Origin of the sequence: Streptomyces carpinensis (assembly GCF_002154505.1) — a bacterium.
In the GTDB taxonomy this organism is placed as follows: Bacteria; Actinomycetota; Actinomycetes; order Streptomycetales; family Streptomycetaceae; genus Streptomyces; species Streptomyces carpinensis.
In genome coordinates this window covers 1-52908 of record NZ_MUBM01000041.1, presented here as the reverse complement: position 1 = coordinate 52908, position 52908 = coordinate 1, and the positions used below count along the sequence as shown (strand labels likewise).

At 67.8% G+C, this 52908-nt stretch carries 46 protein-coding genes and 2 pseudogenes; 20 read left to right on the top strand and 28 right to left on the bottom strand.

Annotation, left to right across the window (positions count from 1 at the left end; all coding sequences use genetic code 11):
* The 7 genes from BZY54_RS06990 to BZY54_RS06965 all read right to left on the bottom strand — a co-directional run.
* A partial coding sequence (locus BZY54_RS06990) for an IS630 family transposase (RefSeq protein WP_208640580.1) occupies positions 1 to 592 on the bottom strand: 592 nt, incomplete at its 3' end.
* Complete coding sequence (locus BZY54_RS52130) at positions 571 to 867, bottom strand: helix-turn-helix domain-containing protein (RefSeq protein WP_208640579.1); 297 nt, start codon at positions 865 to 867, stop codon at positions 571 to 573. The genes BZY54_RS52130 and BZY54_RS06990, both read right to left, overlap by 22 nt.
* Positions 868 to 958: 91 nt before the next feature.
* Positions 959 to 1429 (bottom strand): LysR family transcriptional regulator, encoded by a 471-nt coding sequence (locus BZY54_RS06985; protein ID WP_244217011.1) that lies wholly within the window; start codon positions 1427 to 1429, stop codon positions 959 to 961.
* A gap of 227 nt (positions 1430 to 1656) precedes the next feature.
* Positions 1657 to 2643: a ketopantoate reductase family protein gene (locus BZY54_RS06980; RefSeq protein ID WP_086723666.1), complete on the bottom strand. Its 987-nt coding sequence runs from the start codon at positions 2641 to 2643 to the stop codon at positions 1657 to 1659.
* 28 nt (positions 2644 to 2671) lie between these two features.
* Positions 2672 to 3463 (bottom strand): HpcH/HpaI aldolase family protein, encoded by a 792-nt coding sequence (locus BZY54_RS06975; protein ID WP_086723669.1) that lies wholly within the window; start codon positions 3461 to 3463, stop codon positions 2672 to 2674.
* 46 nt (positions 3464 to 3509) lie between these two features.
* Positions 3510 to 4961, bottom strand: a complete 1452-nt coding sequence (locus BZY54_RS06970) for an aldehyde dehydrogenase family protein (protein WP_086723665.1) — start codon at positions 4959 to 4961, stop codon at positions 3510 to 3512.
* A gap of 40 nt (positions 4962 to 5001) precedes the next feature.
* Positions 5002 to 5820 (bottom strand): SDR family NAD(P)-dependent oxidoreductase, encoded by an 819-nt coding sequence (locus BZY54_RS06965; RefSeq protein WP_086723664.1) that lies wholly within the window; start codon positions 5818 to 5820, stop codon positions 5002 to 5004.
* A 327-nt stretch (positions 5821 to 6147) separates the two neighbouring features.
* Here BZY54_RS06965 and BZY54_RS06960 point away from each other — a divergent pair, with 327 nt between their 5' ends.
* The 8 genes from BZY54_RS06960 to BZY54_RS06920 all read left to right on the top strand — a co-directional run bounded on the left by BZY54_RS06960 (position 6148) and on the right by BZY54_RS06920 (position 20540).
* Positions 6148 to 6984, top strand: coding sequence for a hypothetical protein (locus BZY54_RS06960; RefSeq protein WP_086723663.1), 837 nt, complete (start codon positions 6148 to 6150; stop codon positions 6982 to 6984).
* 84 nt (positions 6985 to 7068) lie between these two features.
* Positions 7069 to 10125, top strand: a complete 3057-nt coding sequence (locus tag BZY54_RS06955; protein WP_244217010.1) for an FAD-binding and (Fe-S)-binding domain-containing protein — start codon at positions 7069 to 7071, stop codon at positions 10123 to 10125.
* Complete coding sequence (locus tag BZY54_RS06950; protein ID WP_208640578.1) at positions 10125 to 11615, top strand: NAD-dependent succinate-semialdehyde dehydrogenase; 1491 nt, start codon at positions 10125 to 10127, stop codon at positions 11613 to 11615. The genes BZY54_RS06955 and BZY54_RS06950 overlap by 1 nt, the downstream gene beginning before the upstream one ends.
* A gap of 255 nt (positions 11616 to 11870) precedes the next feature.
* Positions 11871 to 12650, top strand: coding sequence for an IclR family transcriptional regulator (locus tag BZY54_RS06945; RefSeq protein WP_086723661.1), 780 nt, complete (start codon positions 11871 to 11873; stop codon positions 12648 to 12650).
* Between the two features lie 1285 nt (positions 12651 to 13935).
* On the top strand, positions 13936 to 15369 hold the full coding sequence (locus BZY54_RS06935; RefSeq protein WP_086723659.1) for an MFS transporter: 1434 nt from the start codon (positions 13936 to 13938) through the stop codon (positions 15367 to 15369).
* A 279-nt stretch (positions 15370 to 15648) separates the two neighbouring features.
* Positions 15649 to 16677 (top strand): zinc-dependent alcohol dehydrogenase family protein, encoded by a 1029-nt coding sequence (locus BZY54_RS06930; RefSeq protein WP_086723658.1) that lies wholly within the window; start codon positions 15649 to 15651, stop codon positions 16675 to 16677.
* A gap of 30 nt (positions 16678 to 16707) precedes the next feature.
* Positions 16708 to 18207 carry an aldehyde dehydrogenase family protein gene (locus BZY54_RS06925; protein WP_086723657.1) on the top strand — a complete coding sequence of 500 codons (1500 nt, stop codon included), beginning with the start codon at positions 16708 to 16710 and terminating at the stop codon, positions 18205 to 18207.
* A gap of 155 nt (positions 18208 to 18362) precedes the next feature.
* Positions 18363 to 20540, top strand: a complete 2178-nt coding sequence (locus tag BZY54_RS06920) for a cytochrome P450 (protein WP_143668014.1) — start codon at positions 18363 to 18365, stop codon at positions 20538 to 20540.
* Positions 20541 to 20737: 197 nt separating this feature from the next.
* On the opposite strand, the gene BZY54_RS06915 is transcribed toward BZY54_RS06920, so the two are convergent.
* Entirely contained in the window at positions 20738 to 21691 is a 954-nt protein-coding gene (locus BZY54_RS06915; protein WP_086723655.1) for a fumarylacetoacetate hydrolase family protein, read from the bottom strand.
* Positions 21692 to 21870: 179 nt separating this feature from the next.
* Between BZY54_RS06915 and BZY54_RS06910 the strand changes: the two genes are divergently transcribed.
* Complete coding sequence (locus BZY54_RS06910) at positions 21871 to 22515, top strand: FadR/GntR family transcriptional regulator (protein ID WP_208640577.1); 645 nt, start codon at positions 21871 to 21873, stop codon at positions 22513 to 22515.
* Positions 22516 to 22946: 431 nt separating this feature from the next.
* Here BZY54_RS06910 and BZY54_RS06905 read toward each other — a convergent pair whose 3' ends face one another.
* Positions 22947 to 24449, bottom strand: a complete 1503-nt coding sequence (locus BZY54_RS06905; RefSeq protein WP_086723653.1) for a glycoside hydrolase family 5 protein — start codon at positions 24447 to 24449, stop codon at positions 22947 to 22949.
* Positions 24450 to 24670: 221 nt separating this feature from the next.
* Here BZY54_RS06905 and BZY54_RS06900 point away from each other — a divergent pair, with 221 nt between their 5' ends.
* On the top strand, positions 24671 to 24994 hold the full coding sequence (locus BZY54_RS06900) for a substrate-binding domain-containing protein (RefSeq protein ID WP_086723652.1): 324 nt from the start codon (positions 24671 to 24673) through the stop codon (positions 24992 to 24994).
* Here the strand turns inward: BZY54_RS06900 and BZY54_RS06895 are convergent.
* From BZY54_RS06895 to vdcB, 3 genes are read right to left on the bottom strand one after another with little or no spacing between them, the layout of a single operon-like run.
* On the bottom strand, positions 24913 to 25152 hold the full coding sequence (locus BZY54_RS06895; RefSeq protein ID WP_086723651.1) for a non-oxidative hydroxyarylic acid decarboxylases subunit D: 240 nt from the start codon (positions 25150 to 25152) through the stop codon (positions 24913 to 24915). The genes BZY54_RS06900 and BZY54_RS06895 overlap by 82 nt on opposite strands.
* 32 nt (positions 25153 to 25184) lie before the next feature.
* Positions 25185 to 26612 (bottom strand): non-oxidative hydroxyarylic acid decarboxylases subunit C, encoded by a 1428-nt coding sequence (locus tag BZY54_RS06890; RefSeq protein ID WP_086723650.1) that lies wholly within the window; start codon positions 26610 to 26612, stop codon positions 25185 to 25187.
* Positions 26613 to 26643: 31 nt separating this feature from the next.
* Positions 26644 to 27231, bottom strand: coding sequence for a non-oxidative vanillic acid decarboxylases subunit B (vdcB, locus tag BZY54_RS06885; RefSeq protein ID WP_086723649.1), 588 nt, complete (start codon positions 27229 to 27231; stop codon positions 26644 to 26646).
* 84 nt (positions 27232 to 27315) lie between these two features.
* Here vdcB and BZY54_RS06880 point away from each other — a divergent pair, with 84 nt between their 5' ends.
* On the top strand, positions 27316 to 28209 hold the full coding sequence (locus BZY54_RS06880) for a helix-turn-helix transcriptional regulator (RefSeq protein ID WP_086723648.1): 894 nt from the start codon (positions 27316 to 27318) through the stop codon (positions 28207 to 28209).
* 313 nt (positions 28210 to 28522) lie between these two features.
* Here BZY54_RS06880 and BZY54_RS06875 read toward each other — a convergent pair whose 3' ends face one another.
* Together BZY54_RS06875 and BZY54_RS06870 are read right to left on the bottom strand one after the other, a co-directional pair.
* Positions 28523 to 31222 (bottom strand): FUSC family protein, encoded by a 2700-nt coding sequence (locus BZY54_RS06875; RefSeq protein WP_244217008.1) that lies wholly within the window; start codon positions 31220 to 31222, stop codon positions 28523 to 28525.
* A complete protein-coding gene (locus BZY54_RS06870) occupies positions 31219 to 31695 on the bottom strand; it encodes a MarR family winged helix-turn-helix transcriptional regulator (RefSeq protein ID WP_086723647.1) in 477 nt (158 codons plus the stop codon). The genes BZY54_RS06875 and BZY54_RS06870 overlap by 4 nt, the downstream gene beginning before the upstream one ends.
* A 1325-nt stretch (positions 31696 to 33020) precedes the next feature.
* Here BZY54_RS06870 and BZY54_RS06860 point away from each other — a divergent pair.
* Together BZY54_RS06860 and BZY54_RS06855 are read left to right on the top strand one after the other, a co-directional pair.
* Positions 33021 to 33497: a hypothetical protein gene (locus BZY54_RS06860; RefSeq protein WP_086723646.1), complete on the top strand. Its 477-nt coding sequence runs from the start codon at positions 33021 to 33023 to the stop codon at positions 33495 to 33497.
* Positions 33498 to 33597: 100 nt separating this feature from the next.
* Positions 33598 to 34167: a hypothetical protein gene (locus BZY54_RS06855; protein WP_086723645.1), complete on the top strand. Its 570-nt coding sequence runs from the start codon at positions 33598 to 33600 to the stop codon at positions 34165 to 34167.
* Positions 34168 to 34189: 22 nt separating this feature from the next.
* Here the strand turns inward: BZY54_RS06855 and BZY54_RS50775 are convergent, their stop codons facing one another.
* From BZY54_RS50775 to BZY54_RS06845, 3 genes and pseudogenes are all read right to left on the bottom strand, one after another.
* Entirely contained in the window at positions 34190 to 34336 is a 147-nt protein-coding gene (locus tag BZY54_RS50775) for a hypothetical protein (protein ID WP_158103824.1), read from the bottom strand.
* Positions 34337 to 34423: 87 nt separating this feature from the next.
* Positions 34424 to 35662, bottom strand: a complete 1239-nt coding sequence (locus BZY54_RS06850; RefSeq protein WP_086723644.1) for an IS256 family transposase — start codon at positions 35660 to 35662, stop codon at positions 34424 to 34426.
* A gap of 142 nt (positions 35663 to 35804) precedes the next feature.
* Positions 35805 to 36188, bottom strand: a pseudogene (locus tag BZY54_RS06845) (TetR/AcrR family transcriptional regulator); the annotation flags it as partial.
* Positions 36189 to 36321: 133 nt separating this feature from the next.
* On the opposite strand from BZY54_RS06845, the pseudogene BZY54_RS06840 reads away from it, so the two are divergent.
* A pseudogene (locus BZY54_RS06840) lies at positions 36322 to 37031 on the top strand (IS110 family transposase); the annotation flags it as partial.
* 84 nt (positions 37032 to 37115) lie between these two features.
* The gene (locus tag BZY54_RS52860; RefSeq protein ID WP_244217012.1) at positions 37116 to 37262 is read left to right on the top strand and encodes a hypothetical protein; all 147 of its coding nucleotides are present in this window, start codon (positions 37116 to 37118) and stop codon (positions 37260 to 37262) included.
* Here the strand turns inward: BZY54_RS52860 and BZY54_RS55320 are convergent.
* The 6 genes from BZY54_RS55320 to BZY54_RS06805 form a co-directional block, all read right to left on the bottom strand.
* Positions 37226 to 37633, bottom strand: a complete 408-nt coding sequence (locus BZY54_RS55320; RefSeq protein WP_208640576.1) for a hypothetical protein — start codon at positions 37631 to 37633, stop codon at positions 37226 to 37228. The two genes, BZY54_RS52860 and BZY54_RS55320, sit on opposite strands and share 37 nt — an antisense overlap.
* A gap of 226 nt (positions 37634 to 37859) precedes the next feature.
* Positions 37860 to 38735 carry a helix-turn-helix transcriptional regulator gene (locus tag BZY54_RS06825; RefSeq protein WP_086723642.1) on the bottom strand — a complete coding sequence of 292 codons (876 nt, stop codon included), beginning with the start codon at positions 38733 to 38735 and terminating at the stop codon, positions 37860 to 37862.
* A gap of 97 nt (positions 38736 to 38832) precedes the next feature.
* On the bottom strand, positions 38833 to 39171 hold the full coding sequence (locus BZY54_RS06820; protein WP_086723641.1) for a MoaF-related domain-containing protein: 339 nt from the start codon (positions 39169 to 39171) through the stop codon (positions 38833 to 38835).
* Positions 39172 to 39207: 36 nt separating this feature from the next.
* Positions 39208 to 39909: a type 1 glutamine amidotransferase domain-containing protein gene (locus tag BZY54_RS06815; protein WP_086723640.1), complete on the bottom strand. Its 702-nt coding sequence runs from the start codon at positions 39907 to 39909 to the stop codon at positions 39208 to 39210.
* 27 nt (positions 39910 to 39936) lie between these two features.
* Positions 39937 to 40326, bottom strand: coding sequence for a nuclear transport factor 2 family protein (locus tag BZY54_RS06810; protein WP_086723639.1), 390 nt, complete (start codon positions 40324 to 40326; stop codon positions 39937 to 39939).
* A gap of 194 nt (positions 40327 to 40520) precedes the next feature.
* Positions 40521 to 41378, bottom strand: a complete 858-nt coding sequence (locus BZY54_RS06805) for a helix-turn-helix transcriptional regulator (protein WP_086723638.1) — start codon at positions 41376 to 41378, stop codon at positions 40521 to 40523.
* Positions 41379 to 41537: 159 nt separating this feature from the next.
* Between BZY54_RS06805 and BZY54_RS06800 the strand changes: the two genes are divergently transcribed.
* The 4 genes from BZY54_RS06800 (at position 41538) to BZY54_RS06785 (ending at position 45602) form a co-directional block, all read left to right on the top strand.
* Positions 41538 to 42554, top strand: coding sequence for a zinc-dependent alcohol dehydrogenase family protein (locus BZY54_RS06800; RefSeq protein WP_086723637.1), 1017 nt, complete (start codon positions 41538 to 41540; stop codon positions 42552 to 42554).
* Between the two features lie 28 nt (positions 42555 to 42582).
* Entirely contained in the window at positions 42583 to 42957 is a 375-nt protein-coding gene (locus BZY54_RS06795; RefSeq protein ID WP_086723636.1) for a DUF2255 family protein, read from the top strand.
* Between the two features lie 41 nt (positions 42958 to 42998).
* Entirely contained in the window at positions 42999 to 44585 is a 1587-nt protein-coding gene (locus BZY54_RS06790; RefSeq protein ID WP_086723635.1) for a Na+/H+ antiporter, read from the top strand.
* Between the two features lie 81 nt (positions 44586 to 44666).
* Positions 44667 to 45602, top strand: coding sequence for an NADP-dependent oxidoreductase (locus tag BZY54_RS06785; RefSeq protein ID WP_086723634.1), 936 nt, complete (start codon positions 44667 to 44669; stop codon positions 45600 to 45602).
* A gap of 154 nt (positions 45603 to 45756) precedes the next feature.
* Here BZY54_RS06785 and BZY54_RS06780 read toward each other — a convergent pair whose 3' ends face one another.
* From BZY54_RS06780 to BZY54_RS06760, 5 genes are all read right to left on the bottom strand, one after another.
* Complete coding sequence (locus tag BZY54_RS06780; RefSeq protein ID WP_158103823.1) at positions 45757 to 47394, bottom strand: tannase/feruloyl esterase family alpha/beta hydrolase; 1638 nt, start codon at positions 47392 to 47394, stop codon at positions 45757 to 45759.
* Between the two features lie 179 nt (positions 47395 to 47573).
* Positions 47574 to 48206 carry an MBL fold metallo-hydrolase gene (locus BZY54_RS06775; RefSeq protein ID WP_086723632.1) on the bottom strand — a complete coding sequence of 211 codons (633 nt, stop codon included), beginning with the start codon at positions 48204 to 48206 and terminating at the stop codon, positions 47574 to 47576.
* On the bottom strand, positions 48206 to 49291 hold the full coding sequence (locus BZY54_RS06770; RefSeq protein ID WP_086723631.1) for an S-(hydroxymethyl)mycothiol dehydrogenase: 1086 nt from the start codon (positions 49289 to 49291) through the stop codon (positions 48206 to 48208). The genes BZY54_RS06775 and BZY54_RS06770 overlap by 1 nt, the downstream gene beginning before the upstream one ends.
* A 49-nt stretch (positions 49292 to 49340) precedes the next feature.
* Positions 49341 to 50558 (bottom strand): cytochrome P450, encoded by a 1218-nt coding sequence (locus tag BZY54_RS06765; RefSeq protein WP_086723630.1) that lies wholly within the window; start codon positions 50556 to 50558, stop codon positions 49341 to 49343.
* 40 nt (positions 50559 to 50598) lie between these two features.
* Positions 50599 to 51585 (bottom strand): PDR/VanB family oxidoreductase, encoded by a 987-nt coding sequence (locus tag BZY54_RS06760; protein ID WP_086723629.1) that lies wholly within the window; start codon positions 51583 to 51585, stop codon positions 50599 to 50601.
* A 345-nt stretch (positions 51586 to 51930) separates the two neighbouring features.
* Here BZY54_RS06760 and BZY54_RS06755 point away from each other — a divergent pair, with 345 nt between their 5' ends.
* On the top strand, positions 51931 to 52704 hold the full coding sequence (locus BZY54_RS06755; protein WP_086723628.1) for an IclR family transcriptional regulator: 774 nt from the start codon (positions 51931 to 51933) through the stop codon (positions 52702 to 52704).
* Positions 52705 to 52908 lie beyond the last annotated feature (204 nt).

Below are 52908 nucleotides of genomic sequence, written 5' to 3'. Positions count from 1 at the left end.
CGATGTCGTTGTCGGCCGTCCAGGTGCGGACCTTGGCGTGCTTGTGCGGGGAGAAGTTGTCCAGCACCACATATAACTTCTGACCGGGCCAGCGGGCGCGCAGGGCCTTGAGGAGGTCGAGGAACTCGCGCCACCGCTTGCGCGGGCGAATGCGGTAGTACAGCTTGCCGGTGGCCAGATCGAGGGCGGCGAGCATCTGCCGCACGCCGCCGTAGCGGTTGTAGGTGGCCCGCAGCCTGCGCGGACGCCTCACCGGCCCCCACGCCTTGCCCTTGCGGGGCATCAGGTTCAGCGGCCCGAACTCATCGACGCATATCACCCGCCCGTCGGCGGGCGGGGTGTCGTACAGCGCCAGGACGCGGTGCATCGTGGCGATGAAGTCGGGGTCGGTGGACGCCTTCCACGTGGTGGTGGTCTTCCAGGAGATCTTGCCGGCGCGCAGGATCCGGCGCAGGGTCTCCCGGCTGATGGCCGCGGTCACCTTCTGTTTGATGAGGTGGTCAGCGAGCTTGCTCAGGCTCCAGGTGGAGAACGCCGTGATCTTCCAGTCGGCGGGGGACGTCCGGGCGATCAGGCAGATGTGCTCGCGCACCGGTCACTGATCGTCTTGGGGCGTCCCCCGCTCCATTTTGGGTCCAGTGCATCCAGCCCCCTCTCGTTGAAGGCGTGGATGACATCGCGGACGTAGTCCTCGCTGACCTGCATCAGCACAGTGATGTCCTGGACCGTCTGGCCCTGGGCGGACATCAGCACCACGATCGCCCGGCGTAGTTTCACCGGGTCCTTCGCCCTCCGGCTGATCCGCTGCAGCTTCCTGCCCTCCTCCACGCTCACCGGCCGGACGAACACACTCGGTCGACGCCCCACGACCACCTCCGAGATCAGATCTTGGGGACAGTCTGCTGACCGACGGGCAGCAGGTCGATTACCCGGCCAAGGCGGCGTGACAAGCCACTAGTCATCCACTCCCGTGCACCGGGGGAACCTCAAACAGCCCCAGTTCGCAGGCACCGCTGCGGACCAGGTCTAGGGTCTCCTCGGGGGTGAACGCCGCTCGGGTGGCGACCGTGACGGACGGGTGCAACCGGGTGAAATGGTGGATCAACGTGGTGAGGGGTTCGATGCCCGGTGACGGCATGGCGGCCACGTCGACCGTTCCCCCTCCCAGCCCGGCGAGCGCGGTGGCCCTGTCGCGCACCGCGTCCAGGTCTCGCAGCGCCCGGCGGCTCGGTTCGAGAAGTTCAGCGCCCGCCTTGCTGAGGACTACTCCGCGGCCCACGCGATGGAAGAGTGACACCCCGAGGTCGGCCTCCAGATTGGCCATCGCCTGCGACAACGACGGCTGCGCCACGTGGAGCGCGGCGGCCGCTTTGCTGAAGCCGCCGTGCTCGACGATGGCGAGGAAATAGTGCAGTTGTCGGGCGTCCATCCCGCCTCCCATGCTGCTGCGATAAGCCAGACCTAGCCGCAGCCGAGCCCCGAGCACTACCCCGCGGGCCTGTAGAGGCACTGTGATCAGGGAGCGACGTACTCCGGCACCCTCCCTGGCCGCCCTGGTACTGGGCCCGCTGGCCGCTGGAGTCGGCGAGATCCGCCGCCAGGACGGCGTGGCGGGGGATCAGTCCGTACGCGACAACCCTTGTCCCGGCTACATCACTACCCACGGGTGTCTTGATACTGGCCCGCGGCACGGGCCCGCTGGGTGGCCAGTTCGATCACCAGGTCGAGGTTGGGGGTCGGGACCTGCATCCGTTCCGCCAGGTCGAGGGGTACACGGAACATGGCGTCGATCTCCATGGCCCGGCCCGCCCGCAGGTCCTGCGCGATGCTCTGGAGGTGGCTGGACTTCGCCAGCTTGCCCAAGCCCTCGTAGGGATCGCCCGGATCGCAGCCCAGGGAGTGGGCGATGGCGGCGCCCTCCGTCGCCATCGCCTTGGCGGTGCCGGCGACGGCGGGCTTGTCGAGGACGTCCTTCATGGGCGAGGCGCTGAGGACGGCCAGCGAGCCCCCGATCAGGTTCATCAGCAGCTTGGCCCAGATTGCGTCACGGATCTTCGGTGTGACGGTGACCTCCAGGCCACTCGCGTTGAGGAGCGATGCCAGGGTGTCGAGCCTCCCGTCGGGTCGGCCGTCGGGGCGTCCGAGGACCAGGCGGTTCCGTGGATTCTCGGCGAGGATCACCCCGGGTCCGGTCACGCTGCAAGCGGTGTAGGCCACGGCACCCACGGTGCGGTCCGGACCGACGTGGTCCCACAACACCCGTCCCGGGTCCAGCCGTTCAAGGTGGGTGCCGTCCAAGTCCCCGCCGTGGGAGTGGAAGTACCACCACGGAATGCCGTTCACGACGAACAGCACCAGGCTGTCGTGGTGGAGCAGAGAACCGATGTGCTCGGCGATGGCCGGCAGGGCGGGGGCCTTGACCGCGACGATGACGATGTCCTGAGGCCCCAGGTCGCCGGGCCGGTCTGTGGCAGCCGGGTGCGAAACCAGCTCTCCGTCACGGGTTTCCACCCGCAGCCCGTGCTGTCGAATGGCGGCCAGCTGCTGACCGCGAGCGATCAGCGAGACCTCGGCCTGGGCTGCCGCGAGGCGTCCGGCGATGTGCCCGCCCACGGCTCCTGCGCCGTACACGCAGATCTTCATGTGCGCTTCCTGTTCCAAGACATGTCGATCAGACGAACTGCCGGCGCTTCTGTGCCGCGGCGGCGCTGAGGAATGAGATGTCGTTGCCGGTGGAGACGTAGCCGGCACCGAGCTCCAGATATTGGCGGATGAGATCCGGCCGCCCACCCAGTCCGCCAATGCCAACGGTCTTGCCGTGTGCCTGGCAAACATCGATGACGTGAAGAAACGCCTTGTGGACTTCGGGGTTGTCCACTTGCCCCGCGAAGCCCAGTTCACCGCTGAGGTCGCTCGCACCCACGAGGAGGATGTCCACTCCATCCACGGCGGCGATGGCGTCCGCCGCATCCAGACCGGCCCGGGATTCGATCATCGCCACCACCATGGAGGCCTGGTCGAGCTCACGGACGGTCTGGTCGGCGGGGAGGGACCGGTAGTGCAGTTGGGGCGCCGCACCCGCCAGGGAGCGTTCACCCAAGGGTGCATGCTTCACGGCGCGAACCGCGGCGCGGGCTTCGTCGGCGGACTGCACGCCGGGCACGACGATCCCCATGGCGCCGGCGTCCATGACCCTGGCGATGAAGAACGGATCCAGGCCGGGGACGCGCACGAGGGGCGTGACACCCAGATGAGTGCAGGCCATGCAGATCTGCCCCGCGGCCTCCAGGGGGAAGCTGCTGTGCTCCATGTCGATGTAGACGGAGTCGAAACCTGCCGTGTGGGCGATGGACGCGATGTCGACGGTCCGTACGAGACGGACGGTCATCGAGTACACAGGCTCGCCCCTGGACAGTTTCTCCTTGACGGGGTTGCGCAGCAGCGGGGTGGGTTCGCTGCTCATGTTCTGAGGGTTCATGTTCTGAGGGCTCCTGATCGACTCGGGTGTCTCAGCCGAACAGAGTCGGCAGTGCCTGCGCCTCGTCCTCGAATCCGTAGACGGATTTGACTTCGAGATATTCTTCGAGCCCGAACCTGCCCATCGAGCGGCCGATGCCTGACTGCTTGTAACCCCCCATGGGGGTGTACGAGTCCGTGGGCGCGCCATTGAAGCTGATGCGTCCGGCGCGCAGCCCGCTCGCCACGCGGCGGGCATGCGTCCGATCGCCACCGAAGACATAGCCTCCGAGACCGTAGGGGGAATCGTTGGCGATGTGTAGGGCTTCGTCCTCGTCGTGGTAAGGCAGGACGGCCAGGACGGGGCCGAAGACCTCTTCCCGGGCGATCGTCATGTCGGGTGTGACTCCGGTGAACACCGTGGGCTGTACGAAATAGCCGTGGTCGAGACCGTCGGGGCGCTCGAGGCCACCGGTGACGAGCTGGCCACCCTGTTCGACACCGCTCTGGATGTGATCTCTGATCGATTTGAATTGGGCGGCGCTGACGACCGGACCCATCGTCGTCGCTATGTTCAGCGGGTCACCCAGGCGATAGCGGCGTGCCTCGTCGGCCAGGAAGGGCACCACCTGATCCACCTGGCTCTCGTGCACCAGCATGCGGCTGGGGGCATGGCAGGACTGGCCTGCATTGAAGAAGCAGCGCTGGATGTTCCAGCGCGCGGCCCGTTCGAGGTCGGCGTCGGGCAGCACGATGTTGGCCGACTTTCCGCCCAGTTCGAGGCAGACACGCTTCACGGTACCTGCCGCGGCGGCCCCTACCTGCTTGCCGGCGGCGGTGGACCCGGTGAAGGAGATCATGTCCACGTTCGGGTGGTGGGACAGTGCGTCGCCCACCTCGCGGCCCCTGCCATTGACCAGGTTGAACACGCCGGGTGGCACTTCGGCCTCGTGCAGCACCTGGGCCAGGAGCGCGCCGCTCGCAGCGGAGTTGAGACTGGGCTTGGCGACCACCGTGCACCCGGCGGCCAGAGCATAGATGACCTTGATCACGCCTGTCTGGACCGGCCAGTTCCACGGTGAGATCAGCGCACAGACGCCGATCGGCTCGCGCCGGACGATGGCGCTGCCCATACGCGACTCGAAGGGGTACTCGCGCAGGATCTCGCGGGCCACCCTCATGTGTTCGGCCGGGCCCGTGACCTGAGCGCGGTTGCTGATGGGAATGCCGACCTCGCGCGCAATCAGTTCGGAGAAGTCGTCGATGTGCGACTCGTACACGTCGATGACGCGGTCGATCAACGCGATCCGGTCGTCGACCGATGTGGTGGAGAAGCTTTCGAAGGCGTGTCGGGCCGCAGCGACCGCGCGGTCCGCATCCGCAGCGCTCCCCAGAGCCACCCGGGCGAAGGGCTCCTCGCGGGTGGGGTCCACGAGCTCCAGTTCGTGCGGCTCGATCGGGTCAGTCCATCGACCGTCGATGTAGAGGTGCGGGTACTGCCTCATGTGCGAGGTCTCCTCAGACTGCTGTGGCTTGTCGGGTGTATCAACTGCTGTGGGTGTAGCCGCCGTCGCAGGCGATGGTCTGGCCGGTGATGAACGCGGACGCCGGTGTGGCCAGGAAGAGCATGATTCCGACCAGGTCGGTAGGGACCATGTTTCGCGGGATGCACTGCAGCGACGCCGCGCGTGCACGGGCCTCGGCGGGCTGGTCGCGCTCGACTTCCGTGGTGACCATGCCGGGCCGCACGCAGTTGACGGTGATCCCGTGGCTGCCCAGCTCGCGCGCCAGAGAGTTGGTCATGCCGATCACTGCGGCCTTGGAGGTGACGTAGTGGAGGTAGTTGCCGACGCCGCGGGTCACCGCGTCGGAGGAGACGTTGATGATGCGGCCGAAGCCCGCCGCGCGCATGTGGGACGCCACCGCCCGCACGCACAGGTAGCTGCCGGTGACGTTGACCTTCAGCACCTGCTCCCACTGCTCCAGCGGGATCTCGTCGAACGGACCCTTCTCGATGGTCGCGAAGATCGACGCGTTGTTGATCAGGACATCGACCCGACCCCAGTGCTCGATGACGGAGTCGACCATCGCCATGACGGACGACTCGTCGGCCACGTTCACCCTGACGGCCAGACCGACTCCACCGGCGTCCTGAATCTCCTTGACGACCGTGTCCGCCTTGTCGATGTCGAGGTCGGCGACCACGGCAACGGCTCCCGCCGCGGCGAACTGGCGCGCCAGTTCGCGGCCGATGCCTTGGGCGGCGCCGGTGACGATGACCACCCGCCCTTCGACGCTGAAGTCCCGTGCCGACGCCGGCACGCCGGAGTCATGCGGGATGTGAGTCAGGGGTGTCGTCGTCATCGTCGGTCCTCGTGCATCGCGCTTCGTGGTGGGCGTGCAGGCAGTGGGTGGACGGGCAGCGCTGTCGTGGTCGCCTGCACTCGCGCCTCACCTGGCCCTCTCCAATCACCGCGGGCGGATGCGGGGGTCGTTTCGGACCCTTGCGCGTCATCCCTGGGGCAACGGGAGGCGGTCCCTGCTAACACTTGAACAGTATCCCGCATTATGGGATATCGTCAATGGCAGCGGTCGGCGTCTGCGTCGACGCAGGACGCCTGCGGGCGGGCCGGACGCCACAGTCCATCGGCTCTCGCCGCGGGATGACAGCGATTGTGTGAAGGAGCAGAGATGCGTGTAAGCAAGGCATCCGACACCGACAGCGAACGAGTCGGAACCATGCGTGAGGGAACGCTCGACCAGAAACATCTGCTGGTCGGCGAAGACGGCTCGCCCAACAACTACGACCTCAACATGGGTCTCACGGGTGGCGGTGGTTGGCGGACCCCTCGTCACCGGCACAACTTCGACCAGATCCGCTACGTCATCAAAGGCCGGCTGCCCTACACCGAGAACGACGTGCTGGAGGAAGGGTGGGTGGGGTACTTCCCCGAGAGCGTCCACTACGGCCCCCAGGAGCGCCCCGAGGGACTTCGGACCATGGTCCTGCAGTGCGGTGGCGCGAGCGGCGCCGGGTACCTGAGCGTCGCCCAGCGTGAGGCGGTGAACGCCGAGCTGGCCAAGGCTGGTGAGTTCAAGAAGGGCCTGTACCACTACACGGACGCCAACGGTGTTTCCCAGACCAAGGACGGTTCGGAGGCGATCTTCGAGCACGCCACAGGCGGCAAGCTCGAGTTCGCGACTCCGCGGTACACCGATGTCATCGCGATGAACCCGGAGGCCTACGACTGGCAGAAGGACGACTCGGGCGTCTGTGAGAAGTGGCTGGGCAGCTTCACGGAACGCGACCTGAGGATCGGGTTCCTGCGTCTGGACAGCGGCGCGGTGTACCAGGCGGGGCAGTTCCCGTCCATCGAGATCCTGTTCCAGATCAACGGCAGGGTGTCGGCAGGCGGTGAGGAATACGGCCCCGAGACCGGGTACGAATTCCTCGCCAATGAGGGGCCGGTGCCGGTCGAGGCCGTCGAACCGACCGAATTCCTGCGTGTGGTGCTGCACACGTTCTGAACCGGCACTGCGCACCACGGGGCCCATACGGCCCCGTGGTGCGCACCGGCTGCTGCCTGCCTTCCCTAGAAAGAGCTCGTGCCCATGACCGATTCCACAGGCCGTCCGTTGCCTGAATCAGAACTGCCGCGACAAGGCATCCTCGTCGACGGGGCGGACGCCGATGACGGTGCCGTCATGGAGGCGCGGGAGCGGGCGACGGCGTTGCTCCGGAAGCTCACGGCGGCAGGGGTGCCGGTGGACGCGTCCCCGCGGCGGCGTTCCGAGTATTCCTACGACGCCTCCAACTACCGAGTCGAACCAGTCGCGGTCGCGTTCCCCCGCACCGTCGACGACGTCGTGGCCGCTGTCGCGGCGTGCCGGGCGAGCGGCACCGCGATCACCGCCCGGGGCGGTGGAACGTCCATGGCCGGCAATGCCGTCGGCCCGGGGCTCGTCCTGGACTTCTCAAGGCACATGGATCATGTCCTCGCCATCGACGAGGACGCCCGGACGGTCGACGTGGAACCCGGCGTCGTCCTCGCGACGCTGTCGCGCGAGGTGGAACGTGCCACCGGGGGCCGCTGCACGTTCGCGCCCGACCCTTCGTCCAAGAACCGCGCCACGGTCGGTGGAGCGATCGGCAACGACGCATGCGGAAACCACTCCGTGCGCTACGGCCGCACCTCCGACCACGTGGCTGAGCTCGACCTCGTAACGTCCGACGGCGCGCGGCTGACCGCGACCGAGACAGGACTGCGGGCCACCGATCCCGCCGACTCGTTCTCAGTCGCCCGAGCGCAGGCCCTCACGGTGTCGCTGGATCGGCTCGCACAGGACAACCTGAGCCCTCTGCGTCTCGAGCTCGGCCGCATTCCCCGGCAGGTCTCCGGCTACCACCTCGAAAATCTCCTGCCGGAAAGGAAGTTCAACATCGCCCGCGCCGTCGTTGGCTCCGAGGGGACACTGGCCCTGGTCGTCGGCGCCCGTATGAAGCTCGTGCCGAAGCCGGCGGCCGCGCTGCTCGTCTGCCTCGGCTACGAGGACGTCGTGGCCGCCGCCCGCGACATCCCGGCGATCCTCGAGTTCTCGCCGGCTGCCGTCGAGGGCACCGACGAGGCCATCGTCGCGACCATGCGGCATCGGCGCGGACCCGATTCCGTCTTGGGCCTGCCCGATGGGCGGGCGTGGCTCTTCGTGGACCTCGACGGCGACGACCCGAGGTCAGTGCGCGCTCAGGCGGACCGGCTGCTCGCGCGGTTGGCGGAGAACGGGCGGCTCGTGCAAGGCCGTGCGGCCGCGGACCCGGCGGAACGCGCTTCCCTCTGGCGCGTCCGAGAAGACGGCGCCGGGCTGTCCTCCCGTCTCGCGTCCGGCGGAGAGTCGTGGCCAGGCTGGGAGGACTCGGCGGTCGCGCCCGAGCGGCTCGCCGACTACCTGGCGGACCTCCGCGAACTCCTGGCCGAGTACAAGCTCACCGGGGTCATGTACGGGCATTTCGGTGCCGGCTGCATGCACATCCGCATCACCTACGACCTGCGGAGCGAAGACGGCCGCGAGGTCTTCCGCGCGTTCACTCACCGAGCCGCGGAACTCGTCGTCCGGCACGGCGGATCGCTGTCCGGCGAGCACGGCGACGGCCGCGCGCGGTCCGAGCTCCTGCCCCTCATGTACTCACCCGAGATGATCAACGCCTTCTCGGAGTGCCGTCGTCTGTGGGACCCCGCAGGCATCCTGAATCCGGGCTCCATGACGGATCCCGACCCCATGGACGCCCACCTCGCCCTCGCGGGCGTGCCGGAGCGCGAATGGCGTACGAGCTTCGACCTGCATCCGGCGGCGTCCGCCGGGACGGACCCGTGGGTCCACGCCGTCCAGGGCTGCATTGGCGTGGGCCGGTGCCGCGCCGACAGCGGCGGGGTGATGTGCCCGAGCTACCGCGCCACGCACGACGAGAAGGACTCGACGCGAGGCCGTGCCCGCGTCCTGCAGGACATGGTCCGCGGAGCGCACACGGTCGAGGAGGGCTGGCGGTCCGAGGAGGTCCGGGAGGTGCTGGACCTGTGCCTGGCGTGCAAGGCCTGCTCGACCGACTGCCCGGCAGGTGTGGACATGGCCACGTACAAGTCGGAGTTCCTCAACCATTACTACCGTGGCCGCATCCGCCCGCTCTCGCACTTCTCACTCGGCTGGCTCCCGCGGTGGCTCAAACTGACAGGACGCCTCTCCCGCATCGTCAACGCGGTCCTCGCGACCCCGTTGGGCAAGGTCGTTGCAGCTGCGGGCGGGCTCACCACGAAGCGCGCACTTCCACGGTTCGCCGACGCGGGGCAGTGGCGGCGCGAGATAGCCGACGCCGGCGTCGGAGCCGTGGGCGCGGCCGTCGAAGAGGACTCGGTGGTTCTGTTCGTGGACACCTTCACGCGTGGCTTCCGGCCCGAGGTCGCCGGTGCGGCGGCGCGCGTCCTCGCGGACGCCGGCAACGCCGTCGAATGCTCTGCCGACGCCTGCTGCGGCCTGACATGGATCTCCACGGGCCAGCTCGGGACCGCGAAGCGGCTGCTCTCCAAGGCCGCGAACGTGCTCGACGACGGCACCGACCGGCCGATCGTCGTCGTCGAGCCGAGCTGCGCGGCCGCGCTCCGCAAGGATCTGCCCGAACTGGTCCACACGGAGCAGGCCAAGCGCGTCGCAGCACGCGTGCGCAGCTTCGCCACGCACGTCGCCGATCGGGCGTCCGCGGGCTGGGTGCCGTCCCCGGCGAGGTCGGCGCCGGAGCAGGCTGTGCTCCAGACGCACTGCCACGAGTACTCGGTCTTCGGAGCCGCAGCCCAGAGGGTGGCGCTCAAAGCGGCCGGCGTGCGCGACATCGTCGACGCGAACGGCTGCTGCGGCGTGGCCGGGAACTTCGGCTTTGAAGCCGACCACTATGACGTGAGCATGCAGGTCGCCGAGAACGCACTCGCCCCCGCGCTCAGGGCCACCGACCACGACGTTGCGGTGCTGACCGACGGCTTCTCGTGCGCCAGGCAGGTGGACCAGCTCGATCACACGAGACCCGGCCTGCACCTGGCCCAAGTCCTCGACCCGGGCAAGGCAATGGCCGCCGGCCCGACTTCCACCACCAGAGACCGCCACACCAAGGAAACAGAGGAAATCTGATGACCACCAGTGCCAGCGACCTCCGCGCCTCACAGCGAGCACGCGAGGCCATCGCCAAGATCAGCACAGGCACCTTCATCAACGGGCAGTGGGGCGAGGCCGCGTCCGGTGCCCGCTTCGACGTCGTCAATCCGGCGACCGAAGAAGTCATCGCGACCGTCGCCGACGGAGGCCCCGAGGACGCCCTGCGAGCCATCGAGACCGCAGGCCGCGTGCAGAAGGAGTGGGCCAGGACAGCTCCCCGCGAGCGCGGCGAGATTCTGCGCCGCGCCTACGACCTCATCATGGCGCGACAGGACGAACTCGCCCTCATCATGACCACGGAAATGGGCAAGCCGCTCGCCGAGGCCAAGGGCGAGGTCGCGTACGCCGCCGAGTTCTTCCGCTGGTTCTCCGAAGAAGCCGTCCGCATCGGCGGCGACCTCACGACAACGGGCGACGGGAAGAACCGCATCCTCGTCTCGCGTGAACCCGTCGGCCCCTGTGTTCTCGTCACGCCGTGGAACTTCCCGCTCGCCATGGGCACACGCAAGATCGGGCCGGCTATCGCGGCCGGCTGCACGATCGTGTTCAAGCCGGCCAACCTCACCCCGCTCTCTTCCCTGGCGCTCGTGGACATCCTGGTCGAGGCGGGGCTCCCCGCGGGCGTCCTCAACGTCGTGTGCACGACCAGGGCGTCCGCGGTGGTCTCGCCGTGGATGTCGAGCGGCATCGCCCGCAAGATCAGTTTCACGGGTTCGACCGCGGTGGGTGTCCGCCTGCTCGAGCAGGCGTCCCAGCACGTCATGCGCTCGTCGATGGAGCTCGGCGGCAACGCCCCCTTCATCGTTTTCGAGGACGCCGACCTGGACCGAGCTGTCGAAGGGGCGGTCGCGGCCAAGATGCGCAACATGGGGGAGGCCTGCACGGCCGCGAACCGGATCTTCGTCCAGCGGCCCGTCGCGGAGGAGTTTGCTCGCCGTCTCGCCGTACGGCTGGGCTCGATGTCGGTCGGCGACGGCGCCGAGCCGGGCACCGAGGTCGGCCCGCTCGTGGAGGAGAAGGCCCTGCGGAAGGTCCAGGAGCTCGTCGACGACGCCGTCGACAAGGGTGCGAAGGTCATCTGCGGTGGGAACCGGCCCGACCGTCCGGGGTACTTCTATTCACCCACTGTTCTCTCGGACGTCTCGGCGGAGGCGGACCTCATGACCGAGGAGATCTTCGGTCCGGTGGCTCCCATCGTTCCGTTCGACACGGAGGAGGAGGCCGTCCGCATGGCCAACGACACCCCGTGGGGGCTGGCGGGCTACCTGTTCACCCAGGACGTGGACAGGGGCTTTAGGGTGGGGGAGGCCTTGGAGGTCGGAATGGTCGGCCTGAACACGGGCATCGTGTCCAACCCTGCTGCCCCGTTCGGCGGAATCAAGGCCTCGGGCCTGGGACGCGAGGGTGGCCGCGTGGGCATCGAAGAGTTCCTCGAGTACAAGTACATGGCGGTCCCGCGGGTGTGATCTACCGGCTGCGGCTGAAAGGCCGAGCTTGATCCTCACGGCCTGAGCGGGGCATTCGGCTCTGCTCAGGCCCTACGGGGAGCCCCGTGCTGCCCAGAGCAATCACACCTGACTCGCACCGGTGGATTCCCATGCAGCGGGGGACTAGCATGGGTTCCCTTTATCGGGGCCACCGAGCAAACCGCTGTCGTGGAAGTGTCGGTGTAGATCACACTTCGGACGTTGACTATATCCCAAATAGCGGGATATCTTTCCATGGTGACAGTGACAGCGACTCAGGGCAACGCGAGCCTGGCCAAGATGCTCCACATCCTGGAGCTGTTCAGCGAAGCAGAGCCCGTATGGTCAACGGCCGCCATCCTCGAGGCTCTGGAGACCTCCAGGTCCACGGGATACCGCTACATCAAGACCCTGCACGAGGCGGGACTGCTCAACGCGGTGCGCAACGGCTATTACACCCTCGGTCCGCGGATCATCGAGATGGACCTGCAGATTCGCCTGACGGATCCGCTGCTGCTGGCCAGCCATGGCGTACTTGAGGGCCTGGTGGACAGGATCGGGCACTCGGCACTGCTGTGCACCGCGTTTCGTGATGCGGTCTTGTGCGTCGGCGAATGCCGCGCTCCGTCGAGCCCGGAGAATCGGTTCAGCCGTGGGCAGCGGCGCCCGCTGTTTCAGGGGGCGGTGTCGAAGGTCATCCTGGCCCATCTCCCTCATCACCGCCTGAAAGCTGTCTACGCGCGTCAGCGCGAGGAAATTGAGAAGGCTGGGCTGGGCAGTACGTGGAGTGCCTTCCGCGCGACGCTGGGGGAGATGAAGAAGGACGGCTATGCCCTTACCGTCGGAGAGTTCAACCCCGGCGTTTACAGTGTTGCGGCACCCATTCTCACTGATCAGAAGACAGCCCTGGGCAGCGTGGGTGTCGCCTGGGATGAGAACGAGCGGCGCGACGTCGCGGTTGAGCATGCGGTGCTCGCCGTGAAGCAGGCAGCAAAGACCATATCGGAACGCCTGAAGGAGGCGCAGGGCAGCTGATACACCCGCAGGCGCGGGATGGCTGGCGCCTGACCTGCACCACGCCTCGTATTTCGCTGGCCGGCGACGGCCTCCATGCCGAGGGAACTCCTGCAGGCGCCGAGGCGAAGCATCTCCTGGTGTTCGTTGATCGGCTCGTGGCGACGCCACCCGCGAGGTGCGGGCTGTGGCTCGGGGTCGGTCGCTCTGGGTGTGCGGCTGCGGACTCCGGCCCAGGGCGTTGAACAACTCGGCTCCGGTGGCAGACCGAGATCATCCACGGTGCCGAGATCCGCCTCCGGTGCTCGGTGCCGGCCGCAAGACCGGGACATGGGCCTCGCAAGACAAGGGCGCAGAGAATGCGGCCAAGCCCATGAGGGTCACAGGCCAGGGCCGCTACCTGCTGTTCTGCCAGGACTGGCCAAGCCCATGGGCTGGGCTGACATCACCGATGCTGTCAGTCACACCAGAGCTGGCCGGGCGCCGGACCGGTATACGGGCGACAACGCACTCCTCGCGTCGCATCCGGGTCGAGCGCATCACCACCCATTTGAAGAGCCGGCGAGCCCTGGATCGCCATCTCGGCGATCGCGAGCACATGAGCGACACCGTCCAAGGCGTTGCCCGGTGTCCTACCGGGAGATCGCCCACCTGATCCCGGCATGGCGGATGTTTAATGTCGCGACCTGAGCCGCCTCACCGTTCACCGCGCGCGGGTGTGGCAGGCCCGAGTGGTGCATCCACAGTCTCTCGGCGCGAACGGCAGGCCCCCCAGCTGCGGCACTGTCCGCAGTTCGCTCAGGTGCTCGGCGTCTGGTTGGAACCCGTGGAGGAGCCGCACATCAGTGCAGCCGGCCGAAACTGTACGTGCCCAGCCAAGCAACGCCCCTCGGTTGCAGGCTGAGTGTTCGTGACGCCATTGAGCAATTCGATCGAGGCCGACAGTGGCGCACAGCAGACTCCCAACCATTGACGAAGTCTCATAATGCAGGATATCTTCAAGCACCGCTGTTGGGGAGCTGTGCACCGTCGCTGTTGAATCGCCGGCACATCGCGCCCACGTGTCAAGGCGCGCGGCAGTTCATCTGGACCGGGACGGTCCGCCCGCGAGCAGGAGCGGTTCACCAATACACCGTCGTGTTCCCGCCGTTGAGCATCGAACACCGAGCCGAAGGTTAAGACGCATGACCGGACAACGCCGACCGAATCCGTGCGTAACCCGTACCCTCAGCCTGGCCGGCAGGCCCCCGGCCTCAACCGGTTCCTGCCACGCCTCGGGGCCCTCGCGACTGGGAGGCATCGGCTGATGAACACGCACATCAATGCGGGCCTGAGGCTCGACAATGTTCCGATCAGCAAGTTTCACCGGCGCCTGGCGCTGCTGGTCGGTCTCGGCATGTTCTTCGACTCGTTCGACAACACGCTCTCGGCCGGGGTGCTGGCCTCGATGCTGCCCACCGGCTTCTCGACCCTCGAGCTGAACTCGCTCTTCCTGTCGGTTACGTTCGCCGGCCTTGCGATCGGAGCGGCCTTCGCCGGCTGGCTGAGCGATCGGGTCGGGCGCTCCTTCGCCTTCCAGTTCAGCCTGGCGCTCTTCGGGATCCTCGCTCTGTGTGCCGCGCTGGCACCGTCGATGCAGGTGCTCATCGCCCTGCGAGGCGTGATGAGTGTCGGAATGGGGGCTGAGTACGTCATATGCTGGGGCATGATCACCGAGTTCATTCCGTCGCGTCATCGCGGCCGATACCTGGCTCTGCTCGGAGTCTTTGCCGGGCTCGGCGTCTCGCTGTCCTCGCTCCTCGGCTGGGTGGTCATTCCGGCGTGGTCCTGGCGTGGGATGTTCGTCATCGGGGGGCTGGGCTCACTGATCGCCTGGTGGCTGCGCAGGGGTATGCCGGAGTCCCCGCGTTGGTTGGAGTCGCGCGGGCGGTATGAGCAGGCCGAGGCCATTCTCCAGAGGATCGAGCGGGAGTCCGGCGTCGCGAGCCAGGTGGTCGCCCCGACTCCGGTGGCGCATCAGGCGGACGAGAAGGCCGAGTGGGTGCCGATCACGGTGCTGTTCTCGCGCTCTGTCATTCGGCGGACGTTGATGGCTCTGTTCTTGACTGTCACCTGCCTGATCGGTTCCTACGCCGTGACCGGCTGGATGCCCACGTTCTTCGTGAAGCAGGGCATGACCGTTTCGAAGTCTCTTGGGTTCAACGCCGCCATCATGTCCGGCTATGTTGCGGGACCACTGCTGATCATGTTCATCACCGACCGTATCGGACGGCGGCGCAGCATCATGATGCTGGGTACGCTTTCGGCGATCTTTGCCGGCATCTATCCGTTCACGCGAGAGCCTGCGCTGATCATCGCCGTCGGCTTCATCCTCGTCGCCATGGCAGCGTCGTTCCTGATCATGTGTTCGGGTACGGCCCCGGAGTTCTTCCCAACCGCTTTCCGCTTCCGTGGCAGCGGCTTTGCCCAGACGGTCGGGCGCGTCAGCTTGATCTTCTCCCCCTTCGTCGTCCTGTGGCTGTTCACGCACTATGGCATCGTCGGCGTGATCCTGGCCGTCTCGGGCATGTACATCGCCGTAACCCTGCTTTACGGCGTCGTCCGTGTGGACACGTCTCGTGAGGCGTTGGAACAGATCATCCCGGGCGGCGACACCGATGATGCCCCGCGCGGACCGAGCGCCGTGCATGAGATGCAGCGAGAGGTGGATGCGTCTCCCGGTCCATCACTCTCGGGCTGATCTCGCGCTGTTCGGCAGTCTGGCTCGCACACCTGAACCTGTCCGCCGACCACGTCTGGGGCCAGCCGGGCCGGCTTGCCGGCCCGGCTGGCGAATCCGGTGACTCTGCGAGGGGCCCACCCGGTGCTTCCGTCGTCAGCGGACGCCGTGAGCTGCCGGAACGGCTGCCCTCGCATTCGGCCGCAGGACGGTCGCCTCGGCGCGAACGCTGCGCTGTCGGCCATCACACGCGCGGCGTCGTCGGCGCCGTCCACCTCCTGACCATCAAGGATCGTTGACATGAAAGCTGTTCTCTTCCTGGGCGAAGACAAGATCGATATCCGTGAATACCCCGACCCGGTGCCTGGGCCGGACGAGGTGGTCATTCGGATGAAGGCCTCCGGCATGTGCGGGAGCGACCTCAATCACCTCCACGGCCCGCTGCGCAGCGGATCTGAGCTGGTGATCGAAGGGCATGAACCGTGTGGAGTCGTCGAGCTAGTCGGTGACGCCGTGCGACCCAGTGAGGCCAAGCCCGGAGACCGGGTCATGGTGCACCACTACGACGGGTGCCGTACCTGCCAGTACTGCCGTTCAGGCTGGACGCAGTACTGTCCGAATGCCCGCACGGTATACGGCGGGCTGGACGGCGATGGCGGACACGCGGACTTCATGAAGGTCCCCGCGCACACGCTCATCAGGTTGCCCGACTCGCTTTCCTTCAAGACCGGCGCGGCCATCTCCTGTGGTACCGGGACGGCCTTCGGAGCCATCAAGAGGGTCGGTCTGTCCGCCGACGAGACTGTGGCGATCTTCGGACAAGGGCCTGTGGGCCTGAGCTGCACCATGCTGGCCAAGGCCTTCGGTGCTCGGGTCATCGCCGTCGACGTCGAGCCCTCGCGGCTGGCGATGGCCGAGAAGTTCGGCGCCGACTACGTTGTCGACGCACGGGAACAGGACCCCGTGGTCGCTGTTCGTGAACTGACGCGCAACGGCGAAGGCGCAGACAAGTCCATCGAATGCAGCGCCAACGCGACTGTGCGTCGTCAGGCGGTCCAGGCGCTCCGGCGCTGGGGGACCGCGTGCATGGTGGGGGTCTTCGGCAAGATCGAGCTGGACAGCGAGGAGCTCATCCAGTTGCAGAAGACCGTAGTGGGCTCGCTCACCTTCAGTAAGAACCTGCAGGAGGAGTGCGCGCTCTTCGTGGCCGAGCGTGGCCTGGACGTGGAGTCACTGTTCACCCATGAGTTCCGGCTGGAAGAGGCGGAGCGGGCCTACGACCTGTTCGATCGGCGACAGATCGGCAAGGGCGTCTTCATTTTCGATTGACAGAGCCGAAGGTCAGGTGAAAGGGAACCAGTGACCACATCCCAGCAGAATTTCGCTCTGTGCGAGCAGGCCCAGGTCTTTTTGTCCCGGGACGTGCACCAGCTCGTCATCGACGGCCAGAACGTCCCGGCCGAGTCGGGGCAAACACTGATCACCGTCAATCCATCGACCGGTGAGACAGTGGCGAGGCTGGCTGCCGGCGACCAGGCCGACGTCGATCGTGCGGTCCTGGCTGCACGCAGGGCGTTCAACGGTCCGTGGAGCACCTGGACTCCATACGAACGTCAAGCGTTGCTGACGCGCATTGCCCAGTTCCTCGACGAGAGGTTCGAAGAGCTGATCCAGATCGAGGCCATGGACATGGGCGCCCCTGTCTCGAGGTTGCGAAGCACCAAGCCGGCCTTGATGAAGATGGTGTCGTTCTTCGCCTCTCAGGCAGCCAACATCGCCGGCGAGACACTGATGAACGGCATCCCCGGCAACGTCACCACGATGACGCTGAAGGCCCCGGTCGGGGTCATCGGCGGAATCATCCCCTGGAACGGTCCGCTCAACAGTCAGTTCTGGATCATCGGTGCTGTTCTCGCCAGTGGGTGCACCGCCGTGCTGAAGCCGTCCGAGGACGCCTCTCTCTCGGTGCTGCGAGTGGCCGAGATTCTGCATGAAGCCGGAATGCCGGCGGGGGTCATCAATGTCGTCACCGGCCTCGGCAAGGAGGCCGGTCACGCACTCGCTGCCCACCCGGACGTCGACCGCATCGCTTTCACCGGGTCCACTCAGACCGGCCGCAGTATCATTCAGGCGTCCACAGTGAACATCAAAAAGCTGCAGCTGGAACTGGGCGGCAAGTCGGCGGACATCGTGTGCTCGGACGCGGACCTGGACAAGGCGGTCCCGGGAGCCGCGATGGGGGTTTTCGCCAACTCCGGTCAGATCTGTTTCGCCGGCACTCGGGTGCTGGTCCAGCGGCCCATCGTCGATGAGTTCACCGACCGACTGCTGGCGTTCATGGACACGCTGCGTGTCGGGCATAGCCTGGACGCTGCCGTAACGTTGGGCCCGGTCATCTCCCAACCCCAGTTGGACAAGGTGCTGTCCTACATTGATATCGGCCGAGAGGAAGGAGCCGAACTACTCCGCGGCGGCCAACGGATCGGGGGTGAGCTCGAGAACGGATACTTTGTGCAGCCGAGCGTCTTCGGGGGCGTCACGAACAAGATGCGGATTGCTCGTGAAGAGATCTTCGGGCCAGTTCTGTCGATTTTGCCGTTCGACGATGTTGACGAGGCCATCGCCATCGCCAATGACAGCGAATACGGTCTCGGGGGAGCGGTGTGGTCCCAGAACCTGTCCACTGCTCTTCGGGTGGTACACGGCGTACATACAGGCACGATGTGGGTGAACTGCTACGGCTACATCGATCCGCTGGTCGGCTTCGGTGGAACGAAGCTGAGTGGATACGGCTCAAAGGGGAGTGCTGCACACATGGACACTTACCTGTACACCAAGAGCGTCTACATGCAGCTGTGAGCATGAGGGGCGGAGTGACGTGCGCCTTGGAAGGTCCCGTGAACGTCGTTTTCGGGGCGCCGACCCGCCGCATCGGTGCGGACGACTCCCGCGACGCGTCGACCAGATCCCCCCATCCATGGCCCTGAGAGAAGACATACAGAGAGGTGAGTTTCGTGCCCGAGCGCTGCCCTATGTCGAACCCGTCCGAAGACTGGGATCCGCTTGCCCCGGAGAATCACGCTGACCCCACGGAGGTCTACGCCCGCCTCCAAGACGGCTGTCCGGTTGCCTATAGCGACAGGTTCGGGGGCTTCTACGCGCTGACACGGTTCAAGGACGTGACGGAAGCGGCGTTGGACTGGCAAACGTTCACCAGCGCACAGAAGACGCCCATCCCCGATGCCACAAGCCCGGACCGTCCTCCTCGGGCACCGGCAGAGGTGGATCCGCCCTTGCACACCGCCTACCGGGACCTACTGAATCGCTTCTTCGCCCCTGAGTACATCCGTCGCATAGAACCGGTGATCCGTCGCACCGCGCGGGACCTGATCGGACGGTGTGTATCGCTCGGTGAAGTCGACGCCGTGGCATCGTTCACGTTCCACATGCCCATTCAGGTCCAGTGCATTTTCCTGGGCATCTCGGTAGAAGACGCCGAGCACATCAAGACGACCGTAAATCGGATCATCGACGCCGGCGCGGCAGGCGATAGTGCGACGCACAAGGCCGCGAACGATGAAATCTATGACTACATCTACAAGGTCTTGGAGGCGCGCAAGAAGACGCCCTATGATCCGAACGACCTCATCAGTGCCATGATCCACGAAGAGGTCGATGGCCGGAAGCTTTCAGATGACGACATCGCGGGCACGATCCGGCTGTTCCTGCAAGCTGGACATGGGACCACGACCAACATGCTCGGCAGCATCATCCGTCATCTTGCGACAACGCCCCAGGACCAGAAGCGTCTTCGGGGCGAACCGAAGCTGATTCCTCAGGCGATCGAGGAGATGCTGCGCGTGTGGACTCCCGTGCGCCTCGTCGGCCGCAAGACGACCCGGGAAGTCGAGATCGAGGGCCGAGTCGTTCCCAAGGGATCGAGGGTCGGCCTGATGGTGTCGGCGGCGAATCGCGACGAACGAAAGTTCGAGAACGCGAGTGAAGTCGACTTTGACCGCAAGCCGAATCCTCATATCGCCTTCGGGTACGGAGGCCATCGGTGCATTGGCGCCACACTCGCACGTGAGCAGCTCCGGATCGCGGTCGAAGAGCTTCTCTCGATGACGGATGACTTCCAGTTGGCCGGTGACCCCGAGTGGAGCACGTGGACTCATCTTGGCCCCTCGAAGCTGCCCGTACGCTTTGTAGCCCGCTCACTGGACTTGACCGGTACCGTCATTCGCAACGGTTACAAGCAAGTGGCCATGAAGGTGACCAAGGTTCGATCGGTGGCCGACCGCACGATCGAACTCGAACTTCGCGCCAACACCGATGCTCAGCTTCCCGAGTGGACAGCCGGCGCTCATGTCGATGTGGTCCTGCCTGGTGACGTCATTCGCTCCTACTCGCTGATCAACGGCCCGTCAGACATGAGTGTCTGGCGCATCGCGGTGTTGCGCGAGGAAAACGGGCGTGGCGGTTCAGCGGCGATCCACACGCTCAAGGCCGGCGATCAGATCGGAGTCCGCTGGCCACGCAACAACTTCAAGATGGAGGCTGCCGAGCGCTACCACTTTTTCGCCAGCGGTATCGGCATCACTCCCATCCTGGCGATGATCGAAGAGGCGCAGTCGGGTGGTGTGCCTTGGCGCTTGGACTATGTGGGACGAACGCGGGCGCAACTGGCCTATCTCGACCTACTCGAGCAGCACGATGAGGCGAAGATCCACATCACGTCCGAGCATGGCCGTCCCGACCTCGATGCCCTGATCGCGCAGACGGATCCTCAAGCGGCGATCTACGCCTGCGGTTCCCAGAGTTTTCTCGTGGGCGTCGAGGAAGCCGCCAATCGAGCGCAACGAGAGTTCCACACCGAGTGGTTCGCCCCGAAGCCTGGCGCACGCCGCGCGGCAGAGGGCTCCTATGAGGCTTTCACGGTGCGCCTCAAGCGTTCGAACGTCGAGGTGCCGGTACAGCCCGGACAGTCCATCATCGACGCATGTGCAGAGGCAGGCGTGACCATCCCAGCAGCCTGTTTCGAGGGCACCTGCGGCTCCTGCCTGTCCACCGTGCTGGAGGGAGTGCCGGATCACCGTGATTCATTCCTCTCTCCCAAGGAGCGGGAGTCCAACACCCTGATGGCGCCCTGTGTCTCGAAGTCGATGACCGATCATCTCATTCTCGACCTGTAGCCCCCGGACCACGTGCGCCTGGCCGGCTCTGCGGCCGGCCAGGCGCCTCACAAGCCCCTGGCTGCGGTGTCCGTGTCGTCAGCAGCCCAGACGTGTCGACCTCATGGTGTGTGTCCGTCCGACTACGAATTCCTGACGCCGGCGCGTGCCGGCAGCAGCGCTTCCCAGCCAGCCCCACGATGAACCCGGAAGGTCATTCACGCCGAGAGGCTGCTCGGACCGCTGTCGTCATCGAACAGCGCGGCGTCGGCGGCGGGCTGCAGGTGATCGCGGTCGGCCACTGGGCCGATGGTGTTGGTCAGCTCGCCCAGCCCTGGGGCGGAGACGACAACCTGGTCGCCGATGGCCAGGTACTTGGGTGGGTCGAAGCCGATGCCGACACCAACCGGGGTGCCGGTGGCGATGATGTCTCCGGGCTCCAATGTGATGCCGGCCGAGAGGCTCTCGACGATGGTTGCCACGTCGAAGATCAGCTGGGAGGTGTTGGCGTCCTGGCGCAGTTCGCTGTTTACACGGGTCTGCAGCTGCAGATCATGGATGTCGATCTCGTCAGCTGTCACGGCCCACGGCCCCATCGGGCAGAAGGTATCCAGGGACTTGCCAATGAACCACTGCTTGTGGTCACGCTGCAGGTCACGGGCGGTGATGTCGTTGATGAGGGTGTAGCCCCACACGCAGTACATCGCTTCGTCTCGGCTGACCTTCGAGGCGCGCTGCCCGATGATGAAGGCGATCTCGCCCTCGTAGTCCAGCGCGGACGTGATGTCGGTGTGTGGGTCGACCACGTCGCCGGAGGCGATCACGGACGCCGCGGGCTTGGTGAAGACGACGGGGTACTCCGGCACATGCTCGCCGTTGGGGGAGCCGGTCGCGTCGAAGCCGCTCTTCGCGAACTCCGCCGCGTGCTCGGTGTAGTTACGTCCTACGCAGAAGATGTTTCGGGTCGGGACCAGGGGGGCCAGCAGTTGCCCGTCGACGGGCCGGCTCCCGATCTCCAGGCGTCCTGCGGCCTCGGGGCCCGCGTCGATGATCTGCCGCAGGTCGCTGATGGGAGCGTCGGCGTCGGGGAATCGCACCTCGCGGCCTGTTCCGTGTTCGTCGACCGCGCACACCCGCACGCCGTCCTTGCTCTCAATCCTCGCGAACCGCACCGTACCTCCTGACCAATCCGAACCAATATTGGGTATCGGTCCATATAGGTGAGACTAGGTTCGGCGTTTAAGGCACGTCAACACTCAACCGCTCTCCCGTTGGCGATCGAACCACTAATATTGGTTCTGATTGGTCATGGGAGGGAGTGAAGATGGACGCTGTCGGCCCCGCCGCCACCGTGCTCAAGCACCTGGAAGAGATCATCACCACCGGCGGCCTCAAGCCCGGCGACCGCCTGCCGACCGAACGGGACCTGGCTGCAGCCATCGGGGTCGGCCGCGCCGCGGTCCGCGCCGCGCTGCAGGACCTGGAGAGCCGCGGAATCGTGCTCCGTCACGTCGGCCGCGGCACGTTCGTGGCCCCCAACGAGACCACCCTCCTCGATGGTGTCTCCCACCAGCCCAGCCCCGCGGAGATCATGGCCTCACGCCTGGTACTGGAACCGGAGCTGATGTCACTCGCCGTCGCTTCTGCAACCGGGGCGGACCTCGAGGAAATGGAACGCTGCCTGCACGGCGGAGAGCAGGCGTCCAGCTCGGAAGAGTTCGAACGCTGGGACACTGCCCTGCACCACAGCTTCTCAGTGGCCACCCACAACAGTGTCCTGATCGGCGTCAGTTCGCTGCTCATCAACGCTCGCCGCCAGCCCATCTGGGGCGGCCTGAAGCGTCGCAGCTTCAATCCCGAACGCCACCGCTGCTACTGCACCGAACATGAGCAGATCGTCGCTGCGGTCCGCGAACGGGATCCGCAAGGCGCCCGCGACGCTATGCGCGACCACCTCCACCACGTCCGTCGGGTCCTCCTCGGCGACCACCTCTAACACGCCGGTGTACCTTCCGCGCTTCATGCTCAATTACTTCACTGGTTGCGGGCCCGGGGCGCCTGGCCGCCTTTCCGGCTGGGTCGACTGGGGTCTTGAGCGAGTAGAGATCGCCAGGCCGATGATGCAGATGACGGACTCGACGAAGTACGGCTGCCCGAAGTTGCGATCGGGTGGTCAATACGCCAAGGTCCGATATCGCCACCGTGAGAGTCTCGACGCGCGCGTCGCGCGTGAAACGGCGTTCTCTTCCAGGCGCCCTACAGGTGTCCCCTCCGCCGGGCTCCTTCGCTTGTGCATCCACTGGCACGCTCCTGAAGGCGTGGGGGCTCGGCCTGCCACAGCCGGTCAGGAACACCGGGTGAGGTCGATCGCGCCTATCTGGACCGAGCCCTTCTCGACCGCGAGAGTGAGGGTGTGGGCGCCCCCCGCTACGGGGCCGAGAGCGGTGGCGGCGTGGCCGATGGCGGAGGGGTCCGGGGGGAGGTCGGCGCCGTCGAGGGAGAGGCGCACCCGGGCATCGGGGGAAGCTGCCCCGAGGACGGTGGCGGCAAGGTCGGCGGTGTCGCGTACCTCGAAGCGGTAGGCGACCCACTCACCCGCCGTGAGCCGTATGTCGAGTGCGTCCGTGGGGTGCGGGTGAGGTTCCCCGGTAGCGGGGAAGGCGGCCTCGCCTGTGCGTTCCCGGTCGGCGAAGCCGATGGTGACGCCTTCTGTCTCGCGGAATCCGCGCAGTCCGGTGTCACGTCGGGTCGCATGCCAGGAAACCCCTTCCCCGCCGGCCGGGAAGTGCGCGGCATACAGGCGCAGGGGGCACGGCGCATCATCGCTTGGACGACTTGCGGGTGCTGCTCGCAGGCGTGGTAGGCGATGTTGTCTAGGTACTGGGTCAGGATCTTGGTGGCGGTCTCGAGGTCAGGACGGTCGCCGCCGTTGGCCGCCGACTGGATGAGGTGCCAGTCGTCCGGGACGCGGATGGAAAGAGGGGAGACCCGGGTACCGAGTTTCTTCCACTGCCAGAAGTTCCAGCCGATGCCGAGGTCGTCGCACATCCCGAAGGTTCCCTGAAACCAGGCGAGGTGATTCTCGCCGCTCTCGCCGAGCCAGATGGGGACGTCGAGGCGATCGCGAACCTCTAGGTATTCGCGGATGCTGTCGGTGTCGGGCGCGTTCCAGTACTTGTGGAACTGGAACACGACCTGGTCGTCCCAGAGCTCGGTCAAGATGCTCCAGTCGTTGGACCAGTGCATGCCTTCGAGGATGACGAGGTGATCGGAGTCGACCGCCCGGATGGCGGTGATCAGGTCTTGGTAGAGCCGGACCAGGTCATCGCGGTAGCGGTCCCGGTGGTCACCTGGAAGCGGTTCGTTGAGCAGGTCGTATCCGGCGATGACGGGGTCGTCGCGGTGGCGCCGGGCGAGCTCCTGCCAGAGACGGACGGTGAGTTGCCGGTTGCGGGGATCGGTGAACAGGTCGGGCCAGCCGGCGGAGTCGTCGATGTTGGTGCCGGTCTGGCCGCCGGGTGCGCCGTGCAGATCGAGGACGACGTAGAGGTCGTGGCGGCGGCAGGCCTCGACCGTGCGAGAGAGCAGCGCGAAGCCGTCCTCGATCCACTGCCCTTCCTCGGTCATCAGAATGCGCCAGTTGAGGGGCAGCCGGATGGAGTTGTAGCCGTGGGCGACGATGGCGGCGACGTCGTGCTCGGTGATGTAGGTATCGCGGAAACGACGCCAGAACTCCTGTGCGGCGGCTTCACCGATGAGGTCGGTGATGAGTGCCTCGATCTGGCGCGGGCTGGCCGAGGTGTCGCCGAAATGCCACATGTAGCCCTCGGGCAACACCCAGTTGCCGAGACCGACGCCGCGCAACACTATCGGCTGACCAGTGGCGTCGACGATCTGTCGGCCGTCGCGGCGGAGGAGAGAGAGTGCCATGGGTGTACTCCTGGAGGGACGGGCGGCCCGCGAGCGAAGACGGGTTGCCTCAAGTCGGTCACTTCAGGCCGGACGTGGTGAAGCCCTGGACGACGTAGCGCTGGAAGGCGATGAAGACGACGAGGACGGGGGCGACCATGAAGACCGCACCCGCCATCTGCAGTCCGAAGTCGTTTCGAGTAGCCCTCCAACGGGGTGGGGCCCCCCGCGTCCGGTAGTGGATGGCGGCATCGGCACCCGGCGAGAAGGCGCTCTTCTTCCCGGGCGACATGAGCGTCGTCGGTTTCGCCGACCTGCCTGAGGCCCACTGGGCAGCCCCACCGCTGACCGCGGTCTGTCAGCCGCCGGCGGAGATGGCTCCCATCGTGCTGTGGCTGCTCGTCCGTCTGATGACGGGTGAGCAGCCGGCAGCGACGCGGACAGACCTGTCGACGCGCCTGGTAGTGCGTCGGCAGCGCTGGCGTTACTTGAGGAGCGGCGGTACCTCCGGCACTTCGATCGCGTTCGCGATGTCGGCCGGCGTCAGCTTGAAGTTCTCGGGGTAGGCCTCACGCCGGGTACGGCGGGCGGGCTCGGTCGTGCGCCAGGTGTACAGGCAGCGGCCGCACTGGAGCACGTCCCACACCCCGGGGACGGGTGAGGTGGCGAGCCGGGCGACCGTCTCGAAGGCGCAGCGGGGGCACTCAGCAGGCAGATTGCTCATGGGTTTTCCTTTCAAGAGATCGGGGAGGTCCTTCAGGCACGGTTCGCGAGCATGCTCTGCAGCCGGGCCGCCCACTGTGCGGTCTCGGGCAGGTCCTTGGCAGGCGTGGAGAAGTTGCCGCGGACGTCCGGCGAGACCGGGGTCGTCGCGTCGATGATCATCTTGCTGGTGATGCCGGCGGGCTGAGCCGCCGGGGCGAGCTCCAGGACGGACAGGTTGGGGATGACGACGACGTCGTCCTTCGGGTTGACCTTGGCGGACATGGCCCACATGACCTGCGGCAGATTGAAGGGGTCCACGTCCTCGTCGACGAGGATCACCTGGGACACGTAGCCGAGTCCGTGCGGTGTGGTCATGGCGCGCATGCCGACGGCCTTGGCGAAGCCGCCGTACCGCTTGGCCGTAGAGATGATCACCATCAGGCCGTGCGTGTACATGGCGTTGACAGCCTTCACCTCGGGGAACTCGGCGCGCAGCTGCTTGAGCAGCGGCACGCACGTGTTGGGGCCGACGAGATAGTCGCATTCGGTCCACGGCATACCGAGGTAGAGCGACTCGAAGACCGGGTTCGTCCGGAACGAGACGCGGTCGACACGAATGACGGGCATGCGGCGCCCGCCCGAGTAGTGGCCGGTGAACTCGCCGAAAGGCCCCTCGATCTGCCGCTTACGCGACTCGATGACGCCTTCGATGACGACCTCGCTGCCCCACGGTACGTCGAAGCCGGTGAGCGGCGCGGTGGCGATCGGGGCGGGCGCGCCGCGCAGCGCGCCGGCCATCTCGTACTCGCTCTGGTCGTAGGCCATCGGCATCCCGGCGACGATCGCCATCACCGGGTCGTTGCCGAGGGTGATGGCGATGGGCAGGTCCTCGCCCTTCTCCTCGGCCTTGCGCAGGTGCTGGGCGACGTCGTGCATGGGGACCGGCTGAAAGGCGAGACGGTTGGTGCCGATCACCTGGATACGGTACGTGCCGACGTTCTGCTTGCCGAAGTGCTCGGGATCGTCCGGGTCGCGGGAGACGACGGCGGCCTTGTCGAGGTAGAAGCCGCCGTCGCCGTCGTTGAGACGGAACAACGGGAGCACCGAAAAGAGGTCGACCTCGTCACCCTCTTGGGTGTTCTCGCGCCAGGGCGCGTCCTCGCGGCGCTCGGGCGCGACGGGGAAGGCGTCCCAGCGGCGCGCGAACTCCTCCACCTGCTCCTTGACCGGGGTGTTCCTCGGCAGCCCGAGCGCGAGCGCGTGGTTGGCCCAGGAGCCGTGCACATTCATTGCGATCCGGGCGTTGGTGAAGCCCTTGACATTGTTGAAGTAGAGAGCGGGTGCGTTCTCGCCGATGCGGCCCGTCGCGTTGGCGGCGGCCGCGAGATCGGGCTCGGGCAGCACCTCGTCGGTGATGCGCAGCAGCTGCCCCTCCTTGTCCAGGGTGTCGAGGAAGCTGCGCAGATCGTCATAAGCCATGGGGGAACTCCTTTGTGGGGGGTTTGGGACTTCAGTCGCGGGAAGCGGTGCGGGCCGCGCGCATTCCGGCCCAGCGCCTGGCGGCGGGCGCGGGCAGCTCGAACTGGTCGAGGATGCGGGCCACCACGTGGTCGACGATGTCGTCGACGGTGCGCGGGTGGTTGTAGAAGGCGGGCATGGGCGGCACCAACTGCACGCCCATCCGGGCGAGTTCGAGCATGTTCTGCAGATGGATCTCGCTCAGCGGGGTCTCTCGCGGGACGAGAACGAGCCTGCGCCGCTCTTTCAGCACGACATCGGCGGCGCGCGCGACCAAGCCCTCCGCGTATCCGGTCCTGATCCCGGCGAGGGTCTTCATCGAACACGGCACGATCACCATGCCGTCCGTGCGGAAGGAGCCGGAGGAGATGGTGGCGCCCTGGTCGTCGGGGTGGTGCATGACGTCCGCGAGCGCGGACACCTCGGCCACGGACAGGCCGGTCTCCAGCTCGATCGTCGTGCGCGCCCACCGGGACAGGACGAGATGCGTCTCGACGTCCGGCAGCTCGCGTAGATTCTCCAGGAGCCGGACACCGAACGGGGCGCCCGTTGCCCCGGTCATTCCCACGACCAACCGCACAGGACCACTCCTCACACGTTGCTGACCTGTGTTTCCACACTAAGAGGCGGTGTGGCCGCAGCGGCGGTACGCTCGGGACTTGCGATGGGGAAAAACAGACAGGATCGACCTCAGGACGTCAGGGACCTGGCTTACACCCCGACCGTCGGCGCACCGGCCGGGGTCGAGCTGATGGAGCTCGCCGCCCTGTACGAGCGGGCGCGCCGCCACGGCAACGACCCGTACGCACCGCTGCGCCCTTCCTTCCACCAGCTGATCGGCGCCCGCGACCGGACGCTGCTGATGGCGGTGGACTTCGTCGAGTACGCATTGCGGCCGGGGTCGTGGCTGTGGATCCGGCCGGGGCAGGTACAGCGGTTCGGCCCGGATCTGAGGGCGGCGGACGGGGTGATCGTACTGTTCGAGGCGGGGTTCCTGCCGCCCGCAACCGTGGCGGCGGCGCACATGGACCCACCCTACGAGCAGCGGCCGCTCACGCCCCAGGGCCCGGACGCGGAGGGCGTGCGCCGCGCACTCGACCATCTCAGCTACGAGTGCAGCCAGACGGCCTTGCTGCCGCTGCAGACACACGCCGAGGTGCTGCGCGCCTTGCTGTCGGTGCTGGTGATGAGGCTCGCGCAGGCCCGAGGTCCCGCTCCCCGGCCCACCGCCTCGTCGGAGGTGTTCCGCCGCTTCCACGCGGCCGTGGAGCGGGACCATGCGGTGACCCGCCGCGTGGAGGACTACGCGGCGGCACTCGGCTACAACCCGCGCACGCTGACCCGGGCCGCCTCCGCCGCGACGGGACGCACGGCCAAGCAGTACGTCGACGACCGGGTGCTGTTGGAGGCCAAGCGGCTGCTGCAGCACAGCGGCCTGACGGCGAAGGAGGTCGCGGACCGCCTCGGCTTCGTCGACCCCAGCGACTTCACCAAATTCTTCCGCCTGCGGACAGGCGTGACGCCGGGTGCGTTCCGGGCTGGCACGGACCTCAGGTGATGGTCAGCGCGAGGCAGAAGCCCACGCGGTCGCGCAGGGTCGCCGCGCTCTGGCCGGCGAGTTGTTCGACGTGCTGGCGCGGATCGCGTAACGGCGCTGCCATTGCTCGGTCTGCTGGTCGAGCCGGTTTCGCGTCTGAATCTCATGCAAGGGTCGGGGCACCGTCCTCACCGGAATCCGCTGAAAATTCCTCGGCCGTATCGACACCTCACCGCACCCCAGACACCGAGGACACCGCGCACACCCTCAGCGAAGCACTCCACGGCCCACCCGTCAGCCCCCCAAGATCACCAACAAAGGCACAGCATTGAGGCTAAAGGCAGATGTCAAGCCGGATGTGCCGCTGCGGCGCCCCTACTGTGACAGGTTCGGCGCGCGGGGAGTGCTCGGGCGCCGATACGACGACGGTGTGGTGACCCGGCGGCAGGCTGAGCCGGTAGCGGCCCGCGTCGGTGTACGTGTGGGCGACCCGCTGTCCACGCGCGTTGACGACGGTGATCTGGGCGCGGCACCCGCCGGGGTGCGCCTCGCAGCAGACTGAGCCGGTTACGGGCACCGCGGCTGCGGGGTCCGTCCGGGCCGCACCGTGAGTGGTGGTGGAGGTCGCGACGTGGGCGGCAGGGGCGGCAGCGGGCTGCGGGGAGCGTGGCCAGCCTCGGCCCGTTGCCGAAGCGTGCGTATGCCACTGCCTGGCACCGGGCTGACTGCGCTCCCAGCCGGCGTCGGACGCCAAGGGCAGGCCGCACTGTTCGGCGAAGGCGGAGAGTGCCTCGTCGAGGGCGTCCAGTTCGTGCAGAGCGGTCTGCAGCCGGCGCGCGCGGGGACCGGGCGCGGCGGGCCGCAGCTCCGCCAGGAGCTCCCAGACGAGCGGACTGACGCGGCGCCAGACTCCCTGGGCGGTGCCGTTGACGAGGTGGTGGTCGAGCGCACGCAGGGAATCGGTGAAGGTGCGTGTGATGAACCGGGCCCGCTCTGACAGGTCCGGTGCGAGGTCGATGTCGACGTCCGCGGCAGCCGCAAGCGCCCTGGCGTGTGCGGCGGCCGTGTTCAGCAGGGCCATACGGTGGTGCGGGCCGCGCCCGCGCACGCCGAATGGCATGCGCACCACGGGCCGGGACACCTCCGCGACCTGGAACAGCGCGACGTCGACGGCTCGTGCCGCGCCCCGCAGCCGTACCGGGCTCTCCGGCTCCTCCCAGCGCGCCGAGACCTGGATGAGGAGTTTCTGGATCGCCTGGACATACCCGTGCTCGGCTTCGCGGACCACCGCCCGGGTGGACAACGGGAAGATCAGCGCGGCGCACGCCGTCGCGATCAGGATGCCGACGCCGTTCTCAAGCAGGCGTTCGCCGAGCAGGTGGTTCATGTTGCTGTCCGGTGTGGTCAGCCCGTAGAGCTGGACCAGCGCGGCGACCAGTCCGACGACCCACAGGGCGTAGGCCCGCTGCATGCCCCAGGCGCCGAAGGAGAGGCCAAGGACGATGACGGTGAGCGTCCAGTAAACGTGGTGGCCCGTCACATGGAGCAGGAGCACGCCGATCACCGCGCCGGCGCCGGTGCCGAGCATGCGGTGGCCGAACTTGCGCAGCCGCTCGTGGGTGGTGTTGGTGCCGAACAGGGTGATCATCACGCCGACCAGGCCCCAGTAGAAGCGCTGGGGGTCGATGGCGTCGGAGATCGGGCAGACGATCGCGGCGGCCACTCCCGCGTGCAGCGGGGCGCGCACGAAGGGGACGGCGCGCTGCCAGCCGCTTCGCGTCCGAGCGGTGAGTGCGCGCCGCATCGGCTCGGACGAGCCGGGAATCCGGTTGTTCTCCAGCGCGATTGCGGACTGGAAGGGCACCGCGGTGGGGGTGCTGGGTGTCTGCTCGCCCAGCGTCAGCCAGCTGATCAGTGAGTCCGCCAGGGAGTCGAGCAGTTCGGCGACCCGGCGGGCGAGGGCGGCGGACTCGGCGGTCTGTGGGTCGGCTTGAGGATCCCGCAGGATCACGTCGGCCTGCTCGCGGATCATCTCGACCGCAGGCCGCAGTCCACTGGCCTGCACCGGCGGGGTGTCGCGGGCCAGCAGCAGACCCACTGCCAGCGCCTGGCGCAGCGGTTCGGGCGGCGACTGGGCGGCGAGGGTCTGCACCGCCTGGGCGATGCCGCGCAGGGCCAGCTCGGCGTCGAACAGGTGGCGGTGCAGCAGTTCGGCCACGGCGGGGTCGGTGGCGGCCTCGGGCTGGGCGAGGCGTGCGTCGATCGTCACCGTAACGATGTTCAGGCGGCGCAGTGAGCGGTTCATCCGTCGCTCAACCCGGTTCGGGTCGGCGTCGGGATCCAGCGCGTCAACCGTGATGTCGACCAGCCTCCGGGCCTCGACGACGAAGGCACGCTGCGTACGGAGCAGATCCTCGCGCGGCATCGGGTGGCACAGCAGCAGCCGGGTGACCAGCACCGTGGCGGCCGATACCAGGGCAACTGCGAACGCCTTGCCCACCATCGCCAGGGGAATACCCGCGATGATGCCGACCATCAGGCCGTTGAACAGCATCATGCCGGTCAGGAGAGCCAGCGGGCCGAACCGGGCCAGCAGGAAGGTGAGGGCGAGCGCGGCGGCGTCGAGGCCGATCTCCAAGGCGCGGTCGTCGTGCAGGGTCGCGGCGAACCAGAGCACCGCGGTGTAGGGGAACGGCATCCACAGGATGGGCCTGGCTAGCTGGATCCAGTCGTTGCCGGCCACCGCGAAGGCGCTCATCAGCCCCATCATCCCGGCGACCATCATGCTGATCATGGTCGGGATGGCGAGCGCCTGGGCCATGCTGTAGCCGACCGCGAGGGAGGTGACCATGGCGACCAGCGTCCGCCAGCCGGCCTGCAGCTGTCCCAGTCCGGGGTCGGCGACCAGCACCCAGTCCCACCATCTGTGCGGACCGGCGACCCGTCGGGGGGCGACGTCGGTACGCACGGCCTTGGCGGTGTTCGCGCCCGTGCTGGGATCGAGTTCCTGACGGGCGGATTTGGGGCTGGTCAAGTGGCCTCCGGTTCCATGGCTTCGGCGAGTGTCGCGACGGACTTCTGGGCCGCGCACACGACGCGCTCGCAGTCGTCGATGGGGGTGGTGTGCAGTGCGCTCAGCAGGGCTGTGGCCATGCGCTGCCGTCCCTGGTCGAGCAACAGCCGTCCGGCGGGGGTGAGGCTGGTCTCCACCGCACGTCGGTCGGTCGTGCAGCGCCGGCGCGTGACCAGTTCCCGGTCCTCCAGCTTCTGCAGCAAGGCGGTGACACGGGGTTGGACCATGCCGGCGTGCGCGGCGAGTTCAGTCACGCGCAGGGGTGCGGCCGCCAGGGCGTCGAGCACGGACACCTCACTGCGGGTCAGTCCGAACTCACCAGCGCGGAGCAGTGCGCGGGTGAGCCTGCCGAGGTCGCGCAGCAGGCCGTGGGCAGCGCTCTCGATGCGCTGCTCGTCCGACAGGCCACCGCCGACGCCGGTAGTTGCATGCATATGGAAAGTATATATTTGCTTCTCTCGGGCATCGTCGGCGGCCCCCATCCTCAGCCGGTGTGCAACCCCTCTGGCAGGACCGGCCGCCTCTCGTTGGTTCGCCCAGATCAGTAACCGGCCCGTCGGCTTGGCACGGTCTCCCGCATCACCGGCGTCGAGGGTGGCCGGTGTCACGTTGCTGTGGCTGGCTTCAGTTCCGTCGCGCTCTCCAGGAGCCGTGTGGCTGGACCGCCGACACCGAATTCGCCGGCCAGACAGGCTTCGCGGTGGCTCCGCTGGCAGACACCGTTCAGGCGGATCACGGTGCCCTCGCGGACTCGGAGAGCCTGGGTGCGGCTCTGAACGGCCTGCGGGAGCGGGCGCCGTCCATGACGGAGGGTTACGTCTACGACGCAGCCGCTCACGGCACCACTCAGCAGCTGGTCCGCGCCGCGGCAGAGGGACCGTGCGGCACGGGCGTTGACACTCGGCGGCGGCACCCGGGCACACGATCTGCCGCTGAATTCCACGCCCGCGACCGCGACAGCGTGCGCGAGGCACCTCTCGTCCAGCCGACCACACTGCGCCAGGCGCGGCAGCTCGCAGGCAGACGCCGCCTGGTGGTCGGCTCGGTCGGCTTCAGGCCCCGGTTCAACGCCGTGGCCACAGGTGCCGAAGCGACGCTCGCGCCCGGCGGGCTGCCCGACACGGCATGCGCCGCGCCCGCCGCTGCCGACGCCCTCGTGCTGAACGACGTGGTGGGCAGGCGCGGCATCGCGAAGTGCGAGGATGCTATACCGCACCCCGGCTTCCCGGCCCGTGCGGGCGAACCGCACCCGTCAGGGAGACCCTGCTGGAGGGCGGCGCCTCGACGGCGACCGCCTCATCCGAATCGACGAGCAGCGATCCTCCGATCACACCTCCCGCGATCACGGCACCACCGACCGCGGTGGTGGTGGCGATGAAGGTGCGCTGGCTCGGCGCCGTGGAAGGTTCGCCGTCTCCGGCGGAGGGCGGAACGGCAGACTCGGGAAAGCTCGATCGACATGCATACCCTTCGCGTCGCAGACGGATCGGCTGTGTGCAGCAGCACAGGCCTGGGGGCTGGATCGTCATCGAAGGGACCTGGAGAGCCGCGCGCCATGAAAGCGGCGGCTGGTCACGCGGGCAGTCTGAGATCGCCGCCCCGGCCCATGGGAGGGAGACTTTCCTCCTCCTTTAACTTTGCTCTCGACCGGCCGACCGCATTTCGCCAGCGAAGTCGCGGTCCTAGTGCTTTCTTACGAGGCGCGTTGCGCCAAGAGACCGATTCCCGCGCACACCTGGGCGACCGTACGGTGAAGCTCATGAGCAACGCAGCGCGCAAAAACTCCAGCGACTGCGCGCTGGACGTCGTCCGGGCCTACGTGGACCACGACGCCGACGCGGTCCAGGAGGCACTGGCCGATCTGCACGCAGGCGGTCGTATCGAGGTGTACGCCGTCCTGAGTGGTCTGCTGCGCTCCACGATCAGCATCATGGAGCTGACCGGCAGGCGCTGGCGGCTGGACGAGCTGGTCCGGCATTCCGACGAGATCGCCACCACGGCCCCGCCCCACTACGAGTTCGCCATGGCCGAGGCGACCCGGGCCTGGGCCCGCGGCGACGACTCGGCGATGCGCGCGCTGTCGGGCCAGGACCTCCTGGGTGCCGTACACATGACGGCCGTGGGCGTCGCCGCTCTCGGTCTGGCCCTGTGGGGCAGGGCTGGACTCCTCGATGTCCTCCGGGAGTTCGACAGATCCGTCACCGAACTCATCGATGATCAGCTTTCCGGCGCTTAGCACCGCGGACCTCGGTATGCGGAGATCAGACTCTCGTCGGCTTCGTCGTCGATGTCACCTGTCTGCGAAGCTGACGAGAAACCAACTCCTGGTATTCACAATGAACTTCCGCACTCCGCTGTCCGCCCTGTTCCCCGGGACCTCGGGCCGCCTCCTCACCGCCCTCGTCGCTCACCACGCGGCCGATGCCGATGGTCCGCTGACGCTGGACGAGTTGTCCAGGGACAGCGCGGTGACGCCCACGCAGTTGGAGCCGGCGCTGTTCCGCCTCGGCCTGCTCGGCCTCATCGCCCCCCGGCGCAAGGGGGAACCCGTACTGCTGGTCACGGGTCACATCGCCTGGGACGCCCTGCGCCGACTGACGGACCTGCGCGAAAGCGTCGTCGACATGGTCCGCGAGCGGGCGCGGACCCACCTCCGTCCGGCACCGGACCACCTCGCGATGAAGGGCGCCGTCGTCGACGGCACCGCGTCGCACCCCGCGGATCTACTGGAGTTGATCGTCGTCCCTCCGGCGACCGCGCCGGCGGACTGGCACCACGGCCTGGCCGACCTCGTCGCGCAGCTGTCCGTTGATCTGGGGAACGTCGTCGTCCACCACAGCGCCCATGACACAGGGGAAGCCGAGGCCATGGGCGAGGGAAAGGCCGTACGCGTCCTGCCGTGGTGACGGCCGTTGCTGTGCCGGTCAGTCATGCCTCCGAGTCACGACGGTCCTCTTCGGCGCCTCCGGTCAACAGCCGTACCATGTCCGCCCGGGTGGCCTGCAGACGCGCGGTGGTGGCCCGGCAGTCCTCGCGCAGATGGTCCATGGTCTCGAAGTTCGTGAACACCAGCATGGCGTGAGCGAGCATCTCGTGGTCGGCCGCCAGGTCACGTCCGCCGAGGTGGTGTATCGATGGCCACTCGGTGATCTCGTTTCGAGGCTATGCGGTGAGTTCGGTGGGCAGGGCGGTCTCGTCGGTTTCTGACTCGATCGGGTGGAGGCGGGCCTTGGCCAGCAGGTCGAGTCCCATGTAGCGGCGGGCCTCGGTCCATTCGTCGTTCTGCTCGGCCAGGACCGCGCCGACCAGGCGGATCAGGGCGGTGCGGTCGGGGAAGATGCCGACGACGTCGGTGCGGCGGCGGATCTCCTTGTTGAGCCGTTCCTGCGGGTTGTTCGACCAGATCTGCCGCCAGATCTCACGCGGGAACGCCGTGAAGGCCAGAAGGTCGTGCTGGGCGGCATCCAGGTGTCCGGCGGCTTTGGGGAACTTGGCCTCCAGGGCCTGGAGAACGTGCCGCATCTGGGCTCTCACGGCGTCGGCGTCAGGCTGTTCGAAGACGGTCCGCAGCAAGGTGGCTACCCAGGGCTGAGCCGACTTCGGGACCTGGGAGAGGAGATTGCGTGCGTAGTGGGTGCGGCACCTCTGCCACGAGGCGCCGGGCAGGACCGCACCGATCGCGTCAACCAGGCCGACGTGGGCATCGGAGACGACCAGCTGGACACCGGACAGGCCGCGGGCGATCAGCGAGCGCAGGAAGGCGAGCCAGCCGGCCCCGTCCTCGGCGGTGGCGATGTCCAGGCCGAGGATCTCGCGGTGTCCGTCGCCGTTGACACCCACGGCGATCAGGGCGTGGACGTTGATGATGCGGCCGCCCTCGCGGACCTTCTGGGTCAGCGCGTCCACCCAGACGAACGCATACGGTCCGGCGTCCAGAGGCCGGTTGCGGAACGCGGTGACCTGTTCGTCCAGGTGCCGGGCCATGGCCGAGACCTGCGACTTCGACAGCTGGGTCACCCCGAGGGACTCGGCCAGCTTCTCGACCCGGCGGGTGGACACTCCCAGCAGGTAGGCGGTGGCCACGACTGAGATGAGGGCCTGCTCGGCCCGGCGCCGACGCTCCAGCAGCCAGTGCGGGAAGTAACTGCCCTGCCGCAGCTTGGGGATGGCCAGTTCGATGGTGCCGGCCCTCGTGTCCCACTCGCGCGGGCGATAGCCGTTGCGGTGGTTGACTCTGTCCTCGCTGACCTGGCCGTATTCGGCATTGCAGAGGGCGTCGGCCTCGGCGGACATGAGGGCGTCGGCGAACGTCTTGATCATCGCGCGCAGCAGGTCGGGACTCGCCGCAGCGAGGTTGTCCTCCGCGAGGGCGTGCAGGGGCAGACTGTCTGGTGCGGTCATCGTGCTGATCTCCTTCGAGCCTTCGACAACTCGAAGATCAGCCGGTGGCCGTTCTTGTATCCGGACACTCACTCCGACGCCATGGCAAACGCCCGGATCAGGTGGGAGCCCGTACACCACTTCTCAGGACGCAACCGGCCGCCACTCCCGCTTCCCGCAGGAGCGATGCGTTGTGGTGGTGGAAGGACCGGGCGGTCTCCGAGGAATGCCGCCGCTCCAGGGGCACCTGGCGGGCCAGGGGTGCGCCCAGGTCCTCTTCATCGTTGATGCGCTCGATCAAGGCGCAGCCGAACGCTGTCAGCCGTTCCCTCGGCGGTGCCCCCGGCCCCAGCGGAGGCGGACCCGAGGTGTACGCCTCGCGGAATTCGGCCTCGGCGTCCCCCTGCAAGGTCAGCAGGAGCCCGGTACGGTCGCCGAACCCGCGGAACAGCGTGCCTTTTCCCACCCCGGCCGCCCGGGCAACCTCATGCATCGTCACGTGCTCCGCGCCCTGTTCGGCCACCAGCCGGGCGGCCGCCTCCAGCAGCCGGGCACGGTTGCGGGCTGCGTCGGCCCGCTCCGCGGTGCACTCCTCGGGGGACCCGTGTCACCGTTCGCTCCACGGCAGGAGCGCGTACACGCATCCGTCCTCGATCTGTACCGGTGGCCATGACATCGCCATGGTCGACGGAGAGGGAACCATCGTCACTAAGGCCAGGATCACCGACGACCTCACCGGCCTGAACGCACTCCTTGACCTGCTGACCGCACATGGGGACGGCCCGGGCACGCCAATCCCGGTCGCCATCGAGACCGCACGCGGTCTCCTCGTCGCCTGCCTGCGGGCTACTGGGCGACCCGTCTACGACATCAACCCGATGGCCGCCGCCCGCTACCGAGAGCGGCACGCGGTCAGCCGCAAGAAGTCCGACCACCTGGACGCAACGGTGCTGGCCAACATCCTGCGTACCGACCGGGCCGCCTTCCGGACCTTGCCGGCCGACAGCGAACTCGCCAAAGCCATAGCGGCCTTGGCTCGCGCTCAGCAGGACGCCGTCTGCGACCGGACCCAGGCCGCCAACAAACTCCGCTCTCACCTGCGTGAATACTTCCCCGGCTTTCGGGAGTCCTTCGAATCGGTACGCGAAGGGCTCTGCCACCCGGTGGCCCGCGCACTTCTCGCTGCGGCCACCACCCCCGAAGACGCCGCCCGGCGCACCCGCACGCAGCTGCGCGCGGTCGTCCGGCGAGCAGGACGCAAACGCAGCATCGAGACCGAGGCCGACCGCCTGCACGAAATCCTGCGACGCCCGCAGATGCGGCAACCGCCCCCGGTCGAGCAGGCCATGGGCCGACAGGCACGGCTCTGCTCCGGCAGCTCGGTGCCTCCCGCTACCGCCGTCTGGTCGGACGCCGTGGCCGCCGGCGGGCACTGGTCGCTCTGCAGCACTCCATTCTGATCTCGATCTGGCACATGTTCACCCGCGACATCGAGTACACCGACCTCGGCGGTGACTACTTCCTCGAACGCACCGGCAAGACCCGTGCCACCCGCCGCCTAGTCAGCCAGCTCAACCGCCTCGGCTACCAGGTCAACCTCCAGCCGGTGGAGACCACGTGAACGCTCCTGACCTGCACCGAAGGGGGATTTTTCGTATCAGCAGTCGAGTCGTCGCGGGGTGTCGGGCGGCGAATCGTAAGAAGCCACGGACGGCAGACCGCTGAAAGCCACACCCGACACCCTGGGTCAGCCAACCCTACGAATGGCTCGCTCATCCGGATCAACAAGGTAGGGATCCACTGAAGCGAGCCGGTGGCCAGGCCGAGGTCGTGGCCGATGAAGGGCAGGGCGATGCCGACCATCGAGACGTCGAGGCCGTCGAGGAAGAGCACGAGGCACAGCACGGCGAGGACGGCCCACAGGCGGGCGGTCCAGCGTGGCTCGGCGGCAGGCGGAAGCGACGTCCCGGGACGGGACTCGGTCAGGGACATGCGCAAGGATCTCTTTCCTGGCGAATGAGCCGGCCGGTGGACGCCTCGGCGCTGAGGAACCGGTCGCAAGTCGGCCCGACCGGGGAGCGGGAGCTCACGGCGCGGTCGGCCTCGCAATGAGCGTGCCACGAGTGCCGTACATGAAGAAGGGAGAGCCTCTTCCTACGCGTGCGCTGCGTAGGACAAGAGACTCCCCCTCTGGCAGGGAATGCCCCCCGGAGGACGGTCAGGCAGAGCTGCCGCTGCGCAGGTGGCTCGGGTCCGCTGCCCAGGAGGCCAGCATGCGCAGGCTGTCGTGCGTGGGCGTGCTCGCTTCGGCGGTCCAGACGACGATCTGGAGGTCGGGGTCGGCGGCCCAGATGACGGCGTTCCAGTCGAGGTGCAGGTCGCCGACGACGGGGTGGCGCAGATGCTTGGTCCCGGTGTCCCGTACGGCCACGTCGTGCGCGGCCCACCATTGGCGGAAGTGGTCGTCCCTGACCGAGAGTTCGCCCACCAGGGCGGCCAGTTGCACGTCACCGGGGTTGTTCGCGTTATGCATGCGCATCTGGGCAATGGCCAGCCGGGTGACGCCCTCCCAGTCCGCGTACAGCTCCTTCATCGCCGGGTCGGTGATGAGCAGCCTGATGTAGTAGCGCTGCTTCTCGGGGATCAGCCCGAAGTCCGTGATCAGGGCCGCGCCCATCGCGTTCCAGGCGACGACCTCGGTACGTGGGCCGATCACCAACGCCGGGGTGTGCGCCATGTCGTCGATCATGTGCTGCCACTGCACCTGGGTCTTCGGACGCGGCCTGCGGCGGGCCGCCGTCGGCCGGTACTCGCTGCGGTCTGACAGCTCGCACAGATAGGCGCGCTGATCGTCGTCCAGGCGTAGCACCCGGGCCAGGGACTCCAGCACGGACGGGGACGGCTGGATACGGCCCTGTTCCAGGCGGGCGTAGTAGTCGGTGCTGATGGCGGCCAGCACCGCGACCTCCTCACGGCGCAGACCCGCTACGCGCCGCTGGCCGCCGTCGGGTAGTCCGACGGCGGCCGGGTCGAGCTCGGCGCGGCGCGCCTTGAGGAATTCTCCCAGGTCATGGCGGTGAGGATCGCTGGTCATGCCCTTAGCCTGACACCCGGTAGCAGCGTTGTCAGGGGGAGAGTTCTCTCCCTGGAAGTCCTCACCGCCAGGTACGGACCTGTTCTCGGGCGCGCGATCAGCGGACGCGGGTCCACGTCCCGTGGAGCTGGATGAACTCGCCGCCTACGACGGAGCTGGCCATGCAGGTCCCCTCCGTGTAGTCCTCGATGTGGGTGACGTGGTCACCGGCGTCGGGCTCGGTCCAGCGCACGACGTACAGGCCGTCGCGAAGCTGGGTGGTGGTGTATTTCATCGTCTGCTTCCGGCCCTTGATCGCACCGCTCGCCACCTCGAAGCTGACCTGGGTCGCCGAGTCGAAGGTGATCTCCACCGTGAAGTGGCCGAGCGGCGTGTCCGGACCGAGGTCCGCCAGCCAGGTCTGTCCCACGCTGGGAAGAGTCGCGTTGCTGTCCATCGTTACTACCTCTCTGTGAGTGCTACTGCGGGGGTGTCAGCCAAGGGCCTTGACGACCTCGTGGGCCAGCGGAACGGCCGAGGCGGGGTTCTGGCCAGTGATGAGGGTGCGATCCACCTCGATGTGGGGGGCGAAGTTCTCCTCACCCTTGCGGTAGTCCGCGCCCACGTCCGCGACGAGACGGTCCTGGAGCAGCCACTTCGCGCGGTCGGCGAGGCCGTTCTGGATCTCCTCGGAGTTGGACAGCCCGGTGAGGCGGTAACCGGCGAAGGGGGACTTGCCGTCGGAGTTCACCGTCGACAGCAGCGCGGCCGGGCCGTGGCACACCAGCGACACGATCTTGCCGGAGGCGAGCCAGTCGCTGAGCAGCTTGCCAGCCGCGGGGTCGTCGGAGAGGTCCTCCATCGGTCCCCAGCCTCCGGGGACGAAAACGGCGTCGTAATCGTCGATGTCGACGTCCTCGATGCGGACCGGGTTCGCCAGTTCGGCGGCCTCCCGCAGGGCGGCCTTCATGCGCTCCGCACCCTCGGGGCCGCCATTGAAGTCCGGGGTCAGGCTGAGGGCGTCGGCGGTCGGCGGTACGCCGCCGGGGGTGGCCGCGCCGATCTCGTAGCCGGCCTCCTTGAAGACGCCGTACGGACCGATGGCCTCCTCAGCCCAGAAGCCCGCGGGCTGCTTGAACCCGTCGGCCAGGGTCCAGTGCTCGGCGGCGGTGATGAGGAAGAGGATCTTCGCCATGGGGTTGTTCTCCTGGGGTGAGTGCGATCAGCCGTTCGCGGCCTGCTGGACGACGTGGCTGTCGGCTGCCTGGATCAGGTGGGTGAGCTTGCCGCCCGCGACCGTCCACAGGTGGATGAACCGCGCGTCCGACTCCTGCCCGGACTTGGACACGGCGCGGTAGTGGCCTCGGACGAAGACGTGCTCACCGGCGTCGTAATACTCCTCGGCGACCGCGCCGAAGGAGGAGAAGTTGGGCGCGAGCCGGGCGAAGAAGTCGGCGCCGGCGCTCGCCCAAGTCTTGTAGACACCGCCGTAGGGGAAACCGGGGGTGATGTCCCAGACGATGTCGGGGTCGATGACCTCGGCGATCACGTCCGGTGCCATGCCGGAGTCGTAGAGCCGACGGACGAGAGCGAGGTTGGGGGAATCGGACATGGTGGTGCTCCTTGGAGATATGACCACTACACAGAATGGGAATCCGTCAGAAGTGAAGCCTGAGGAGGACAGGAAGTCGTTGCTCCTCAAGAAAGGCCCAGCGGAACCCGCACTGTAATCATCGCACGGAATTCGAGTACGAAGGTAGGAAGGATTCGTCCCTGGCAGATCCCTGCCGATTCCAGACGTCCACGCTAATTCGCACGCGGCTCTTTTCCTGCCCATGAGCAGAGGAAGCGCAGGCCCGCATGGGAGCGCGAGTCGGGTTCGGCGATCCAGACGACCAACCGTTGGTCGGAGTCGGCCTCACAGCTGAGGACATCCCAGTCAAGGGCGAGTTCGCCGGCGACCGGGTGGCGGAACACCTTGCTGCCACTGGTGCGGGGGGCGATCTGGCGCCCGTCCCACCACCGGCAGAACTGCTCGTCCTGCACCGACAGCTCACCCACGAGGGTTGTCAACCCTAGGTCGTCAGGTTGGGCCGCGGCACACCGCCGCAGCAGGGCGATGGCGTTGCGGGCGGAGTTCTCCCAGTCCACGTACAGCGTCCTCATCTTCGGATCCGTGAAGAGCTGACGGATGTAGTTGCGCTGCCGCTCGGGGATCTGCGTGAAGTCGATGTTAAACAGGGCGGTGGCCATCGGGTTCCACGCCAGGACGTCCAGGTTCCTGCCCAGGATCATGGCGGGCGTGACGGTGAGGTCGTCCAGGACAGTGCGCAGCTGAGGCTGCACCTTCTGTGCGGCCCGCCGCCGAGGCAGGTTGGCCTCCCGCCCGACCAGCCCGAACAAATGGTCCCGCTGCTCGTCGTTCAGCCGCAGGGCACGGACGAGGGCGCTCAGCGCGGAGATGGAGGGGGCGATGCGGCCCTGCTCCAAGCGGGTGTAGTGGTGTGTACTGACGGAAGCGAGCACGGCCACCTCTTCGCGGCGCAGACCTGCCACGCGCCGCCGCCCGTCGGGGTCGGGCAGTCCGACCATGCGCGGGCTGAGCTCGGCCCGGCGGGCCTTGAGGAATTCTCCCAGCTCGTTGAGATGTGCGCTGTTGGTCATGCTTCCGAGTCTCGCACCGCCGGCACGTCGCAGGGTAGGAGAGTTTTGTCCCTGGATACCGCCCGTCCGAGCTGGAACTCTGCTTCGTGAGGAGATTTGCCTGAATTCCCAGGCCCGGAATTCGGCCGTCGGCAGAATTCCTGAAGCGGGAGAATGAGCATGCGCGGAACTGTGTTGTATGGCCCGGGTGGTGTCTGTTTCGAGGAGCGGGAGGATCCGCGGATTGTGCATCCGACGGATGCAGTGATCCGGACGGTGGTCACGTGTGTGTGCGGGTCGGACCTGTGGGCCTACCGGGGCACCGACCCCGTCGCGCAGCCGACGCCGATGGGGCACGAGTACGTCGGGATCGTGGAGGAGGTCGGAGCCGAGGTCACGAAGGTCAAGCCCGGCCAGTTCGTCATCGGCTCCTTCGCGACCTCCGACAACACCTGCCCCAACTGCCTGGCCGGGTACCAGTCCTCGTGTGTGCACCGCGAGTTCATGTCGACCTGCCAGGCCGAGTACGTGCGCATCCCCAACGCCCACGGCACCCTGGTCGCCACCGACGACCTGCCCGCCGAGGAGGTCCTTCCCAGCCTGGTCACCCTCTCCGATGTGATGGGCACCGGCTGGTATGCCGCGAAGGCCGCCGAAGTCAAGCCCGGCTCCACCGCCGTCGTGGTCGGGGACGGCGCGGTCGGCCTGTGTGGGGTGATCGCCGCGAAGGAACTGGGCGCCGAGCGCATCATCGCCATGTCCCGCCACGAGAGCCGGCAAAAGCTGGCGGTGGAGTTCGGTGCCACCGACATCGTCACCGAGCGCGGCGAGGAAGGCATCGCCCGGATCAAGGACCTGACGAACGGGGTGGGCGCGGACAGTGTGCTGGAGTGCGTGGGCACCGCGCAGTCCATGCGGCAGGCGCTGCATGCCACCCGTCCCGGCGGCAACGTCGGCTTCGTCGGCGTCCCGCACGACGTCGCCGTCGACGGCCAGGAGCTCTTCTTCTCCCACGTCGGCCTGCGCGGCGGCCCCGCCCCCGTGCGCGGCTACCTGCCCGACCTCATCGACCGCGTCCTGACCGGCCGCATCAACCCCGGCAAGGTCTTCGACCTCACCCTCCCCCTCGACCAGGTCGCCGAGGGCTACAAGGCCATGGACGAACGCCGCGCCATCAAAACCCTCCTCATTCCCTAACCCACCACGCCTTCGAAGGAGGTACCCGATGACCACGTGGACCAACGACGAACTGACCCGTATCGAACACGCCGAGGAACTGCGGATCTCCCCGCTGCGCAGCAACGGAACCCCGCGGGAGCCCCTGCTCATCTGGGTTGTCCGCGACGGTGACGACCTGTACGTCCGCTCCTTCCGGGGCAGCGCCGGGTCCTGGTACCGGGCGGCCCGGTCAAGTCTTGAGGGCCATATCCGCTCCGGTGGCGTGGCCAAGGACGTCACCTTCGTCGGGGTCACGGATGCCGACGTCAATGACCGTATCGACGCCGCTTACCGGACCAAGTACGGGCGGTACGACGCGAGTTACGTCGACCCGCTGGTGGCCGCACGGGACACCACGCTCAAGCTCGTCCCCGTCGGCTGACCCCCTCACTTCCCCCGTAATTCCCCTCCAGGAGAAACACCTTGCTCGGTCTCGAACTCGTCGTGCTCTTGGGCGTGGCCGTGCTGGTGGGTAACGCCGTCGGCCAGCGGCTCGGCATCGCCCCACCCGTCGTACTGCTCACCGTCGGTGTACTCCTGGGCTTCATCCCACAAGTACGGCAGGCCCAACTACCGCCGGAAGTCGTCTTGTTGCTCTTCCTGCCGGTACTCCTGTACTGGGAGAGCCTGACCACCTCGCTGCGGGAGATCCGCACTAACCTGCGCGGCATCCTGCAGCTGAGCACGGTGCTCGTCATCCTCACCGCCTGGGCCGTCGCGGCGACCGGACACGCCCTCGGGCTGCCCTGGGGACCCGCCTGGGTGCTAGGCGCGGCCATGGCCCCCACGGACGCCACCGCGGTCGGCGTCCTCGCGCGCGCCCTACCGCGCCGCCAGGTCACCATCCTGCGCGCGGAGAGCCTGGTCAACGACGGCACTGCCCTCGTCGTCTACGGCCTCGCCGTCGGCATCACGGTCGGCGAGGAACACCTGAGCGTCCCGCACGTCGGGGGACTGTTCCTTCTCGCCTACGGCGGCGGGGCCGCTGTCGGTGTGGCGGTCGCGTGGGTCAACATGAATCTACGGTGCCGCCTGTCCGACCCCCTGCTGGGCAACCTCGTCATGATCCTGGCGCCCTTCACCGCGTACCTGCTCGCCGAGCTCATCGAGGCCTCCGGAGTCCTCGCGGTGGTCGGCAGCGGCCTGATCATGTCCCAGGTCGCCCCACGCATCATCCCGGCCGAACACCGAACTCAGGCACTGGCGTTCTGGCCGCTGGCCACGTTCCTCATCAACGGCGCGCTGTTCGTCCTGGTCGGGGTGGAACTCCAGTACGCCGTCCGTGACTTGAACCATGCCGACCTCCGAGACGCGCTGATCGCCGTCGGAGCCATCTGCGTAGTGGTCATCGCCGTACGCTTCGCGTTCCTGTACGCCTCCACCTATCTCGTCCGCGCTCTCGACCGCCGGCCCCGGCAGCGCATGCTGCGGGTCGGTCACCGAAGCCGTGTGGTCAATGGACTGGCCGGCTTCCGGGGCGCGGTGTCGCTCGCGATGGTGCTCTCTGTACCGCAGACCCTCGACTCCGGTGAGCCCTTCCCCGACCGCAGCTTCATCGTCTTCGTCACCTCGGGCGTCATCCTCGTGACGCTGATGGTCCAGGGGCTACTGCTGCCGGTAGCGGTGCGCTGGGCGAACTTGCCTCCCGACACCTCCGTCGACGAGGAACACGACCTCGCCGAGGCCACCGCGGTGGAGGAAGCGATCAAGGCGATGCCGCAGCTGGTAGCAGATCTGCGTGCAGATCCGAAGATCGCCGAGTGGCTGCGTCAGGAGTACGAGGCGCACTTGTCGAGCGTACGGGCCAGAAGCGCAGGCGACGCGGACGACCCGGCGCTACTTCAGCACCGTGACTACGTCGCCCTGCGGCTGGCCCTCATCGGCCACAAACGCGCCACCGTCGTCCGGCTCCGCGACGAACGCCACATCGACGACACCGTCCTGCGCCGCCTCCAGGCCGACCTCGACAGCGAGGAGATCCGCCTGGCCGGAGGCGCGAACGTGGAGTGACCAGTCCGGTCCGCACCACAGACAATCCCGTTTACCGCGTACGACCTCGTACGCCAAAGATCAGCAGGAGTGCTGCCTTCCATGAAAGCCATAGGACTGACCGAATTCGGCGGACCCGAAGTACTGCGTGTTCTGGACCTCCCCGTGCCCGAACCCGGGCCAGGTGAGATATGCATCCGGGTGCACGCGGCCGCGGTCAACCCGGTCGACGTGCTGGTGCGCAAGGGCATCGCCTTCGTCTCCGACGCCGAGCCGCCCTACGTCCCAGGCATGGACGCGGCGGGCGTGATCGAGCGGATAGGCGAGGCGGTGGAGACCGAACTCCGGGTCGGCGACCGGGTCATGGCCGTCGCAGTCGTGTCCGGAACGCACGGCGCGTACGCGGAGCACCTGGTCGTCCCCGCCGAGTCCGTCGTTCGTGCGCCGGCGGACACGTCGCATCTGGAGGCCGCGACACTGCCGATGAACGGTCTGACGGCCCGCATGGCACTGGACCTGCTCGAACTCCCGGTCGGCGCCACCATCGCCGTCACCGGAGCGGCCGGTGCGGTCGGCGGGTACGTCGTCCAACTGGCCAAGGTGGACGGGTTCCGGGTTATCGCCGACGCGGCGCCGAAGGACGAGCAGCTGGTGCGCGCCCTCGGCGCCGACGTCGTACTGCCGCGCGGGAACGACTTCCCTGAACTGGTGCGCAAGGAGGCGCCCGACGGCATCGACGGGCTCGTCGACACCGCGGGGGTTGCCGGCCTCGCGATTCACACGGTGCGCGACGGCGGCAGGGTGGTGTCATCGGCCGGCGGAGTCGAAGTTCCCGAGGAGCGCGGAATCACCGTCCAGCACACGTTCGTGCCGCAGTACGCACGCGAAAACGCCAAGCTCGAGCGACTCCGCCACTTGGCGGAGGAAGGCCGACTGACCCTGCGCGTCGCACAGACGCTACCGGCCGAACAGGCCGCCGAGGCACACCGGTTGGTGGAGGCAGGCGGCCTGCGGGGGCGAGTGGTCCTTACTTTCTGAGCGGGCGAGGAGCCGCCACAGACCGGCTGTCCGAGTCATGGCTCAGGACGCGCCGAGGTGAGCTGTTCTGCCGCAGCCGGCGCGGCTCGATGGTGAGCGGCCTCCGCGATCTCGAAGGCCGCTCAGGACGTGGAAGGCCCGCCCTCGTGGGCGGCTATCCGTGCTGTCCGTTCAGCAGGAAGGGGTTGGTGAACTGTGACCGCTTGCTGCAGGTGTAGCTACCGGCCTTGTTCGGGTCGCCGCCGGTGTAGGCGGCGTCGGGACCGGGGTAGGGGCACAACGGCCGGTCCACGGACTTGCCGTTGATCGTGCCACTGGCGTTGAGCACGGCGGGCGCCGCGCCGTGCTCGACCCAGTCGATGACCTGCTGCATCGGGTCGGTGGGGGCGATGCTTCGGGGACCCGGGGCGCCGCAGTGGTCGACACCTGGGGCGAGGAAGTAGCGGAAGAACGATTCCGTGTTGCGGATTCCGCCGTTGGCTGCGAGCGCGCGGTTGTAGTAGTTGATGCTGTCGCCCGTGAAGATCAGCTGGTCGGCCAGGCCGTGCCACATGATCAGCTTTCCGCCGGCAGCCTTGAAGGCGCGCAGGTCCGGGTTGGCGGCCGAGAGGGCGTAGTCGTACTGCCGGCCCGACGTGGCGAAGTCCTGCCAGTACTGCTGATACGACTCGTCGGTGTAGTTCCAGTCCGGGTTCTGCTTGAGCCAGTTCTGGAACCAGTCGGCGGTCGGGACGAACGGCGCACCGGTCCACCGCCCGTCGGCCAGCTGACGGGTGGTCGCGAGGCCGAGTCCTCCCCCAGGGCCCGTGGCGGGCGAGTAACCGGCTCCGTCCATGCTTGCGCCCGGCTCAAGCCCGAACCAGACGGGCTTGCCGTGGAGCATGTCGTTCTGCGAGCCCGAGCGGCGCGGCCCCTGCCAGATCGCCTGGATCACGAGGGCATCGGTTGCGCTGAACGTGCCGCACGGCGTGGCGGTGCCGACCAGCCTGTGCAGCACGCCGAGCACGTCGCAGTTCCGAGGGTCGAACACGCCGTCGATCTGGCCGTTCTGGTCGCGGCAGTGCGCCTTCAGCGCCGTGTTGACCAGGTCCTTCTTACAGGTGGGCAGGTAGTCGTCGTTCCACTTCATGACCAGTTGGGGCCACAGTTGCGCGACGATGAACTGGTTCCAGTTCAATGCCGGGGCGCCTGCCAGGATCCCGTCGAAGTCCCGGGGATAGTTCTGCGCCTCGGACATGCCCTGCCGCCCGCCCGTCGAGCAGCCGTTCCAGTACGAGTGACGCGCACCCGCACCGTAGTACTGATCGATCACGAACTTCGACTGGGTCGCCATCTGGTGGTGGGCGAGATAGCCGAAGTCATTTATCCGGTTCCAGTTCAGCGCCGGCGGCGGGCTGGGGTTGGTCACCCACGGCGAGGTGAACATGTTCGTGCTTCCGGTGTGCCCGCAGTCGTCCTGCGAGATCGCGTACCCGGCTGCCAGCCACCGGTCGGCCGCCAGGGTGACGAAGTTCGCCGGACCGCAGTACACGCCTCCGCCCTCGGCCATGTACTTGCGGTTCCATCGGTCGGGCAGCGTCAGAGCGATGCCGATCCTGCCCGGCTGGCCGCCGCGGGGATCGGAGGTGTCGGTGATCGAGATCGACACCTGACAGCCGCTCCCCGCCACCTGCCGCGCGGTGACGGCAGCCGTACCGGAGGGCGGGAGGCCGGGCAGCGACAGTCCGGTCAGCGCCTCGCAGGGCTGCGACGGCGCTGCGAGTCCGGACGTCGCGGCTGGAGGTGACGCCACTGCCGCCGGTGATCCCAGCAGTCCCACCGAGGCCACGACAGCCGCAGCCGTCCCTCCCAGCGACAACACGCGGAGACGTGATCGAGCACGTCTCCACATCCGCCAATATTCCATGGCTTTGCCCCTTACTCATCGGGATGTTGTTGTTCATTGCGGAGTGACGGGACCTCTCCCCGGCGTCAGTGACCGCGGGTGATCCACTCCTGCAGATGCGGCTCTTCGGCGCCGACGGTCGTGTTCTCGCCGTGTCCGGTGCGGACCTCCGTGGTGTCCGGCAGTGTGAGGACGCGGTCCCGGATGGAGCGGATGATGGTGGGGAAGTGCGAGTACGACCGGCCGGTCGCTCCGGGACCGCCCGCGAACAGGGTGTCGCCGGTGAAGACGGTGCCGAGAGCGGGCGCGTACAGGCAGATGGATCCGGGCGTGTGCCCGGGGGCGTGCAGCACCTGCAGTTCCTTACCGGCGACCTGGATGCGCTGGTTGTCGGAGAGGTAACCCCCGGGTTCGTGGTCAGGGTGGGTGTGCTTCCACAGCAACCGGTCGTCAAGGTGGAGGAGAACGGGTGCCCCGGTGGCCTCGGCCAGGGCCGGGGCCGCGTTGACGTGGTCGTTGTGGGCGTGGGTGCACACGATGGCCACCAGGCGCCGGTCGCCGACGGCCGCGGCGATGGCGTCGGCGTCGTGCGCCGCGTCGATGACGACGGCCTCGCGGGCGTCGCCGACGATCCACACGTTGTTGTCGACATTCCACGTGCCGCCGTCCAGGCTGAAGGCGCCTGAGGTGACGACGCGTTCGATGCGGGCGCCGGGCATCAGAGGATGACCACCGAGCGCAGGACGTCACCCTTGTGCATGCGGGCGAAGGCGTCCTCGACCTCGTCCAGGGTGATGGTCTCGCTGACGAAGGCGTCGAGGTCCAGCCGGCCTTGGAGGTAGAGGTCGACGAGCATCGGGAAGTCGCGTGACGGCAGGCAGTCGCCGTACCAGGAGGACTTGAGCGCCCCACCGCGGCCGAAGACGTCCAGCAGCGGCAGTTCCAGCTTCATCCGCGGGGTGGGGACGCCGACGAGGACGACGGTGCCGGCGAGGTCGCGGGCGTAGAACGCCTGCCGGTACGTCTCCGGTCGGCCGACGGCCTCGATAACGACGTCGGCGCCGAAGCCGCCGGTCAGTGCTCGGATCCTCTCGACCGGGTCGGTGTCGCTGGAGTTGACGCTGTGGGTGGCGCCGAGCGTGCGGGCGGTCTCCAGCTTGCGGTCGTCGATGTCCACCGCGATGACCTTCGCCGCGCCTGCCAGCCGCGCGCCGAGCACGGCCGCGTCACCGACGCCTCCGCAACCGATCACCGCGACCGAGTCACCCCGGCCGACGCCGCCGGTGTTGATCGCCGCGCCGATGCCGGCCATCACACCGCAGCCGAGCAGGCCCGCCGCGGCCGGTGAGGCGGCCGGATCGACCTTGGTGCACTGCCCGGCGGCGACCAGGGTCTTCTCGGCGAAGGCACCGATCCCGAGCGCGGGTGTCAACTCGGTGCCGTCGGTGAGCGTCATCTTCTGCCGCGCGTTGTGCGTGTCGAAGCAGTACTGCGGGCGCCCGCGGCGGCAGGCGCGGCAGTGGCCGCACACCGCACGCCAGTTGAGGACGACGAAGTCGCCCGGCTGGACATCCGTCACACCGGGGCCGACCTGTTCGACGACTCCGGCCGCCTCGTGGCCGAGGAGGAAGGGGAAGTCGTCGTTGATGCCGCCTTCGCGGTAGTGCAGGTCGGTGTGGCAGACCCCGCACGCCTGCACCTTGACCACCGCCTCTCCCGGTCCGGGGTCGGGTACGACGATCGTCTCGACCCGCACCGGGTCGCCCTTGGCGCGGGCGACGACACCGCGAACGTGCTGGGACATGCGTGATCCTTTCGAATGACGTGCAGAACGGGCGAAGAGTGGCGCCGCGTCACGCCGCCGGTCGTATGCGAACGGGAAGCGAAGCCCACGAGCGGAGCGTGTTGTTGAGGTGCCGGCGCGGTTCGTCCGCGAGCTCGATGCGCTCGACACGGCGGGCGAGAGCGGTCAGCAGCGACTCGGCCTCCAAGCGGGCGACGTGCTGGCCGACGCACTGGTGCAGTCCCATGCCGAAGCTGACGTGGCCGGAAGGGTCGCGGCCGAGGTCGAAGCGGTCCGGATCACTCCAGCGGGCCGGGTCGCGGTTGGCGGCGCCGAGGAACATCAGGATCTTGGAATCCTGGGGGATGACGGTGCCGGCGACGGTGACGTCGGTGGTGGCCGTCCGGAAGAACGTCTGCACCGGTGACTGCCATCGCACCGCTTCGTCGAACGCGACCCGCGCCAGTTCGGGGCGCTCGCGCAGCCGCTGCCACTGGTCGGGGTGGGTGGCGAAAGCGTAGAGGGCGGCGGCCAGGCCGTGGACGGTGGTGTCGACACCGGCGGTGAGCAGAGAGCGCACCACCAGGGGCGCCTGCTCGTGGGTGAGGTCGCCGCGGTCGGCGGCGGCCCAGATCCGGGCGCCGAAACCGTCCTGGGTCAGTTTCTCGCGGGCGCACTGGGCGTTCACCCAGGCGGACAGTTTGGCGACCCGGTGGGCGTCGGCCGCGACGAGGTCGTTGCGGGGTCCGAAGGCGTTGAAGGCCATGTTGCCGTAGGGCAGGAGGTTCTCCCGGCCGTCGGGGCCAAGGCCGACGGCGTCGGGGAACACGCGCAACGGGAACACCTTGGCCAGTGCGTCGAACGCGTCGAACTCCATGCTCCCGGTGGCCAGCAGCGCGTCGACGAGGTTCTCGGCGGCCACCTGCCACGTCTCGCGCAGCCGACGCAGGGCCGGCGGGGCGAGGATCTCGCGCAGCACGCTGCGCGGGGCGTCGTGGTGCGGCGGGTCGGCCTCCAGCAGCAGACTCGGTGGCCGCCACGGCTTCTCGTGGCGGAAGTTGGCCAGGCCCACACCAGCACCGGACTGGAAGGACTGCCAGTCGACCAGGGCGGCGTGCACCTCCTGGTGGCGAGCCAGGGCGTAGACGTCGTAACGGGACAGCCGGACGACGGGTCCGGCCTCGCGCAGGGAGTGGTGGAGGGGCTCGGGGTGTTCCAGATGTTCGGCGGCGAAGGGGTCGGCGTGACTGGTGGGCGGCAGGACGGCGGTGGCCGTGGCTTCGGGCATGGCGGCTCCAGCGATAGCGGCTCGAAGTGGGGGGCTCGGCTCAGAGGTCCAGGACCAGCCGACCCGAACGGGAGCGGGACACACAGGGGAGCATGCAGTCGTTGGCCTCGCGTTCGTGGTCGGCCAGGACCGAGTCCCGGTGGTCGGGGGTCCCCGCCACCACCGGGGTGAGGCAGGTGCCGCAGGTCCCCTGCTCACAGGAGGACAGCAGATCGGCACCGGCCTGCCGTAGCGCATCGAGGACGGAGACGTCAGGGCTGACCGTCACCGTCCGGCCGCTGCGGCGCAGCTCCACCTCGAACGGCGTGCGCAGCACGGGCTCGGTGTGCGCCGCGGCGGTGAAGCGTTCCGTGCGCAGGCTGTACGGCGGCCAGGCGGCGCAGGCGTCTTCGACGGCGGCGAGCAGGGGGCCCGGCCCGCAGCAGTACACCTTGGTGCCGGCGGCGGGCTCGCTCAGCCATGCGCCCAGGTCGAGCAGGCCGCACTCGTCCTGCGGGGCGACGGTGACGCGGTCACCGTGAGCAGCCGTCAGTTCGTCGCGGAACGCCATGGACGTCCGGGTGCGTCCGCCGTACAGCAACTGCCAGTCCGCACCCATGAGTTCGGCCTGGCGGATCATCGGCAGTAGCGGGGTGACCCCAATGCCGCCGGCGATGAACAGGTACCGGTCGGCCGGGGCCAGGGGGAAGTGGTTGCGCGGTCCGCCGACGCCGACCCGGGCACCCGGCGTCAGCGTGTCGTGCACGTAGGCCGATCCCCCGCGCCCGGCGGGCTCGCGCAGCACGGCGACGCGGTAGCTGTAGGGGTCCCAGCGGTCACCGCACAGGGAGTACTGGCGAGTCGCGCCGTTCGGCAGGACCAGGTCGATGTGCGATCCGGGCGTCCAGTCCGGCAGCCGCGTGCCGTCCGCGTGTGCAAGGGTCAGGGACACCACGCCATCGGCGACGACGTCCTTGGAACGGACCTCCAGCGTCACGGTGGACGTCGAGTACCGGGGAGCCGTCGGAAGAAGGTTCTGAACGACCATGTTGCCGCCTCCCGTCTGTGGAATGCGGGAAGAATGCGCGTGGCCGCCGTCACATCGCGACGGCTTTCTCACCCAGCGAGAGACGAACTTTGCGACGGCGTCATATAGCCGTCATGCCACCGTCACAGACGGAAGGTCGCGTCTCGTACGTCTCGCACGCCACGGGCACGGGAGAAGCCTGGTGGCGTCAGCGATGGCCGCATCGCCGCGGTGCCGTCGAACCGTCGCTGAGACCACAAACCGTGATCAACGGTCGCCTGTGACGACCGGGGCCGTTACGGTCGTGATCTGTAATGTCATCCCCGTTCGGGTGTACCTTTTCTCCGACCACCAGGACACGATGCCGTGAAAACACCCCACCACGAGTCGGTCCTTTCCCGAGCCGCTCGAATTCTTGAGGCGTTCAACCAGGACGAGCCGGCGTTGACCGTTTCCGAGGTCGCACGTCGCGCGGACCTGCATGTGGCGACAGCGTCCCGGCTCGTGGGCGAACTCGTGGCGCACGGCTTCCTGAGCCGGGACGACGACCGCAGGCTGCGCATCGGCGTCCGGCTCTGGGAACTGGTCACGCGGGCGTCGCCGACGCTCTCCCTGCGCGACACGGCGATGCCGTTCCTGGAAGGCGTGCACGACGTCGTGGGCCACCATGTACAGCTGGGTGTCCTCGACGGCGATGAGGTTCTGTTCCTCGAACGCCTCTCGGCCCCCGCCTCGGTCGTCAACTTCACCCGAATCGCCGGGCGGCTGCCCCTGCACGCCTCCTCCAGCGGCCTGGTGCTCCTGGCGCATGGCCCCGCCGACCTGAAGGAACGCATACTGGCCGCCCCGCTGACCGCCTACACCTCGGCGACACCGACCGCGCCCTCACGGCTGCGCGCGCTCCTGGCCGAGATCCGGCAGAGGGGATACGCCTACTGTCCCGGATACATCCATTCCGAGGCCCTCGGCATCGCCGCCCCGGTGCGCGGCCCCGGCGGGAGGGTGGTCGCGACGCTGTCGGTCATCGTCCCCAACGACGCGAACGCCCAGACGGTCGTTCCCGTCGTACGGACGGCTGCCCGAGGCTTCTCCCATGCTCTCGGCGTACGCGACGCACCGGAGGTTGCCTCCGGCCGGTGACGGCGGTACGACGGCCGAATGGCATCGGCCGCCGCATCCGTCTCTCACCTACACACGCCCTCGGTCATGCTGACGCCGCTCTCAACTCGCTGCGACCGACGTCGGCGGAGGCCCGGTGCGTCCACCCGTCGCGCCGGTGGACGCACCGGGCCTCCGCCGACGTCGGTCGCAGCGAGTTGAGAGCGGCCTCAGCATGTCCGAGGG

What these genes read in the sequence shown, in the direction of transcription:
- BZY54_RS06905 (WP_086723653.1), bottom strand. Translation starts at nt 24,449, where the DNA reads ATGGCACTCTCTCTCCTCCGCCGCGACGGCCGACAGATCGTCGACGCC.
- BZY54_RS06815 (WP_086723640.1), bottom strand. Translation starts at nt 39,909, where the DNA reads ATGGCGAAGATCCTCTTCCTCATCACCGCCGCCGAGCACTGGACCCTG.
- BZY54_RS06775 (WP_086723632.1), bottom strand. Translation starts at nt 48,206, where the DNA reads ATGCCCGGCGCCCGCATCGAACGCGTCGTCACCTCAGGCGCCTTCAGC.
- BZY54_RS06955 (WP_244217010.1), top strand. Translation starts at nt 7,069, where the DNA reads ATGACCGATTCCACAGGCCGTCCGTTGCCTGAATCAGAACTGCCGCGA.
- BZY54_RS06825 (WP_086723642.1), bottom strand. Translation starts at nt 38,735, where the DNA reads ATGACCAGCGATCCTCACCGCCATGACCTGGGAGAATTCCTCAAGGCG.
- BZY54_RS06805 (WP_086723638.1), bottom strand. Translation starts at nt 41,378, where the DNA reads ATGACCAACAGCGCACATCTCAACGAGCTGGGAGAATTCCTCAAGGCC.
- BZY54_RS06760 (WP_086723629.1), bottom strand. Translation starts at nt 51,585, where the DNA reads ATGGTCGTTCAGAACCTTCTTCCGACGGCTCCCCGGTACTCGACGTCC.
- BZY54_RS06765 (WP_086723630.1), bottom strand. Translation starts at nt 50,558, where the DNA reads ATGCCCGAAGCCACGGCCACCGCCGTCCTGCCGCCCACCAGTCACGCC.
- BZY54_RS06970 (WP_086723665.1), bottom strand. Translation starts at nt 4,961, where the DNA reads ATGAGGCAGTACCCGCACCTCTACATCGACGGTCGATGGACTGACCCG.
- BZY54_RS06965 (WP_086723664.1), bottom strand. Translation starts at nt 5,820, where the DNA reads ATGACGACGACACCCCTGACTCACATCCCGCATGACTCCGGCGTGCCG.
- BZY54_RS06930 (WP_086723658.1), top strand. Translation starts at nt 15,649, where the DNA reads ATGAAAGCTGTTCTCTTCCTGGGCGAAGACAAGATCGATATCCGTGAA.
- BZY54_RS06960 (WP_086723663.1), top strand. Translation starts at nt 6,148, where the DNA reads ATGCGTGTAAGCAAGGCATCCGACACCGACAGCGAACGAGTCGGAACC.
- BZY54_RS06785 (WP_086723634.1), top strand. Translation starts at nt 44,667, where the DNA reads ATGAAAGCCATAGGACTGACCGAATTCGGCGGACCCGAAGTACTGCGT.
- BZY54_RS06980 (WP_086723666.1), bottom strand. Translation starts at nt 2,643, where the DNA reads ATGAAGATCTGCGTGTACGGCGCAGGAGCCGTGGGCGGGCACATCGCC.
- BZY54_RS06950 (WP_208640578.1), top strand. Translation starts at nt 10,125, where the DNA reads ATGACCACCAGTGCCAGCGACCTCCGCGCCTCACAGCGAGCACGCGAG.
- BZY54_RS06935 (WP_086723659.1), top strand. Translation starts at nt 13,936, where the DNA reads ATGAACACGCACATCAATGCGGGCCTGAGGCTCGACAATGTTCCGATC.
- BZY54_RS50775 (WP_158103824.1), bottom strand. Translation starts at nt 34,336, where the DNA reads ATGCTGGTGTTCACGAACTTCGAGACCATGGACCATCTGCGCGAGGAC.
- BZY54_RS06985 (WP_244217011.1), bottom strand. Translation starts at nt 1,429, where the DNA reads ATGGACGCCCGACAACTGCACTATTTCCTCGCCATCGTCGAGCACGGC.
- BZY54_RS06770 (WP_086723631.1), bottom strand. Translation starts at nt 49,291, where the DNA reads ATGTCCCAGCACGTTCGCGGTGTCGTCGCCCGCGCCAAGGGCGACCCG.
- BZY54_RS06900 (WP_086723652.1), top strand. Translation starts at nt 24,671, where the DNA reads ATGGCGGCATCGGCACCCGGCGAGAAGGCGCTCTTCTTCCCGGGCGAC.
- BZY54_RS52860 (WP_244217012.1), top strand. Translation starts at nt 37,116, where the DNA reads ATGTTCACCCGCGACATCGAGTACACCGACCTCGGCGGTGACTACTTC.
- BZY54_RS06850 (WP_086723644.1), bottom strand. Translation starts at nt 35,662, where the DNA reads ATGACCGCACCAGACAGTCTGCCCCTGCACGCCCTCGCGGAGGACAAC.
- BZY54_RS06945 (WP_086723661.1), top strand. Translation starts at nt 11,871, where the DNA reads ATGGTGACAGTGACAGCGACTCAGGGCAACGCGAGCCTGGCCAAGATG.
- BZY54_RS06810 (WP_086723639.1), bottom strand. Translation starts at nt 40,326, where the DNA reads ATGTCCGATTCCCCCAACCTCGCTCTCGTCCGTCGGCTCTACGACTCC.
- BZY54_RS06820 (WP_086723641.1), bottom strand. Translation starts at nt 39,171, where the DNA reads ATGGACAGCAACGCGACTCTTCCCAGCGTGGGACAGACCTGGCTGGCG.
- BZY54_RS55320 (WP_208640576.1), bottom strand. Translation starts at nt 37,633, where the DNA reads ATGTCCCTGACCGAGTCCCGTCCCGGGACGTCGCTTCCGCCTGCCGCC.
- BZY54_RS06890 (WP_086723650.1), bottom strand. Translation starts at nt 26,612, where the DNA reads ATGGCTTATGACGATCTGCGCAGCTTCCTCGACACCCTGGACAAGGAG.
- BZY54_RS06795 (WP_086723636.1), top strand. Translation starts at nt 42,583, where the DNA reads ATGACCACGTGGACCAACGACGAACTGACCCGTATCGAACACGCCGAG.
- BZY54_RS06870 (WP_086723647.1), bottom strand. Translation starts at nt 31,695, where the DNA reads ATGCATGCAACTACCGGCGTCGGCGGTGGCCTGTCGGACGAGCAGCGC.
- BZY54_RS06860 (WP_086723646.1), top strand. Translation starts at nt 33,021, where the DNA reads ATGAGCAACGCAGCGCGCAAAAACTCCAGCGACTGCGCGCTGGACGTC.
- BZY54_RS06800 (WP_086723637.1), top strand. Translation starts at nt 41,538, where the DNA reads ATGCGCGGAACTGTGTTGTATGGCCCGGGTGGTGTCTGTTTCGAGGAG.
- BZY54_RS06855 (WP_086723645.1), top strand. Translation starts at nt 33,598, where the DNA reads ATGAACTTCCGCACTCCGCTGTCCGCCCTGTTCCCCGGGACCTCGGGC.
- BZY54_RS06975 (WP_086723669.1), bottom strand. Translation starts at nt 3,463, where the DNA reads ATGAGCAGCGAACCCACCCCGCTGCTGCGCAACCCCGTCAAGGAGAAA.
- BZY54_RS06880 (WP_086723648.1), top strand. Translation starts at nt 27,316, where the DNA reads ATGGGGAAAAACAGACAGGATCGACCTCAGGACGTCAGGGACCTGGCT.
- BZY54_RS06895 (WP_086723651.1), bottom strand. Translation starts at nt 25,152, where the DNA reads ATGAGCAATCTGCCTGCTGAGTGCCCCCGCTGCGCCTTCGAGACGGTC.